Raw genomic sequence first — 57,671 nt, 5'->3', positions numbered from 1 at the left:
CCGTGCAGCTCGCCGACGGTGTTCTTCTGGTGCAGCGCCCGGCTCTCCACCAGCTGCGCCAGCACCCGGGCCCGGCCGGGCACGATGACGGCCTGGTCGGTCAGCAGATGCTCCCGCGCGTGGCCGATCGAGGCGAGGATGCCCTCGCCGAGCAGCCCGCAGTCGACCGTCTCGGTGATGAGCACGTCCGCGCGGCGCGGCAGGTCGCCGGGCACGACCAGGTCCGTGGACATCTTCGGCACGATGTCGACCTGCGCGGCGTACCCGGAGGCGGCGACGATCCCGCGGGCGGTCTCCGCCACGACCGGCTGGCCCTCGCACGCGACGACCCGCTCGGCGCCGACGCGGGCCGCCATCAGCGCCAGCATCCCGGAGCCGGTGCCGACATCCAGCACCAGATGGTCGGCGGTGACGACCTGCTTGATGGCGGCCTCGTACTGCACGGCGCGCTCATGGTCGTGCATCATCTCGAAGTGCCACCGCGGCACGATCCGGCGGATCGCGCGGTTGTACCCGGTGACCGCCGGCCAGTTGTGCGGATCGCGGTCGCGCACGGCCCGGTACTGCTCGGCCGCCTCCTCGTAGCGACCGTCGCGGAACAGTGCCGCCGCGTGCGCGAGCGGATCCCCGCCCAGCGCCGGCATGGCCGTGGTTTGTGCATGGCGCTTCATCGTCCCCCGAATCCGTTCCGGCAGGCGGTCCGGCTCGTGACCGGTGCCACCCGCTCACGCTGTCGCGTCGGTGTTGCGCTCGCCCTCCGTGGGCAGGTTGGCAAGGATGTGCCGGTGGATCACGGTGACCGGTCCGCCCGGGTCGAGTGGCGCGGCGGGCAGCACGACCGTGGCGGTGTCGCCGGTGCGCACCATGGGCAGCGCCGTGCGGCACAGTGCCGCCACGCCGACCTTCGTGCCGTGCCACGGGCAGGTGAGCCGCCGCCCGTCCGGCGTGCGCCGGCCCAGGCTCAGCGGGCCGCCCCGGTGCGGGCAGCGATCGTGCACCATCCACGCCCGCCCGGCGTCGTGGAACAGGAAGTACCGTTCGTCCCCGGCCAGCACCGTGTTGTGCCGTCGCAGGTCGATGGTCACGATGCCGATGGGGTCACCGTCCCGGCGACACGGACCGCGTAGGTGCAGGCCGGCCCGGTGGAGCGCAGACCGTAGAGCCGGCCGGCGGGGACCAGCACCGCGTCGCCGCGGGCCATCGGCTCGGGCGCCGCCGTCGGCCCCGTGATCAACTCGCCCTCACCGTCCTCGACGACCACGACCACCGGCCCGTCGTGGCTGCGGGTGCCGAACGGGCTGGCGGCCGTCAGCTCCACCCGCCGCGGCGGCCCCGTGACCACGTCGGGTGCCCGGTGGTCCGACAGCTGGTCCGACCACCGGATCTGCGCCGCGGTGTCCTGCTCGAACCAGCCGCCGAGCAGCTGGGCCTCCGCGATGCCGCGCACCAGCTCCGGGATGACACCCGCGCCGTGCCGCTCGGCGAGGGCCAGCAGGATCTCGTCCCGCGTGATCCGCCCGTGGTGCGCGTCGATGTGCGCGTGTTCCTCGCAGTAGTGCAGGTCGACGTCGTCGCCGAAGACGCCACGGTACGTGTCGATCATCTTGACGAAGCTCGGTGCGAAGACCCGCTCCGCATAGGTGACGGCGCCGATGTACCGGAAGAAGTTCGCGTGGTCGCGCGAGACGAAGTAGTAGTAGTTGTTCGTCGCGAGAGGACCGGCCAGATAGAAGTTCCAGTAGGCGTGGACATGCGTCTGCAGCGCCCGGCTCCGCAGCATCTTGCGGAAGATCGTCGTGTGCTTCGCCTCGTGCACGCCGTAGCCGAACTCGTCGATGAACACCTTGAACAGCGCCGACTGTTCGGGCCCGAACGCGCCGCCGAGGTTTTTCGACATCGCCGACGCCTCGGTGAGCCCGTCCAGCGCCAGCTGCACCAGGTAGGTGTCGGCGGCCACCTCGGGCCGGCGGGCCGCGGCGATCGCCGTCAGCGACTCGGCCTCACCCGCGTCGGCCGCCGCGGCAGCGTGCTCGAAGTATGCGGCGAGATCGGCGGTGCTCCATGCCCCGGTCACGTCGACCTCGTCGTCGAGCAGGGCGAACGCGAACTGCTCCAGGTCCGACAGCGACGCCTCACGCAACCGGCGCAGCCCGTCGCCGTAGAACCGGTCGAAGTCGCCGCGCAGCGCGCCCAGGCCCTGCTCCGGCAGCAGCACCGTGTCGGCCTCGTAGAACGTGCCGAGCAGCCGGTGCGCCACCAGCGCGCGGTGGCCGGTCGCCTCGCCGGCGGCCAGCGGGCGGGTGAAGTCGACCTCGGCCACGGCGTCCGGCACCAGCATCCGCCGATACGGATTGGGTGGGTGCAGCAGCTCCGGAACGCCGGTGAACAGGCTGTCGTTGGTGAATGCGGCGACGCGCCGGCCGAGATCATCGGCTGGCTTGGAACGAACAATGTCCGCATCGATCGCCATATGTTCCAACTTCCCCGTCGAAGTTGCTTCAAGGTCGAGCACGAGGAGTGTACATATGTATCGGTCCCGCGGTGATCCCACCAGGTGACGTCGACGTCGCACAGCGCCAGGGCGCGACGCGGTTCCACATCGGTCGGATCACTGGCTGATCCGCGATGCGGTCCCGCTTCCGCCCCCCGTTTCAGCGGCACCGGTGCCCCCGTGTCGCCAGTGCCGCCCTGGTAGGTCAATCGCCGCCGACACCGCCACGCTCGCGCCGCCGGCCGGGCGGGTGCCGGCGCAGCTGCCGCCGGACGTGTCCACGTTCACCGGGCGGGAGGCGCAGCTGGCCGCCCTGGACGCGATGGCGGCCGCGGCCGCCGAACAGCCGACCGCGGTGTTCGTCGCGGTCGTCACCGGCGCCGCCGGCGTCGGCAAGACCGCCCTCGCCGTCCGGTGGGCCCATCACGTCCGCGACCGGTTCCCCGGCGGCCAGCTGTATGTGAACCTCCGTGGGTATGACCCGGCACAGCCGGTGGCCGCCGCCGACGCGCTCGCCCGGTTCCTGACCGCGCTCGGCGTCGCCGCGCAGGACATCCCCGTCGAAGAGGACGACCGGGCCGCCCGGTTCCGCACCGAGATCGCCGACCGGCGCGTCCTGCTGCTGCTGGACAACGCGTCGTCGGTCGACCAGGTCCGGCCGCTGCTGCCCGGCACCGCGTCCTGCACGGCGCTCGTGACGAGCCGCGACACCCTGCCGGGGCTGGTCGCCGTGGACGGTGCGCAGCGCGTCGAGGTCGACCTGCTGCCACCCGGCGACGCGAACGCGCTGCTGGGTCGGCTGATCGGGGCGCGGGCCCAGGCCGAGCCCGGCGATGCCGCCACCCTCGCCGAGCAGTGCGCCCGGCTGCCCCTGGCGCTGCGGGTCGCCGCCGAGCTGGTCGTCGCCCGGCCCGACGCGACCCTGGCCGACCTGGTCGCCGAGCTGCACGACCAGCGGCGGCGGCTGGCCGTGCTCGTCGGCGGGGACGATCCGCGGGCGTCGGTGTCGGCGGTGCTGTCATGGTCGCTGCGGCACCTGCCGCCGGCCGCGGCGCGCGCGTTCGGGCTGCTCGGTCTGCACCCGGGCCCCGACCTCGACGTGCACGCCGCCGTGAGCCTCACCGGCGGCAGCCCCGCCGAGGCCCGGGCCGCCCTGGACGTCCTCGCCTGGGCGCACCTCGTGCACCGGACCGGGCCGGGCCGCTACGGCATGCACGACCTGCTCCGGGCGTATGCCGCCGGGCAGGCCGAGCGGCCGGTGGACGGCCCGCGCAGCCGGATGTTCGACCACTACCTGGCCGCCGCGGCCGCCGCGACGGGCGTGCTGTTCACCGACGTACTTCCAGGAGGGCCTCGGCCTGGGCGCATGGCCACCGAGTACGACGTCGTCGACACCCAGCGCGAGTTCCTGCGACGCTGTCCACGGTCCGGCCGCATCGCAGACCTGCACCGTGTGCCCGGCGCCGACGCCCGGCGCCGACGCCCGGCACCGTGCCCCCGGTGCCGGCCGACCGGGACGCGGCGCACGCCTGGCTGGACGGCGAGCGGGCGACGCTGCTCGCGATCGTCGCCGAGACCGCCACCGACGGCTGGCCGTCGCACGCGGTGCACCTGGCCTCGATCCTGACCCGGTATCTGGCCGCCGGGCAGCCGGCCGACGCGGTCGCCGTGCACGGCCACGCCCTGGACGCCGTGCGGGCCGCCGGTGACCTGGCCGGCGAGGCCACGACCCGCACCGCTCTGGGCGTCGCGCTGGTTCGGCTCAGCCGCTTCGACGCCACCACCGAGCATCTCTCCTGCGCCGCGTCCCTGTTCGCCGACCTCGGCGACCCGGCCGGCGAGGCCCGCGCCGTCACCAACCTGGGCGTCGTCGCGGCCCGGCTCAGCAGGCTCCCGTCGGCCGTGGCCTCCTTCGAGTACGCGATCCGGCTGTGGCGGCAGGCCGGCGACCGGGTCGGCGAGGCCCGCGCCCTGAACATGCTCGGCCTGGCCGAGGACCGGATGGGTCGCTACGGCCCCGCCGCCGAGCACCAGCAGCGGTCCCTCGACCTGTACCGGGAGACCGGCGTCCTGCTCGGCGAGGCGAGCGCGCTGACGGACCTGGGCATCGTCGAGCACCGCCTCGGCCGGATCGAGTCGGCCGCCGAGTACCACCGGCGGGCCCTCGCGCTGTTCCTCGACGGGCACGACCGCACCGGCGAGGCGTGGGCGCGCAACGGTCTCGGCGAGGCCGCCCTGTCCCTCGGGGACCCGGCCGGCGCCCTCACCCACCACGAGGCCGCGCTCGCCGCCGCGACGATCGCCGCCGCCCGCGACCAGCAGGCCCGCGCCCACCACGGCCTCGGCGACGCCCACGAGGCGCTGTACGACCTGGCACCGGCCGGCTCGCACCACGAGCGGGCCCTCGCGATCTACGCCGAGCTCGGCATGCCGGAGGCCGACGACCTGCGGGCGCGCTTGGCGGCGAGGCCAGCGGCGAGGCCGGCGGCGGGTCCCACGCAACGGTTCTGACCTGTGCGGCTCGTAAATTCGGTTCGGTGGCTGTGACGTGCGGATTTGTCCGTGGCTCAGCTGCCGGTAGCTGGGATGATTCAGGGCGTGGCAGCCTCGCTGGTGTACCTGCTCCTACGTCAGATCCTGCAGCTGCTCACGCAGCTCGCCCGGGATGGCGGCGCGAAGGACGTCGAACTGCTGGTGTTGCGGCATCAGGTGGCGGTGCTTCGTCGGCAGGTGCATCGACCCGACCTGCAGCCCGCGGATCGGGTGGTGCTGGCGGCGCTGTCGCGGCTGCTGCCCCGTCCACAATGGTCGGCGTTCTTCGTCACCCCAGCCACGCTGCTGCGCTGGCACCGGCAACTGATCGCCCGGCACTGGACGTATCCGCACGTACGGCCCGGCCGGCCACCCATCGACCGGGAGCTCCGTGCACTGGTGCTGCGGCTCGCCGCGGAGAATCCAACGTGGGGCCACCGCCGCGTGCAGGGTGAACTGGTTCGTCTGGGCTACCGGATCGCGGCCAGCACCGTCTGGAAGATCCTGCACCAGGCCGGCGTCGACCCGGCACCCCGTCGAACCGGACCCACCTGGCAGCAGTTCCTCACCGCCCAGGCCCACACGATCCTGGCCTGCGACTTCTTCACCGTCGACACCGTGCTCCTCAAACGCATCCACGTACTGTTCTTCGTCGAACTCGCCACCCGCCAGGTCCACATCGCCGGCGTCACCACGCACCCGACCGGCGACTGGGTCACCCAGCAGGCCCGGAATCTGCTCATGAACCTCGACCAGCACGCCGACAGGCTGCACCTTCTGCTGCGAGACCGAGACACGAAGTTCACCGCGGCGTTCGACACGGTTTTTACGGGTCTGTCGGGTCTGTCAAATTAACGGTGGAAGTGTTGTTCAGGTTTGGGTTTCGGTAGTCGGGGTTGTCTATGTGCGGGGGTTGGAGAGGCGTCCGTCGAAGGTGATCTCGAAGGCGTTGAGAGCCGCCTTCCAGCGGTTGGACCAGCGTTGCCGGCCGCGGCCGGTGGGGTCCAGGGACATGACGGTGAGGTAGAGGATCTTCATCGCGGCCAGCTCGTTGGGGAAGTGGCCACGGGCGTTGACCGCGCGGCGGAACCGGGCGTTGAGACTCTCGATGGCGTTGGTGGTGCAGATGATCGACCGGATGTCGGTGTGGAAGGCCAGGAACGGCACCATCTCCGCCCAGGCGTTGGTCCACAACCGGACGATCGCCGGGTACTTCTGTTCCCAGGCGGCGGCGAACTCGGCGAACCGGTCCAGGGCGGCCTGCTCCGACGGCGCGGTGTAGACCGGCTTGAGCGCGGCGGCGATCGCGGTCCAGTCCTTGCGAGAGGCGTATTTGAACGAGTTTCGCAGTAGGTGCACGATGCACGTCTGGACCACCGTGCGGGGCCAGACGGTGGCGACCGCGTCGGGCAGACCCTTCAGCCCGTCGCAGACGACGATGCACACGTCCTGGGTGCCGCGGTTGCGGATCTCGGTCAACACGCGGAGCCAGAACTTGGCGCCCTCACCGTCACCGTGCTCCCCGGCCCACATGCCCAGGATGTCGCGGTGCCCGTCCGCGGTCACGGCGAGGGCGACGTAGATCGGCCGGTTCGCGACCTGCCCATCACGGATCTTCACCTGAATGGCGTCGATGAACACCACCGGATACACCCGATCGAGGGGCCGGGACTGCCATTCACCCATCGAGTCCAGGACCCGGTCGGTGATCGTGGAGATCGTCTCCTTCGACACCTCCGCGCCGTACACCTCGGCCAGATGCGCCGACACCTCCCCGGTGGTGAGCCCTTTCGCGGTCAACGAGAGGACCAGATCGTCCACACCGGACAGCCGGCGCTGCCGCTTGCGCACGATCTGCGGCGTGAACGACCCGTCCCGGTCCCGCGGCACGTCGAGCTCGACCGGACCGGCCTCGGTCAGCACGGTCTTGACCCGCCGACCGTTGCGGGCGTTACCAGAGGACGTGCGGCCCGCACGCACGTGCTTCCCCGAGCCGAGATGCGAGTCCATCTCGCCCTCCAACGCGGCTTCCAGAACCCGCTTCGTCAGCTGCTGCAACAGACCACCCTCACCGACCAGGCTCACACCCTGCGCCCGGGCCTGCCCCGCCAACCGTGCGATCAGGTCATCGTCGACCAACCCGGCCAACCCCACGTCATCGGCCAGCGGCTGCACATTCGCGTCTGCGGTCATCGTCATCTCGGTGTCCTCTTTGTCTGAGTTACACCGTTAATTTTACAGTCCCGTTTTTACCGCCGCCGGCATCGACGTACTCCGCACACCACCACGGGCACCAAGGGCGAAAGAGGTTGCTTCATACTGCGCTCCTTGTGGTTGATGCGGTCGTGGTTTTGGTGGTGCTGGGGTTGCGGGGTGGGCGGCCGGGGCGTGGTCGTGGTAGGTCGGTGTCGGGTAGTTGGTAGAGGTATTCGCCTTTGTCGTTGGCGAGGCGTCCGGTGAGCAGTCCTCTGTTGCGCCAGGTCTTGACGGTGTTGGGTGAGACACCCAGCCGGTGGCCGATTTCGGTGAGGGTGAGCAGTCCGGCGTCGCGGAGCCGTTGGGTGTGGCTGCGCAGTTGGTGGTGGTGGCGGATTTGGCCGATGAGGCGGCCGTAGAGGGGTTGGCCGGTGCCGCTGGTGAGGTTGCGGCCGGTGAGGATGGCGGCGATCTGGGAGTCGGTGTGGTCGTCGAGGAGTTCGTCGATGGCGACGACGACGTGGGGTGGGGTTTGGCGCAGCTGCCAGGCGGCCAGTGGGAGTGGCAGGGTCAGGGTGTGGTGCTGGCCGCCTTTGAGTCTGATGTGGACGGTGATGGCGTTGTCCCGGCGGAGGGTGACGTCTTCGATGAGAAGGCGGACCATGCGTTTGCGTTCGCGTGGTGGGGTGGCGGGGTTGTTCCACAGGGTTGGGAAGTCGGCTGCCAGTGCGGTGATGCGTTGCCGTTGTGTCTCGGTGAGGGTGGCTGCGGCGGATTTCGCGTGTTCGTAGGCGTCGGTGGCGTCGGCCAGTTCTCGCAGGGCGCTGTTCCAGTCGGCTTCGAGGGTGTCGGCGACGAGCCGGTTGGTGGGGTCGACGGCGAGGTAGCGGCGGCGGGCTTGCTCGGCGTGGTGTTGGGCGCGGTGCACGGTGGTGGCGCGGAGCCGGTCGGCGTCCTCGGCGCGGGTGGACAGTTCGTCGGCGACGGCGAGGGCGGTTTCCAGGGCGAGTGGGGTGAGGGTGTCGACGAGGAACTGGCCGATGGCGGTGTCGATACCGGCGCCGGGGATGGCCTGGCATTTGGCGGTGGCGGTGCGGATGCCGTCGTTCTGGCAGACGTAGTCGGGGAGGTGGGTGCCGCGGCGGGTGTGGTAGCGCACGGTCATCCGCCGGCCGCACAGGCCGCAGACGGCGAGGCCTTGCAGCAGGGCGGGTCCTTCGCGGGGCGGGCCGTGGCGGCGGTCGGGGCCGTGCGCGACGGCGAGTTCGGCGAGGCGGTTCTGGTTGGCTTCGAACTGTGTCCAGGTGATGTATCCGGGGTGCGCGTCGGTGATCAGCACGGTCCACTGGTCGCGGGGCAGCGTGACGGTGCTGGTCTTGCCGCCGGGGGCGGGTCGTTGGCTGTGCCGGCCGTAGCAGAACGCGCCGGCGTAGCAGGGGTTGTGCAAGACCCGCAGCACTCCGGAGTGCTCCAGCGGTCCCCAGATCAGCTCGCCCTTGCGGTCGCCGGCGTTGATGCGGTGGGGGAAGCGCAGGCCCTGTTGGCGGAAGGCTTTGACGGTGGCCAACGCCGAGCCGGTGGCGGTGAACGTGGTGAACAGGTGCGCCACGGCCTGCTGCACTCCGGTGTCCGGGTCGAGGGCGACCTTGCCGGCGGGGGTGTGGACCAGCCCGACCGGTAGCGGTTGGATCAGCTCGCCGCGGCGGGCCTTGGACGGGATCCCGCCGCGGAGCCGGCCTTTGAGGAGGTGGAGTTCGGCTTCGGACATGGTGCCTTTGAGGCCGAGGAGGAGCCGGTCGTTGAAGTTGCACGGGTCGTAGAGGCCGTCCTCGTCGAGGATGAGGGTGCCGGAGAGGGCGCAGATCTCCAGGAGCCGGTGCCAGTCGGCGTTGTTTCTGGCGAGTCGGGAGACCTCCAGTCCGAGGATGATCCCGGCGCGGCCCATGGACACCTCGGCGACGAGGTGTTGGAACCCGTCGCGGTCGGTGGCGGTGGCGCCGGACTGGCCTTGGTCGGTGTCGATGACGATGACTTGTTCAGCGGTCCAGCCCAATGCGGTGGCCCGGCCACGCAGGTCGTACTGGCGGTGGGTGGACTCGGTGTTGGTCAGCACTTGCCGCAGGGTGGACTGGCGCACATACAGGTAGGCGTTGCGGCGCAGGTGTTCGGCGGTGACCTTCATCAGTGCGGGTGGTACGAGGCTGTTCATGTGCTGGTCCTCCTGTCCGCTCAGAGGTGGGCCAGGGCCATGGCGGCCATGACCGCAACGATTTCGGCGGCGGCGTCGACGGCGATCGGGTTGGCGGTGCCGCAGCGAGGCGCGGCCGGCGGCGGTGGGATCGTTCGGCAGGTGTGCATCCAGCCGGTCATGCCGCGGGTGGCCAGCACGCCGAGGCCGTGGCGCCAGCCCTCCGCGTTGCCGGTCAGCGCGACCTGGCGCAGTTGCTCGTACCGGGCGGTCAGCGCGGCGGCGCCGTTGTCGGCGGCGGGCTGGTCAGCCACTTTTGGAGCCCTCACCGGCCTGCCGTCGTCGGGTCAGGCCACGTTCGATGGAGCGCGGGTGCACCCGCACCCCGAACCGGGCGGCGAGGGGTTCGACCAGGTCTTTCGGGCGTAGTGCCGGGTCGGCGGCGAGCAGCGTTTCGGCGTGGGCGAGCACGTCGTCGGTGAGCTTGTGCGCGCCGCGCGGCCCCGGCTTGTCCGGGACCAGCCCGGGGAGCCCGTCCCGGGCCAGGGCTGCGGCGGCCTCGTAGTAGGAGGGGCGGGAGAACCCGAACGCCGCCGCTGCGCGCGCCACCGCCACCCCGTCGACCTGCACCCTACGCACCATCTCGTACTTGACCTGGACCAGATCGCGGGCGTCGAAGAACCCGGACGAGCCGAACTCGGCATCGGCGACCGCGTCCGGATGCGGGTTGAGCGTCCGCGCTTCCCGCAGCGCCTGCACCTTCGGGTCCTGCTTGCGTCGCCGCGCCATCCGAGCCTCCTCACCGCGCGAGCTGTCGTAAGGCAGATTACGCCGAAGTGCAGGTCGGATCTGACATGACACGCCGATGTACTTCACGTATATGCCTGCTGTGATTGCATATTCGAACATCGGCACAACGCCGCCGATCGAGACTCACTCGATCGGCGGCATAATCGGCTTAACACATGCGGCATAGTTTGCCTGACAGCTCGGTCAGCCCTCGACCCGTGGCCGGAGCTGGTCAGCAAGATCGGCTAGGTCCAGCAGGTCGGCGACCCGGAACGGGCTGCGGCCGGCGGCGATCACCACGAACGGGTCGACCTCAGCCATATCGGTCCAGCCAGTAGGCAAGGAAACCAGCTCGCCGCACTCGTCGTGGACGAAGACCCGGTCCTCACCCCAGTTACGGCGGCGGACCACGAACGCGAACTGCCGCCCGAACAGCGGATGGAACGGATGGGTCACATGAACGACCCGACCACCCGACTCATCGGGTGCAGTTGACGACTCGGTCCAAGGCCCGGGTGGAACGGCCGATGCCGTATGTCCGGGACTCCTTCTGGCGCGGTCGGCAGTTCACGTCCGTCGCCCAGATGCAGTCCGCGGCGGTGGACTGGTGCCGGGACGTCGCCGGGCGGCGGGCGTCACGACCGCTGGCTGGTGCCGCGCCCGCCGCGGTGTTCGCCGCGCTCGAGGCTGAGACGCTGCAACCGTTGCCAGGTAAGCCGTTTGTCCTTGCCGTGTGGTCCACCGCAATGGTCGGGCCGGACATCCACGCGAAGGTCGGTAAGACGATCTACTCGATCCCGTGGCGGTATCTGGGTCGACGCGTCGACGCCCGCTCCACCCCGACCGTGGTCCAGTTCTTCCACAATGGACAGTTGATCGCCACGCACGGCCGGAAACCGCAGGGCAAGCAGACCGACTTCAGCCACTACCCGCCGGAGAAGATCGCGTTCCGAATGCGCACCCCGGCCTGGTTCCGGACCCGCGCCGCCGAGATCGGCCCCGCCTGCGTCCAGGTCATCGCCGAGCTGCTGCAGGTCAACGCCCTGTTCCGGCTCCGCGCCGCCCAAGGTGTCCTCGGCCTCGCCGACAAACACACCCCGACCCGCCTCGAGGCCGCCTGCAGCAGAGCGATCGCGGTCGGGGACCCGTCCTACCGGACCGTCAAAGGCGTCCTCGCCGCCGGCGCCGAGACCGACCCGCCGCCACCCGCCGCGGGTGACGGCGGCGCCGCCGCGCACCTGCACGGGCCTTCGCAGCTGTTCGCGAACGTCATCCCCCTGCCCACCACGAACACCGCCACCGGCGCGGACCTGTCCAGCACGAGCGACGACCACGACGGCCGCGGGGACGACGAACGGGCCACGCCCGACACGGCGGCGCTCGCATGAACGACCCCGCAGCAGCCGCGACACCATCCGGGGCCTACCCGCTACCGGCCCCGGCCGACGACCCCCGATTCACCCACGGCCTGGCCCGCGACATCGCCGAAACGCTGCAGCAGCACGGATTTCCCCACCTGACCGGCAGCGACCGAGTGAACCTGATGATCGCCCTGCACCAGTTCATCTACGCACCGCAGGAGACCTCATGACCAGCACCAGCACCGTCGTCGACACCACCCTGCGCGACAGCCTCCGCGCGTTGAAACTCTCCGGCATGCTGCACTCCCTCGACGCCCGCCTCGCTCAGGCCCAGGCCGGGGAACTCGGCCATCTGGACTTCCTGCAGGTCCTCTGTCACGACGAGATCACCCGCCGCGAGAGCATGGGCATGCAACGACGGCTGCGTCACGCCCGGTTCGAGCAGAACACCACCCTGGAGGAGTTCGACTTCGCCGCCAGCCCGAAACTCCCCGCTGCGCAGATCCGCGACCTCGCCGCCCTGCGCTGGCTGCAGACCGGCGAGTCCGTCGTCCTGCACGGACCCGTCGGCGTCGGCAAAACCCACATCGCCCAAGCCCTCGGGCACCTCGCCGTCCGCCGCGGCGCCGACGTCCGATTCATCAAAACCAGCCGCGCCCTCGCCGACCTCGCCGGCGGCCACGCCGACCGCACCTGGCCCCGCCGCCGCCTCGCCGAACTCGTTCGCCCAGCCCTGCTCATCCTCGACGACTTCGCCATGCGCGAACTCACCGCACAACAAGCCGACGACCTCTACGAACTCATCTCCGAACGCGCCCAAGCCGGACGATCACTCATCGCCACCTCCAACCGGTCACCCACCGACTGGTACCCACTCTTCCCCAACCCCGTCGTCGCCGAATCACTCCTCGACCGGCTCATCAACACCAGCCATCAGATCTTCATGAACGGACCCAGCTACCGACCAAACAAACGACCCGGCCGCGCCGCCTCGACAACCAAGACCACCACCAAGTAGAACTACAACCGAGGCCCACCACCTGGGGAATTACGGGCTCTGGCACTCATCGGGACTGTAAATTTAACGGTGTAACTCAGACAAAGAGGACACCGAGATGACGATGACCGCAGACGCGAATGTGCAGCCGCTGGCCGATGACGTGGGGTTGGCCGGGTTGGTCGACGATGACCTGATCGCACGGTTGGCGGGGCAGGCCCGGGCGCAGGGTGTGAGCCTGGTCGGTGAGGGTGGTCTGTTGCAGCAGCTGACGAAGCGGGTTCTGGAAGCCGCGTTGGAGGGCGAGATGGACTCGCATCTCGGCTCGGGGAAGCACGTGCGTGCGGGCCGCACGTCCTCTGGTAACGCCCGCAACGGTCGGCGGGTCAAGACCGTGCTGACCGAGGCCGGTCCGGTCGAGCTCGACGTGCCGCGGGACCGGGACGGGTCGTTCACGCCGCAGATCGTGCGCAAGCGGCAGCGCCGGCTGTCCGGTGTGGACGATCTGGTCCTCTCGTTGACCGCGAAAGGGCTCACCACCGGGGAGGTGTCGGCGCATCTGGCCGAGGTGTACGGCGCGGAGGTGTCGAAGGAGACGATCTCCACGATCACCGACCGGGTCCTGGACTCGATGGGTGAATGGCAGTCCCGGCCCCTCGATCGGGTGTATCCGGTGGTGTTCATCGACGCCATTCAGGTGAAGATCCGTGATGGGCAGGTCGCGAACCGGCCGATCTACGTCGCCCTCGCCGTGACCGCGGACGGGCACCGCGACATCCTGGGCATGTGGGCCGGGGAGCACGGTGACGGTGAGGGCGCCAAGTTCTGGCTCCGCGTGTTGACCGAGATCCGCAACCGCGGCACCCAGGACGTGTGCATCGTCGTCTGCGACGGGCTGAAGGGTCTGCCCGACGCGGTCGCCACCGTCTGGCCCCGCACGGTGGTCCAGACGTGCATCGTGCACCTACTGCGAAACTCGTTCAAATACGCCTCTCGCAAGGACTGGACCGCGATCGCCGCCGCGCTCAAGCCGGTCTACACCGCGCCGTCGGAGCAGGCCGCCCTGGACCGGTTCGCCGAGTTCGCCGCCGCCTGGGAACAGAAGTACCCGGCGATCGTCCGGTTGTGGACCAACGCCTGGGCGGAGATGGTGCCGTTCCTGGCCTTCCACACCGACATCCGGTCGATCATCTGCACCACCAACGCCATCGAGAGTCTCAACGCCCGGTTCCGCCGCGCGGTCAACGCCCGTGGCCACTTCCCCAACGAGCTGGCCGCGATGAAGATCCTCTACCTCACCGTCATGTCCCTGGACCCCACCGGCCGCGGCCGGCAACGCTGGTCCAACCGCTGGAAGGCGGCTCTCAACGCCTTCGAGATCACCTTCGACGGACGCCTCTCCAACCCCCGCACATAGACAACCCCGACTACCGAAACCCAAACCTGAACAACACTTCCACCGTTAATTTGACAGACCCCACACGGCGTCAGCGAGCGGCCGCGATCATTTTCAGCCCGGAACGGGCCCGCTCAAAGAGCAGCGAAGGAACTTTTCCCATGATCGACAGGGCGGTCTCGGTCTTGGCCAGCTTGGCCTGCAGCCGAGCGTTCTCCCGCTGAAGGCGGGCAAGTTCGGCGTTCTCGGCCTTCTTCGCTGCCCGCGCAGCCGATTGCCGCCGGTCCGTCAGGCCAGCCGCGGCTCCGGCATCCCGGGCCTTGCGCCAGTCGAGAATGTGTGACCCGTAGAGCCGTTCCCGGCGCAGGATCGCCCCACGAGCCGCCGCATCCGGCGCCGCGTCGTACTCGGCCAGGATCCGCGCTTTGAACTCTGCGGTGAATGTCCGCCGCTGGGGTCGAGCGTCCGGATCCGGGTTCTCGTGGGGCTTCGACGTCATGCTGATGATCTCTCCTCGCAACTGTCCAGGAAGAGTATCCCCTGGTAGACGGGCTGTCTCACATCAGCGTGACAGGGAGGGGGCATCCGAGTAGGGTGGTCGCTACCTTGTTGAGAGCAGTCCGGAGTTGTGGGGAAACCGCCGCTGCTATTGCGGACAGGGCGTGTACCACGGCTATCCGCTCATGCACGTCAATCTCACCGCGTGAGGCGGCCAGCCGGGCTGTCACTGACTCGGTGGTTCCGGGTATCAGTGCTGAGGCGACTGCTTCCAGCAGTGTGGCCCGCCCTTCCCCGAACCCAGCGCTGCGTACCAGATCCGCCCACGCCCACAACTGTTCCGGCCCGGCCACCCTCAGCAAGGGCGCCACGCTGCGATCACCGGACAGTAGATACTGGTATCCGAAGTCCACCTGCCCCTGCCGGGCCAGCGCCAGCAACGCCCGATCCGTCCACAACCGGTCGCCGCCCGGCCAGACGGCGGCGATCAACGCATCCAGCGCATGACCCGCCGCATCACTGGTGAGGTAGTCCCTGACAGCGTCGAAGGCAGCCCACGACGCCGCCGGATCCGCTACCGCGTCGATGGCCAGCCACTGCTGCAACTCCGACTCCTCACCGCCGTCGCTGTCCATCAACTGCGGCAACGGCAACGCCCCCACCCGACCCAGCCCACCCCCACCCACCGACGCCCCGCCCCAGGCTGGATCAGCGAGCGGCCCACCGAGTGAGACCTGCACTCGGTGTCCGCCCTCAATCATCTGCACCCATAGCTCAGTACCGGTATACCAACATTTGGCCTGCCTCTCGTCCTTCGAGGCATCTCGGGGGACGACAGCCTTCCCCAAATAGAACATCCTTCTGCCGACCCGCAGCGACCCCTGGTTCGTGACGGTGCCGGTGTACTCGACGGCATCCGGGGGAGGCTCCGAAGACCATCCACTCCCGACCTGCGGCGCGCGATTCGGCGTGTCGTGCAACTCCGCGTCAGTGAGCGGTTGGCTGATTAGCCTTGCAAATTTCTGTCCGTCGAAGAGCCTCTCCAGCCACAGTCCGTCCTGGGTAACCGAATACTTGACCCGCCTACCGTCGTCCGGGAGGCCCCGAACGACATCAACCCCCACAGAGATCTGCCTTCCGGCAATCCCCAGCTGCCCGCTCTTCGAGAGCGTGCCGACACCGGTGACCGCGTCGCTGGGGGGCTGCGAAGACCATCCACTCTCGACCTTCGGCGCACGATTCGCACGATTCGCACGAGTCCGCGCGTTGGGCAACTCCGCGTCAGTGAACGGTTGGCTGATTAGCATTTCAAATCTCTGTCCGTCGAAGAGCCTCTCCAGCCACAGTCCGTCCCGGGTAAACGAATACTTGACCCGCCTTTTGTCGTCCGGGAGGCCCCGAACGACATCAACCCCCACAGAGATCTGCCTTCCGGCAATCCCCAGCTGCCCTTTCGTCGAGATCGTGCCGACACCGGTGACCGCGTCGCTGGGGGGCTGCGAAGACCATCCACTCTCGACCTTCGGCGCACGATTCGCACGAGTCCGCGCGTTGGGCAACTCCGCGTCAGTGAACGGTTGGCTGATTAGCATTTCAAATCTCTGTCCGTCGAAGAGCCTCTCCAGCCACAGTCCGTCCCGGGTAAACGAATACTTGACCCGCCTTTTGTCGTCCGGGAGGTCTCGAACGACATCAACCCCCACAGAGATCTGCCTTCCGGCAATCCCCAGCTGCCCTTTCGTCGAGATCGTGCCGATGCCGGTGACCGCGTCGCTGGGGGGCTGCGAAGACCATCCACTCTCGACCTGCGGCGCACGATTCGCACGAGTCCGCGCGTCGTGCAACTCCGCGTCAGTGAGCGGTGGGCTGATTCGCCGTTCAAATCTCTGTCCGTCGGAGAGCCTCTCCAGCCACAGTCCGTCCCGGGTAACCGAATACTTGACCCCCCTACCGTCGTCCGGGAGGCCCCGAACGACATCAACCCCCACAGGGATGCGCTTTGCGGCAATCGACAGCTCCCCGCTCTTCGTGACCGTGCCGATGCCGGTGACCGCGTCGCTGGGAGGCTGCGAAGACCATCCACTCTCGACCTGCGGCGCACGATTCGCACGAGTCCGCGCGTTGTGCAACTCCGCGTCAGTGAACGGTGGGCTGAATAGCCTTGCAAATTTCTGTCCGTCGAAGAGCCTCTCCAGCCACAGTCTGTCCCGGGTAACCGAATACTTGACCCGCCTTTTGTCGTCCGGGAGGTCTCGAACGACATCAACCCCCACAGGGATGTGCCTTCCGGCAATCGACAGGTTCCCGCTCTTCGAGATCGTGCCGACGCCGGTGACCGCGTCGCTGGGAGGCTGCGAAGACCATCCACTCTCGACCTGCGGCGCACGATTCGCACGAGTCCGCGCGTTGTGCAACTCCACGTCAGTGAACGGTGGGCTGATTCGCCGTTCAAATTTCTGTCCGTCGGAGAGCCTCTCCAGCCACAGTCTGTCCCGGGTAAACGAATACTTGACCCCCCTACCGTCGTCCGGGAGGCCCCGAACGACATCAACCCCCACAGGGATGTGCCTTCCGGCAATCCCCAGGTTCCCGCTCTTCGAGACCGCGCCGAAGCCGGTGACCGCGTCGTTGGGGGGCAACGATGACCATCCGCTCGGGAGTGCTTGGTAGCGGCCGTCGGTCCAGCGGTAGAGCCGTATCCGTGGGTGCGTCGGGTCGGTCACGAACCCGGCCGGATCGATGTGGGTTACGTTCCCACCTTCGTCGGTGACCTGCACCGGCAGGCCCGATACGGTGACGAAATACCGCACGAACACATCTGCCGCCGAGCCCGCTGCCGCTGGGTCTGCTGTGGCCATGTTCGCCTGACCCGTCAGGATCCAGTCGATCAACCGCTGCTGCGGCACGTCCGGCTCGGCAGCGCCGTCCCGATCGACGAACACGCCGGAAGACCAGCTCTGACCGCCGGCCTCCGCCGAGGTGAGATCGTCCATGAGCAGGCCGGCCAGCCAGGACTCAACCGTCGAGACGGTAGGGACACGGTCGATCCCGAGGGCCTGCTGGACCTCGACCGGAGCCGCCGCGAGCACCGCCGACAGGAAATCACCCCCACCCAGCCCAGTGCTGGCGGGGTCGCTGATGGCGGGGTCGCTGGTGGTGGGGTTGGTGGTGGTGGGGTTGGTGGGGACGCTGTGGAATGGGGAGGGCTGGCCGTTGGCGTGCCAGGCTCGCCGGAAGTCGGGGATGTCCGGCAGTTGGAGCGCGGCCCAGCCCCCGGCGGGTGGCTGCCGGTCCCGGCGGTACCTGACAGCCTGCCAGTGCTGGCGGTGCAGCACGACCGGGACACGCTCGTTGCGCCAGCCCGGGAACCCGACCGGCAACCCGGGCGGATCAATGGGAACCGCCCACCCGGGCATGTACACGTGCAGCGGAACTCCCGTCGACCGCACGAACAGGTGAGCGGCAAGATCGCCGATCTGGTTGTTCCACTGCCCAGGCTCACGGATCTGACGGACCCACCCATTCCGAAGAGCCCACCACTCGGCATCCCCCCAACCAAACACATCCTCAGGAACCGTCAAGAACGGCGCGAACCAACTATCCCCCGAATTGAGATCCTCCGTGAGCCGATCGGCCAACCAACCCCGCAACCCAACCACCGAACCGTCGATCCCAAGCCTGTCCCGCCAAAACTCGGCAGGCAGCACAGCAAGCAGCGTGTGAAAGAAACAATCCCCATCCGCGGGCACCTCACCCACACGCTCGAACCACTCATCCGCCCAACGCTCAAACACCTCGTCAGCCAGCCCGGCAACCCACAACGGCCCTGCAACAACCGCCTGGTCCCACTGCGCATCGGTGAGCTCTGCAGGGAACCTGCCGTACATCTGCAGCCCGCCAGTCCACTGCACCCACACCGTCGTGCGGTCATGCCAAAACCAGACCTGCCCCAACGGGGCCACACCACCATCACCCGCCCCCAGAAAGATCGACTGCCCGGCAACCTCCAGCCACCCGTCACCGTCCACAAAACCGACACCGAACGCGGCATCAGCAGGAGGCGACAACGACACAAACCCCCCAGCAGACACGGCAACAGAACCCGCACCCGCCCACCCACCCACCCCAACCCCGGAAACCACCCCACCAACACCACCCCCAGCGAGCACCACACCCACCGGGACCGGCACACCACCACCAGCACCCACATCAAGCCCATCCACCACGAGCCCATCCACCACGAGCCCATCCATCGCCATCGCCAGCCCGTCCACATCAAACCCGGACGACAAACCATCAAAATCCCAAAAACCCGGCTGCGACATCCCCCCAAACTACCCCCACAACCATCGACAACCACACATCCCTCACCAGAACCAACCCCGACCCCATTCAGGGGACCTTGGGCCCCGGCGTTGTTCTTCTTTGTCGGTTTTGATCACGGTTTGTTAGATGCCGTAGACGGCGAAGGTGTCGGTGCGGTCGTGTAGGTCGCGGCGGGCGTGGGCGATGTTGGCGCGTCCGGCGAGGCGGAAGGTGTTCAGGGCCAGGTTGCGGAAGGTGGCCGCAGCGCGTGGTGCGGTGCCGGTTCTGAGCTGGGAGTCGTCCTCATGGAAGGTCACGTCCCGGGTCCGATGTAGACGGTCCTCGACAGTCCAGTGCCCTCTCGCGTAGTGGTTGAGGTGTGCCGGGGTGGCCTGCTCTGCGTCGAGGCTGACGATGCCGTGGATGATTTCTTTGCTGGTGCGTACGCCGTCGAGGCCGCCGGTGTCGCGGCGTAGCCGGAAGACTTGCCGGGCGCCGGGGAACACCGTGTCGTGGCAGAGTGCGACGCGTAGGGTCCGGCGTTCGGTACGTCCGTGTCCCCGATCGTCGGTGACGCTGGTGCGGTCGGCGAACTCGGTGTCGGTGCCGGATAGCAGCGCTTGCGCGGCCTGCAGCGCGAGGGGCTGGTTACCCTTCAGGATCAGCAGGTAGTGGGCGTTCAGCGGTCCGGTGATCAGCCGGGCGGTCTGCTTCGTCGTGTGCAGCGCGTCGAGGGTCAGCAGCATGCCGGCCACGTCCAGGGGTGCGAGCAGGTCGGGGATCACGGTGGTCTCGCCTCGCTTGTCGCCGACCTGGCGCTGACCCAGGATCACCCCGCGCTCGTGGGTGACCGCGGCGACCAGGAACACCTGCCCAGCTTCGGTGCGGGTGCCGTGCAAGAGCTTCCCGTCGATCGCGACCGCGGGCAGCAGCCCTGCCGGCGCCGGGTGGGTTACCGCCCGGACCGCGGCGCGGCGCTGCTCACGCTCGGCCGGTTCGTCAGCGGTGGCGGCAATCACCGGAGGCGGGGCGTCACCACGCACCACGTCGGCGGCGTAGCCGCAGGTCGCCGCATCCAGGGCGTCACCGTCCAGGCCGGCCAGGACCCGCCGGAAGGTGCGTTCGCTGGGCACCAGGTACCGGCCGGTCAGCGGGTTACGCCGAGCTCCGAGACGGTGCAGGACATCCTGCGGGGTCCGCGCCGCCCACTGCCGGATCGCCGTCACGCAGTCGTTGCCCGCCACCAGCGTCGCGCACGCGGTCAGGACCAGAACCACCAGCAGCGGATGGCGAAGCCCTCGTAACCGGCGCGGGTCCGGCACCTGCCGCAACCGCTGCACCAGCGGCGACGCCACCGACAACGGATCGACGCCGTCCCGGTCCGCGGCGAGTTCGGCCTCCCACAACGCCAGATCAGCAAGGTGGCCAACAACAGGGTCGATCAGGGAAGATGACGACACGAGCGCGACTCCACGGATGATCTTCAGGACTAGACACCCAAAAGATCATCAGAAGTCGCGCTCGTCCCACAACTCCCGCCCTGTCCGATCCTCAACACGGACAGAACACCTCAAGCCGGAACAACGCCGGGGCCGTGCATACCCGCCAGCCTCTACCCACGAGTAGTCCCGCGAGTGAACCTCGAAGCCGCTGCGGGAGCGACATACCTCAACCCTCTCGCCGAGTTTCTAGTCCATCGTTGCTCGCCCGCGTTTCTCCGCTTGTGGGCAGCCGCCCACGAAGGGGATCTTGAATCTTTACTGCGGTTCGGCGGATACATCAACGCTCATTGGCAGCCGAGGGTCCTTGGCAGGCTCAACGAGGCAGATGCCCTGCCGGAGCCGATCCGATGTAAAGCAGTCGAACAGCTCGAAGAGCTAGCGATGGACCTGATGGACGGCGGCTGGCTGGACGAGCCGGTATGTCGCCTGTTTACCGAATCGGAGCGCTATGAACTCCTCGAGCGCATCCGGGAGGAGATCCTTCCTAACATCTTCGATGAGATCGACCGATCGGCCGAAGGGTATGACGATGACGTCCACCCTGAAGGCCGCTACCAGGAGGCCCGATCGACGATTGCCGCCTACAAGCGGGCGTTTGCGGATGATGAGGAAATCGTCGATTCGCTCGATGACGCGGAGCGCTATTTGGAGCGAGCAATTGAGAGTGCCCAGAGCGAATACGAGGAGCCGTCGTCGCGGCTCGCCGAACCATCGCTCCCAGAATGGGAGGCAGGCGATGGTCGAGACGAGTTTGACGACATTAGCGATGGACATTGAACGATCGATCGGCCCGCTGCTTATTCCGTTTGAGAACGCCTACAGAGCTCGGTGCTTCGCCGGCGCTCTGTGCCGGGCGTTCATGCTGGAAGGTGCGACTGCAGGTAAGTGCTGACGGTGGTCAAGGCAGGCCGGTCGAAGCCATCACTGATGGTACGGAACCGGTAGGGCTGCCGTGTGTAGCGCGGGCTGGAGCGTCTGATGATCCTGCCGTCCGCGCTGCGGGCCGGGTCGTCGAGGCGGTGGATGAGCCCGTATCCGGCGAGCTGCCGATGGGTGGCATACACGTCGCGGCGGACGCCGTACCGGTCGACCCGTTGCGCGGCGACCTTGAAGACGCCGTCGCGGCCACTCTCGGGATAGCGAGCGCGCAGATCGAGGATCATCAGGTAGTAAGTGATCTCCGCAGCGGTCAGGACGTGCACCCACCCATTGAGGAAGAACGCCTTCGGCAGCTGCACGACCTCGCCAGCCGCGTCCGCCCGCGGGATGCTGTACCGGCGAAGCCACGTATGCCTCGTACCGTCGCCAGTCTCGTCGAGGAATTGGACACCGTCGTAGCGGCCGGCGACGCCGCCTCGACCCGCGATCACAGCGAGGTGCTGGCGCTCGAGGAGATTCAGGGCATGCACCGCCTGCCGGCGCATACCCGCCCGTGGTGGATCGGTCTGGGTGATGGTAGGCAGCAGCTCGGCCCAACCGGCTGGTCCGGTGCCAGCTCGGTGCAGCGGACGGGCGTGGTCTACGGTGGCCCCGGCCGGGCGGCGTGACTGCGCGTCGAAGATCGAGATCAGATACAGCTGCAACGCCCACCCCTTGAGCGGTGCGAGAGCACCGGCCGGAGACGACGGCGACGAGTCCGCGCCGCTACGGGGCCGAGTGTGTACGAGGTCAGAGCGGATCGCGTAGTAGGACCGGATACGACCCCCCACCTGATAGATCTCTCCGAGTTCGCCCCGGGCCCGCTCGTAGGCGGCGGCGTGCTGCCGCAGGGCGTCCACCCGCGCCACTTGACGCTCCAAGTCCCGTCGGCTCACCGTGTTGACCTCCCAAGTGACACTTCTGCCGCACCAAACGATAGGGGAAAGGCGCTCCCGCCTTCCTGCTCGGGTGCCTGTGACCTCCGGTTTTGCTCGCACCGTTATGCGGCTGATGTGTCACAGAGCGTCCTGGCCTGCGACTGGCGAAGGTGCGACGGTTGCCTTGCCCGCGACTGGGCCCGGTATGTTGCCGGGCCGGCGGGCCGCCTGGAATGGAGGCTGCGGTGTCGAGGATTGCGCTGGCCGCGTTGTGGATCGTGGTCGTGGGTCTATGCGGGCTGCTTGTGGGTACAGCGGCAGGCTGGCTGTCGTGGCTCGACGAGCGACGGGTACCGCGCGCCATCCTGGTCGCCGGGTCAGCCTGTGGTGCGACCTGGGTGTTTGCCGTAGCAGTGGCAGCCCTGGTGGCGTGACGCGGCTTCGCCCTCGTCAGTGGCCGCCAACGACCCTCAGCAGCTCGGATTTTTCCGCCGGATCAGATTCGATGAGGCCCGACGAGGTGAACCCCTCTCACTGAATCTGATCCGGGCAGTCCAGCGGGTTACGGCCGGATCAGATTCGTTGAGAGCCCACAACCCGTGTGGGTTCTCGGTGGAGCTGATCTCTTCTCACTGGATCTGATCGATGCCTCATCCGTCTCATTTGATTCTGATCCGGCCCGCGACGGGTTTGGTCGATGGGCTCGCCCGTGTTGTAGACCAACAACGCTAGGCAGTTGATCTAGGCCCGCACCTGGGAGGGCTGCTCCGAAGTGGCGGGTCGCGCGCAAAGCACATCGCCGGTTTCCGCGATTCTGGTACGTGGGACCTGAGATCAGTGCCGGCGCCGACGGTGTGCAGGGACCGCGTCGAAGCGGGTCGTGGGCGGCCAGCAGGTCGCCGGCGGCGCGGTGGACGTCGTCGTGGGTCGACAGGTCGGCCTGCTGGAACGAGGCCCGGTCGTGGTGGGGATGGCCTCATCCTCGCGCCGACGGTCCCGTCCTGCTGGGACGGGACCTACGGGCCTGCTTCCGTCTGCCATAACTTGATCACCGCTGCCGCATAGTGGCCAACCTGGCGTCGTGGTCCAGCTCGATGGCGGCGAGCCTTTGACGCAGCGATTCCTGTTCCCGCGCCGCGATCGCCGGCCATTCCTCGGTCGGCGGGTTAGCGGCAAGGCGCTCCTGGGTCGCCGCGATCGCGGCGCGTTTGTTCGCCGGGAAGTCCACCAGAATCGCGCGGATAGCGTGGGCCGCGTCGCCTGGGGTGAGTGCTTCGAAGTCGACGTCGAGGGTGGACGCGAACGTGCCGTGGCCGATGGCGAGAACTACGGTCTTCCCCGACTGACGCACCGAGCTGATCGCGGTCTGGACCTCGGGCGTCACCAGCCGGTTCAGGTCGGACTGGTCTCCGCCACCGCGCGCGATCAGTACGCCGTCGAGTGTGGCGTCGGACGCGAGCGACCGCAGCGTGGTGGCGAGCCGTACGGCGGCGTCAGCGGAGTTGGCGGCGAAGGTCCGATAGTCGACGTCGAGGACGTCGCCGTCGAGCTTAGGTGCGATGTCGCTGCCAACGTGTCCCCGCGAAGTCACCACGGCGACGCGGGGACGTCGATCGGGCAATGACCGCAGGCCGCGCGGCCGAAGCGCCTCGGCGAGTTGCGGTTCAAGCCCGCTCGCTGCCCGGGCTGCGCGCGGACCAGCGTGAACACGCCACACCGCATCTTCGAGTACCTGGCCACCGGGGTCGTCCAAGTCGTCGACGATCACGACGAGATGGACGCCTCCGTCGAGGCCCGGCCTGGGTCGGAATCGGAAACTCGACCGGAGCGCGATCGCCCCCTCGTGGGGACGGCCCTCTCGCTCCAGCCGGACGGCGATGGCCGCGGGATCAAGGGTGGCGACCTCCAACGCTCGGCGGTATTCCGGAGGCCGGGTGTAGCGGATGGTCCAGCCGGCGTAGCCGGCAAGTTCGGACAACGTCCCCGTCAAGACCTGCTCGTGACGGCGTAGGCGCGCCTGATCGTCCTGGAGAATCTCGACGACCAGGACGAAGTCCGGGCTCGTGGTGTCGCCCGTTGATTCGACGTGGACCCGGTGCGCGCGCAGAAACGCCTCGAGCGCATCAAGGTGTCGTTGAGCGGCGAGCCGGGTAACCAGGCGAGTTACGGTCAGGACCGATCCATGTGGGAGGAACGCTTCCGCCGGGGCGTGCGTGGCGGGTCCGGTCCTTCGCAATGGGTCGACGGGGACAGGCGCCGGCACGGCGGCGCCAATCTGCTGGGAGGCGAGGAGGAGCGCGCCCAGATCGCTGTGCTCGGCGATGGTTGCGACGAGGTCATCGAGGACGCGCCGTCCCATCTCGGCGTCCCACCGGCCAGTCCTCGGGTGCAGGCCGCAGTCGTTCCACGAGTGATAGGTACGGCCCGGCGGCATGGCGATGTACTCACGTGCGACCGCTACGATTTCGGCCAACCGGCCGGTGTCTACTTCCGCGAACAGCGACCGGAGCGTTGGGCTCAGCGCCAGGTCGAGGCGGCTGGTGATGACATCGACGAGACGGCGGCTGTCGTCGTCGTGGACGTCGACGCATTCGGACCCAAGTTCTCGGGCGAAGTAGCACCGTTCCTCCAGCCACGACAGCACCCGAGCAAGGTCTCGACGCGTCGACTCGCCGTCAAGGCGCCGAGGCGGAACCTGCCCAAGACCCAGATCCACAGGCCATCGGCGCGGCGCATCTGTTAGGTCGTGCGGCAACGAGCGTAGAAAGCCCAGCTTCACGGGAGGATCCAGATCCCGAAACGATTCGGCTAGATCGGCTGAGATGAAAGCGTCGCGCAGGACAACATCCGCAAGATCATGCCAATCGCTCCACTCTTGTGCCTGACGGTTCGCTTCCCACGGCGGCCACTGCGCCGGACGGTCCGCGATCGACGGAGCGGTCGTGACGAGCCGCTCCGCGGCGGTGGCCACGGTGTCGAGCGACCACCTCAACCCGACACCGGCGACGCTAGTCTCCAGAGAGGTCACGTCCGTGAGAGTGCCCTTGCCATGCGCTATGCGCAAGCGAGGCGCGGGCCAGCCCCCTGAAGGTGGCAGCGGGCCGCGCACGGGCGTCGGCGGGCGCAGGGCCGTGCCGTGCCGCGCCGATCGGGAGCTCGAATCCCAGCCGGTTGTGCTCCCCGCAGTTGTTCGTGATCCGATCCAACGCCGTGCCGTCGAGCAGGAAGCCACTTCAACTTGGATCATGTCAACCCTGCCGGTCTGACCGAAGATTTCCGTCGAGCCGCAAGACGCGCTCGGCTCATTCCCCATGCGTGATGAACCGGATGACGGCCATCACGAGCAGAAGCGTGGCCGCGAAGGCTCCGGCGCCGGTGAGCGCCGCCCCGGGCGGTGCCGCACCGTTTGCTAGGGACAGCAGACCAGCGGCGACGGCAACAAATACTGCGGCAAGCGCCACCACGGCAATCCACAGACTTCGCACGTTCGGATCGGTCATGAACAAGGGGTCCTCTCGCAACGAGATGCAGCCGAAATCAGCGCAGCCATCATTGCGCACGGAGAGGACCGCACGGTACGGTCATGCCCGTGACAACTAGGCAGACCGAAGAACCGTCACAGCTCGTCGAATGGCTGACCCCATTCCCTTTTGACGGGCTCCAGCCGACCTACGTCCACAGCGACGACAGCCGCTGGCAGGTCACCCCCCACTGGGCGTTCGTCGACGGCCGGGCCGTTCTCGCTGGGATCGACGTCCGATGCTTCGTAGAGGAGTACGGACGAGACGGAGAACCTCTTCCCCGACGCCCGGTGGCAGACGGGGTGGTCGAACTGACCCAGCAGGTTCTGCGCAGCATTTCGCTCTCGGCTGTTCGGCGAGAGTCGCAGGCCCATCTGGCCGCGAGATTCGCCGACCTTGCCGATCATGCAGAGTCCTGGCCACCCACCCATCGCGGCCTTGCCGACGAAGCGCGCACCAGAGCGGCGGCCCTGACCGCGACGGGGCAACCACGCAAACGCCGCGCACCCGCACAGGATGGCCTTCTCGCCCGAGTTGCGCAGCTCTACACCGAAGCGCTCGCGGCGGGCAGCACCGCACCCGCCCGCTACGTCGAGGAGAACCTACGCCAAGAAGGGGTAGAGATCAGTACCCGCGGGGGACGAGATCAAGTACGCAAGTGGATCCAACGCGCCCGACAGCGCGGCCTGCTCCGGCCGGCATAAGTCGACACTTGCGATACACGACCGTTCGTCGACAAGACCACACGAAGGCGTAGGCGTGTGCCGCGGCGTTGGCTGACCCGTGCGGCAGACACGGTGTCTGTCGCCGGGGCGATCCCATAGCGGATCAGATTCAGTAAGACGGGGCCCTTCACATGCACACGCGGCCACACGGCACAACACGTAGAGGATGTCCGTCGGTTCGCACAGGGTCGATGGCATGACAATGCCCCGTACGCAGCCACAACGCGCTCAAGACAGGCGCCGCCGCAGTCACGCAGGCGGCGACGCCGACCGGGTCTGGAGCGTGGACCGATGAAGGTCCTGCTGCTGGTGTCGGCGTTCAACGGGCTGTCGCAACGGGTACTGACAGTTCTGGACGCGGCCGGTCACCAGGTCTCCGTTCAGCTCGCTGTCGACGAACCGTCCATGATCCGTGCCGCTCGGCTGAGCGGTCCCGACCTGATCCTGTGCCCGTTTCTGCGGGACCGGGTACCGGCCGCGGTGTGGTCGCGGTGGCCGACGATCGTGATTCATCCGGGTCCGGTCGGGGATCGTGGCCCGTCCAGTCTGGACTGGGCGATCACCGACGCTATCCCGGTATGGGGTGTGACGGCGTTGCAGGCGGTCGAGGAGATGGACGCCGGCCCGATCTGGGCGCACCGGGAGTTTCCGATGCCGTCAGAGCCGGCCCGCAAGTCCTCCCTCTACGGCGGACCTGTCGCCGACGCCGCCGTCGCCTGCGTTGAGGAAGTCATGGTCAAGGCCGCCGATCCGGCGTTCACGCCGACGCCGCTGGCGCGTGCGCACCGCCCGGTGCCGGGCACCGGCGTCCGGCCGATGATGCGGCAGCAGAACCGGGCGTTCTCGTGGGAAGAACCAGCGGCGGCCGTGCTGCGGCGGATCCGGGCCGCGGACGGCAGTCCCGGTGTGCGGGCCAGGCTCGGCGGGTCGGCGGCGCATCTATTCGACGCGCACGTGCCGGCGGGGAAGCCGGTGCGGCTGCCTGCGGCCCGTCCCGGCACGATCGTCGGCCACGACGGTGATCGGGTCGCTGTCGCCACCGGCAACGGGTACCTGTGGATCGGCCAGGTCAAGATGGTCGACGGCAACAATCCTACCGGCATCGGCGGCCTCGGCCGTCTCGGTGTGAAACAGCCCGCCGCCCTCGCGTTGCAGCATGCCCTCGCCGGTGTCCCGCTGCGCCGTGGCCCCGATCGGATCCGGTACCGGCGGCACGGCGACGTCGGCGAGCTGGTCTTCGACGTCCACAACGGGGCGATGTCCCCGTACTGGTCGCGGCGGCTCGCCGCGGCGCTGCGGCGGGCGTGCGCGGCTGACACGTCGGTGCTCGTAGTCCGCGGCGGCGTCGACGCGTTCTGCAACGGCATCGACCTCAACGCCATTGAGATGGCGCCGGACCCGCAGGCGGCGGCGTGGGCGTCTATCCGGGCGATCAACGCCGTGTGCCGGGCCATCGCGGCGATGTCCCCGCAGGTGATCGTCGCCGGCGTGTCCGGCAACGCCGGCGCGGGCGGGGTGATGTTGCCGCTCGGCGCGGAGGTCGTCGCCGCCCGGGACGGGATCGTCTTGAACCCGTTCTACGACATCGGCTTGTACGGGTCGGAGCTGCACACGCAGGTCCTGCCGGCGCGGGTCGGTCCCGTCGCCGCGCGCAGGCTGCTGTCGCAGCGGCTACCGATCGACGCGGCGGCAGCGTGCCGACTGGGTCTGGTCGACGTGGTCGGTCCCCGCGACCCGGAAGAGTACGCGGCATGGCTGCTGGAGATGGCCCGCGAGTACGTCGGTGGTGAACGGCGCAGGCAGGCCCGCGCCCGCAAGGCCGCGGCCCTGTCGGGGCCTCCGCTGACGTACTGGGAGGCGAAGGAACTGGCCGAGATGGCGATGGACATCTTCGACGACCGCAATCAGTTCGCGGAGCGCCGGGCAGCATTCGTCTACAAGCAACGGCCGCAGGTCACGCCTCGTCATCTGGCGAACCATCCGCAGGCGGCGTAGATCGGTCGTGCCGCTGTCGCTGTGGGCTGGTCGCATCGGCCAGGGGTGTCTGTGCGAGGCAGAGGTACCGGCTGGGCGATGGCTCGGCCGGACCGACACGCAGGTGTCAGTCGAGATCCAGCTCCGGCCCGGGTTGATCCGGCGGGTGCGGCCCGGATTGCAGGTCCGGCGGGTGCAGTTCGCCGGGGCCGGGACGCCGCTTGTCGCGGTCGACATCGTTCCATCGTGACTTGGGGTCCGCGGTGGGCGGGTCGGTCCTGCGGGTCGCGTCGTTGATCGTGGTGGCGATGCCGCGGATCTGATCCAGCAGCCGCCCGCCGAGGTACAGGTTCAGGTCGTCCATCATGGCGTGTTGCGCGGTCCGGAGCTGACGGGCGTACTGCAGCCAGCTGTCGGTGGTGAGGGCGGCGTCGAAGCGGTCCTGGGCGACTTCCGCGGCGATGTCCAGGTAGCGGGCGGCGTCGGCTGGGCTCATGTCGCCGGTGAGGGCTTCGCGGGTGCGCGGCTGGCTGGCCAGTAGGCGGGCGGCGTCGTCGGGCAGGGCGATGGCGAGCCGGCCGGTGAGCCGGTCCACGACCAGGCGATGCAACGCGGCATCCGTGTCGTTGCCGAGGCGGTACCCGTCCAAGAGTCCGCGGACCAGGGGGTGGCTGCGGAACAGCTGCCAGCCGTCCGGTTCGGCGTCCTCGACGGTGACCCCGTCATCGATCAGGCACACGCCGCGAGCCACGGAGAGTGCGACGTACTGCGAGTCGCCGGGGTAGTCCAGCGCGGCCAGCAGCGTGTCCGGCGCCCGCAGCGGCAGTTCGACCGGTTGCCCAGGCGACGGAGGCGCCGGCCAGACAGGCCTGGTCATTGTCGCCGCCCGCCCACCGGGGCCGTGACCGGTGCGGAGTGCTGGTGCCCCGTCCCCGGGTCCGCTCGCCTCATGACAGGTCGACCTCGTGCTGCTGGTCGGTGGCCGCGGCCGGGTCCGGGTCTGCGGTCGACCAGACCCCGACGGGTTGCGCTGCCGGTTGCCAGGCTGCGCCGTCGGACCGGTCCGGCCGCGTGAAGACTGATGCTGCGGTGCCGGGCGCGGTGGTTCCCTGGTCGTGCAGGAACGCGCTGAGGGCGCCGATCCCGGCGACCACGCCGGCGGCGTCCTGCTGGACCTGGCTGCCGTTGAGGGCGCGGGTGAGCGCGTCGAGGAGGTGACCGGCGCGGTCTGCGTTTGCCTGCCAGCCGGGGCCGGTCGGGGTGCGGGCGGCGCGCACGTCGGGGTCCACCGCGCGGGTCGGTACCAGCTTGGCGGTCAGCAGTCCAGTGAGCCGGTCCCGGGTGTGCGGCTGGTCGGCCAGGAACTCAGCGACGTGCTCGGCGCGGCCGACACTGAGCTGATTGGTGTCGCGGTCGATGAGCAGCCATTCGCTGGCGTCGCGGCCGGCGCCGCCGAGGTCGTACCGGGTGAGCGGCTCGGTGACCGGATGGGTGGTGAACCGGTGCCAGGCGAGGAGGTCGCCTTCGTCGCGGCGGCCGCCGTCGTCCAGCCACACCGCACCCCGCGGGCCGACGTGGACTGCCACATACTGGTCGCCGCCGCGGTAGCCGAGCGCGTCGAGCAGGACCGCGGGCGCGGCGATCGGCAGTGCCGCCAGCTCACCCGGCCGCGGCGGGTCCGGCCACGGTCCGCCGACGCTCACTGCCGGCTCCGGAGCACCGGCTGCCGGCCGCGGTCAGGTGCGGTCTGCGAGTCAGCCGGTCGCACGGCCTCACCGGTCGGCTGCCGGCGACGTGAGTCAGACCTGGGAACAGGCCTTGGCTCGTGGCGCGGTTCGGGGCGCGGTTCGGGCCGGGGTTTGCGGCGGCGGCTGCGGTGTGGCGGGTGCCGCTGCCAGCCCGTCACCAGCTCCGCCGCCTTCGCGTCGGCCGCTGCTCCGGGCGGGTGCCGGTCGGGCGGTTCGGGTGCGGGCGGCTGGGGCGGGTCGTTGCCGGGCTGGGCGGGGATGAGCCGCAGCCGGGTGACGGCGACGACGGCGAGCGTGGCGGGCACGGCCAGCATCGGCCCGGCCGCGCCGAGCACGGCGGCGGTGACGGTGGTCGCGGTGAGCGCCGCCGTCCACCGCCAGCCGCGTGGCAGCAGCAGGATCCCGGCGCTGGTCCCGGCGAGGGTGACCGCGGCGAGCAGCACCGACACGGTCTTCAGCAGGGAGGCGACCTCGAGGTCCAGGGCCTCCGACCCGGCGATGACCACGCCGGTAAGCGCAGCCTGCAGCAGCAGGCTGCGCCGCTGCAGGCGCCCGCCCGCGATGCGGGCGGGGAGCACGCAGCGTTCGGCGAGGGCGACGCCGAGGCGGGTCGCGCCGGCCAGGAACGTGTTCGCGGCGCCGCAGGTCAGCATCAGCGCGACGAGCGCGGCGACCGGTGCGGCGGCCCGCCCGACGCCGTGTTCCAGCAGCGTGATCAGCGGAACGGCACCAGTCCCGGCGGCGGGGCCGAGGACACCGACGGTGGTCGCGGCGAGGCCGAGGTAGATCGCACCGACGATCACGACCGTGGCTGCGGCGACCTTCGGCAGGGTCCTGGCCGGGTCGGTGACGCCGTCGGTGAGGTGCGCGGCGGCCTCCCACCCGGCGAACGCGATGAACAGCAGCACGCAGGCGTGCGCGACCGGGACGGGCCCATCGGGCAGCAGCGGGGTGAGGTTGGCCGGGTCGATGTGCCGGGCGGTGCTCAACGTCGCGGTACCGAGGACCGCGACGAGGCTGCCGATGACGACGAGCTGCACCCGCCCAGACGTCTTCAACGCGAACGCATTGGCGGTGAAGACGATGCCGAGGATCGCGGCCGTCACCACGGTCGCGGCCGGCTGCCCGGCGCCGACGGCGGCGGCGACGTACTGCCCGCCGATGTGCGCGGCCACGTACACGGCCAAGGGTGTTGCGGCGATGAACCAGAACCCGATGACCGCGAACGCGCGCGGGCCGTAGGCGCGGGCCGCGACTGCGGAGATGCCGCCGCTGTTCGGGAACGCGACGGCGAGGGCGGTGAACGTCGCGGCGAGGGGGACGCTTGCCGCGACCAGCGCCGCCCACGCCAGCAGCGAGCCGGGCCCGGCGATCGCCGCGGCCAACGCGGGCAGGGTGAGGACTCCCGGCCCGAGCAGCGCCCCGCAGTACAGGGCCGTGGTGTGCACGAACCCGATCCGCGCGCTCACCACGGCACCACCGGCCCGGGTGTACCCCGCAGCCGCGAGCTCCCGGTCCGCCGTGGTGTCCGGCCTGCCGGACAGCTGTCTAGACGGTGCGGCATCGCGGGGTCTCTCGTGGGTTGACCGGCTCGCCGAGGCATACCCCGACGCCGTCCATAAAGATTTCCGGGTCGATCGAGTTGCCGCCGGTCAGCGTGCATCGGCCGCCGCGGGCGGCGCACGGCACGTTGCGGTGCACCTCGTAGTGCAAATGGGTGCCGGACGAGTGCCCGGACGTGCCGACCAGCCCAATCGGCTGCCCCGCGGTGACCCGCTGCCCGGCAGTCACATCAGGCCGGCGGACCATGTGGCAGTACCGGGTGGCGATCCCGTCGGCGTGGCGGATGTCGACATACCAGCCGCACCCGTGCCCTTCCGGGCTGCCGTCGACATCGCAGTTGCCGGTGGACCGGTCGCACACCGACTGCACGACCTCACCTGCGGACGCGGCGCGGATGACCTTGTACCGGCCCGCGATCAGGTCCACGCCGGCGTGCAGCCTGCCGCTGCGCTGCCCCCAACCGGACCCGACCTTCGCCTCGACCGGTTTCGTCCACCCCGACGACGTGAGGGCAACCGGCCCGGCGCACCCAGCCGGTGACGCACCAGCCAGTTCGGTGATCGACGCATGCTGGGTGACGTACGCGACGACCTGCTCAGCGTCGCGTTCCTTAGCCGCGTATCTCGTCGGGTACTCAGAACGCTGGACAACCTGCGCAGCCTTCGTGAGCGGCATCGTGTCCCAGCCGTCGACTTTGAGCAGCGCGTCGTAGAACTTCGACGCCGCATACACCGGGTCGATGAGCTGCGCCGGAGTCCCCCACCCTTGGCTGGGGCGTTGCTGGAACAGCCCGACGCTGTCGTGGTCGGTGACCACGTCGGTGTTGATGAGGCTGGACTCGACCATCGCGGTCGCGACCGCGATCACCCACCCGCGAGGTGGGACACCACGGTCGGCGCCGACCTTGACGATGATCGCGGCGTTGGCGACCCGGTCCGGCTTCCACACGCCAACGGCCTGGAACCCACCAGTGCGGACGGCCACCAGGGCGCCGCTGCGTGGCGGGGTGCAGGCGTAGGCCGGGTCGCCGCCGCCGAGCGAACCCAGCAGCAGCACGCAGCTGCCGGCGATCACGATCACGACTGCGACAACGGCGGCACGGACCCGCTTCACGGCGCCTCCTGCGCAGGGCGCACCGCGATGACGAGCCACCGGCCGTCGCGCAGCACGAGCACGACGCGTACCACGCCGGCGTCGGTCGGGACGTCGACGTCGGCGGCGTCCGGGGTGGCGGTCTGCGGGACCGGGTCGGCGACGATCCGGGTGGCGGCGACGTTGGCCGGGTCGACGGTCGCCAGGACGGCGGCGTACTCGACGGTTGCGTACTGGGTGACGCCGGCGTGCCAGGTCGGCTGGTCCAGGCCGGGACGCGCCCACACGGTGACGAACGCGACCGCCGCCTGGACCGCCTGCGGCGGGACCGGCACGCTCGCCGTCGCCCCGGCGTCCTCCTCGTCGATCCCGCTACCCGGGGCCCCGCTGCCGTCGTGCGGCACGGTGGTCACCGACGGCATCGACGGCGCCGGTCGGTGGGCGGGACGTCCGGAGGAGCAGCCTGCCACTGCGGCAAGCAACGCGACCGCGACGGCTAGGCACCGCCGGGTCACGGCGGAGCCGGTTACGGCGCGTCGCCCACCCTCGCCGACATCGGCGGGGTTGTCAGCGACCGAGGTGGTCTTCGAACGGCTGCTGGCCGTCGGGTTGCCGGTCATGGCGCATCGTCCGTCGGCGGCAGCGGCGGCCAGTCGTCGTCGGCGTACCGGTGGAGCTGTTCCCGGAGCTGCCCGGCGGCCGTCTGCAGGCGCGCAGCCAGGTCCGCAAGGACGGTGCTGCGGCGGGCGGGTTCGATGTGGCGGGCCGAGGCGACCTGCCGGCGCAGGCTGTCCGCGGCTGCGGCGATCTGGTCCAGCATCGCCTGGTAGCCGGCGTCCGGGCGGGGAACTTCGGCGGGTGCGGCTGCGGTGCGCATCAGCCCTCCAGTTCCAGGTCGGCGGTGCCGCCGTCGCCGGGTTCGGGGTCGTAGTCGCCGTCCAGGACGCCGTCGGCCTGCACGTCGCGCTGCTGCTGCAGGTCGTGTTCCTCGGCGATGAGGGCGTTGCGTCGCTGTTGCTGTTCGTCGGGCTGCATGGCCTCGGTTCCTTCCTCCGGTTGGGGTTGCCGCGTCGCGTCGCCAGAGCGCTCAGTGCGCTCAGGGCGTTCAGGGCGTTCAGGGCGTTCAGGGCGTTCGTCGAGCGCGACGCGGGGGCTGTCGGTGATGCCGGGTGGGTCCGGGCGGGTGGCCTGGTCCAGCCGGATCCGGTCGTCGATGAACGCGGCCAGGGCCGCCAGGTATTCGTCGCGGGTGTACCGGCGCCCGGCGCCCGGTTCGGCGGCCTCGGTGGGGCGCTGCTCGGCAGGCTGCCGCTCCTCACCCAGCTCGCGGAAATGCTGGACGCGGGCGTGCAGCCAGCTGATGGCCGCGCGGGTGGCGCGGACAGCGTCGTGGAGTTCCGCCCAGCCGTACGGGGTGGTGATCTCCGCGGGTCGGGTGCTCATCGGTCACCGCCGTCCACGCTGCTGTCGGTGCCTTCGGCCGGCGGGCCGGGTGTGCTGCGGCCGGTGAGGTCGTGTTCGGCGGCGTCGAGGGCCTGGTCCCGCCAGGTGGCGGGCCACGTCAGGTCGATGCGCCGTTTGGTGTGCTCGCCGTTGCGGCAGCGGGTGTGTTCGTCCCACTCCCGCAGCCGGGGGCGGGCCCGGGCGAGGGCTTCGAGCCAGCGCAGCGGCGTGTCGGAGGACGCGCGGGGGTCGTAGGCCACGTGCCACGACGCGGCGAGGGCGGTGAGTTCCTCGACCAGCTGCGGGTGGATCGGCCAGCACGCGGGGATCTCCTCGGTGAGGCTGTACCGGTCGACGAACCAGCCGACCCAGTCGATGAGCCAGATCCACACCTGCGATGCGGCTGGCCGGTCCAGGACGCGCCAGCGCAGGTCGGCCGGTGCCGGCCCGGCGGGGCCGGGCCGCAGCTGCTCGGCGAGGGTCTGGACCTGCTCGCGCAACGCGAAGTGGTTCTCGGCGAGTTCGCCGACGGTCTCGACGAGCTCGGCGAGGCCTTGGCTGAGCATCGCCGCGGCCTGCAGTTCCGGCGGCAGGTCACCGGCCGCGCCGGCCGGTGCGGGCGCGGACCGATCGGCGCGGCGACGGTCGGGGTGCTGCGGCTGCTGGGGTTCGGTCATCAGGCGGCCTTCGCGATCCGCTGCTGGAACCGGTCGCGGTCGGCGGTGAGGTCGCCGCCGTCGGGGCGTTCCCACCACGCGGTGAGCTGTAGCTCGACCGGCGGCAAGTTCCCGACAAAGGCGAGGGCCCGGCCTTCCGGGAGGGTGCGGAGTTCGGCGAGGTCGAGCAGGTTCTCCCGGCGCACGTTCTCCGACACGCTGGCGCGGCCGCCGCCCCACGAGTGTCCGGAGGACACCTCGAGGATCTGCCCCGCGAGGGACTGCGCGTCCTTGAGGCCCTGGACGTCGCTGGAGCCGCCGATGACGAGCTCGCAGTTGGCGGAGGCGTTGATCGCCCGGCCTGCCTTGTCGCCCCACCGTTCCAGGGGCTGTTGCTTGTTCTGCATGAACAGGTCGATGGCGATGCCGGACCCGCCGCCCTCGGTCATCAGCGACGGCAGGGACTGAATCGGCGCGACGTTGGCGATCTCGTCGCCGACCAGATACAGCGTGGGTTCGATCCGGCCGCCCGACGCGGTCAGCGCTGCCCGTTTCGCCTGGTACAGCAGGTCTTCGGTGACCGCGCCGAGCAGCGGCGCGATCAGCGCCTGCGCGTCCCTGGTCCCGACGAGGTAGATCGTCCCGGACTGCGCGAGCCAGGTGAGGGTGTCGAATTGCGACCCGCGCGGCGGCGAGCACGCAGCGAGCACGCGCGGGTCGTTGAACGCGTCCAAGGCGCCCGACATAACGGACTGGATCGTGTCGCGGGCCCGGCCCGTCGTCTCCCGATGCCGGGCGAGCCGGTCCGCCCACGAGTGCACGCCGTGATGCCGCAGAATCCGCTCCGGGCGCGCGTCGGAAGGGTTCTGCGACCAGGCCAGGACGTCGACCATGGTCGCGTTACCGTCCAGTGCCGCGGCGTGCAGCAACCCGCGGATCAGCGATGCGGCCTGGTCCTGGAAGTACTTGCCGTTCTCGACGCTGTCGGAGCCGACGCCGGACCCGGACGCGAACCCGGACGCGCGGAGCATCGCCACGATCTGGTCTTCGGCGCCTTCGATCGGTGACCAGCGCAGCCGTTCGATCCCGGCGAGGGGGATCTCACCCTGCGGTTCGAACACGTGCGTCGGGCCGATCCCGGCACGCCGGGCGTAGGTGACGGCGGCGACGTCCAGGCGGGTCGAGGTCGAGATGACCGCGCCGCGGGCGTCCAGGACCCTGGGGATGACGCACCGCGACGTCTTGCCGCCGAACCGGGCCGCAGCAGCGGCGACAAGCGTGTATTCGTTGGCCAGGAACAACTTCTCACCGGTGAGGACATCGGTGCCGAGGAGCCGACCGACCTCGTGCGGGTCTCGGCGCCGTGCCTCCTTTGCCGCCCGCTGCTGCGGAGTGTCCGCCTCTCGGACCGTGAGGCCGGGCCGCACGATGTCGGCTCGGGCGAGGACCGCGTCCGGGCTCAGCAGCGCCCGGACGGCGCCGCGGCGGGCGAACCCGCGCCGGCGCAGCAGCCGCCGGGCAGCTGCGATCGCCGGCACTGCGATCAGGACCGCGTGATACAGGAACAGGCCGAGCCAGAGCAGGTACAGCACGACCGCCGGCGGCAGGTCACCACGCGCTGCGGCAGGCCACGCGCGGACGGGGTCACCGACGTGCCCGGCGATCCGCACGGCGACGCCGGGTGCGTCGCCGGGGGTCGTGTCCGGCCACGCGAAGTGGGTGACGACACCACCGACCTGCCCGGCCAGCCACAGCGTCCACGTCAGCGTGGGCAGGACGACGGCGACGATGCCGAGCATCGCCAGACGGACCACGATGTCGGCGCGGACGAGGCCCTGCTTGGGCAGGTGGTGCCCCGGGGCGGACAGCGGTGGGCGGCGCATCACTGCACCTGCCGATCCGCAGTCCTGACCCCGACCGACCCGGCCGCCGCCGCGGCGGCACCGTCACGACGATCACGGTCAGGGCCGTCTGGATGCTCACCTTCGCCTGCGGTCCCGTCTGGAGCGTCGTCACCGGCGGTGTCGGGCAGCGCCTCCATCTGGCTGTCGGTGTGCACCATCCGTCGCTCCACAGTGGACAGTTGGTGGCGCACGACGATGGACCGGTTGCCGATGCGCCACAGGCCGACGCCCTGCCGCAGGTGCCGCAGCAGATCGGTTTCGGTGTCGTTCGTGCCGAGAAACTCCGCGGCCTGCTCCAAAGACCCGGGCTCCTGCCCGTAGGAGACCCGGACGCCGGAGTCCTCGATCAAGCCCCGCGCGATGCGGACCTGCTCGGACCCGGCCTCCCCGACTGCTGACAAGTCCGAGAACCGGTGGAACGCCAGGATGTTGCCGATGCCCAGCGCGCGAGCGAGTTTGGTCTGCTCCCGCATCCGCCGGACCAGCCCGAGATGCCGCGCGACGAGCGTGAACTCGTCGTAGATGCAGATCCGCGGCCCGGCCGCCGGCCGGGACAGTTCCGCCTCCAGCCACGACTGGGCGCAGGTCATCGCCATCGCGGTGAGCTGGTCGGAGGAGCGGATCGCCTGCAGGTCGAGCACAGCCCCCGCCGCGGTGAAGTCGATCCGGGCCTGCGTGTCGGTGTCGTCGCTGTCGAAGACGCCGCCGAGCGCGCCGCGGATCAGCCGCTCCAGGGCGAGCCGGACCCGGCGGGAGTCGGCGGTGAACGCCTCCAGGGGATAGTCGACGGCCTCCAGGCGATGCCGCCAGCCGTCCGGGCGGCTCATCGCGTGCAGGACGTGTGACAGGGTCGGGGTGGCGTGCCGGTCGACGCTGGTGCCGTCGTCGGTACGGGTCACGGCGTCGACGGCGTACTCGATCAGCGACCGTTCCGCCTCGGTGAGCCGCTCGCCGACCTGGATCTCCAGCAGCCCTTCCAGTAGCAGGAGGCGGCGGGCGCGTTGCAGTTGCAGCCACTGCGGTTCCGGCATGCCCGGGTCGCGGCGGATCGCGGCGAGGGGATTGATGGTGGTCCCCAGTCCGGGACCGATCCGCACCGGGGTGATCCCGCACAGCCGGGCGAGCTCGGCGTATTCGCTGCGGATGTCGACGCAGTAGAACTTCACCCCGAACGGGACCCCACGGAACGCCAGGGTCTTCAGCAGACTCGACTTCGCGGTGCCAATCCGGCCGGTCACCGTCATGTTCGGGGCGGTGATCGCCTTCGCCCGGTACAGCTCGTGCAGGCTGAAGCAGAACGGGGTGCGGGAGTACACGTCCAGGCCGACGTACGGGCCGTCGACCGGCAGTTCCTCACCGACGACGAACGGGTACACGGAGCACAACTGCGCCGATGTCGTCGTCAGCGGCGGTAGGTTCAGCCGCACCGCGACCCTTCCCGCGGCGGTGCCGAAGCCACCGCGCCGGTCGACCGGCGGCCGGCCGGTGAGCCGCTCCTCGTCCGCGGCCAAGGCCCGCCGCTGCTGGTCGAGCGCGCGGGCGGCGGCGCGCTGGTCACGGTCGGCGGCGCCGCGCTCGATCAGGTCCAGCAGCGAACCTGCACGCCGCACCTTCCCAGCGGGGGCACCATGCTGCGGACCGCCCGGGGAACCGGTGTGAGGACTGGTCCGGCGGTTCATGCGGCCCACCCGCGGATCGGCTTGAGACCCCGGGCGAGGGGCAGCGCACCGGCGGCGAACGCCTGGTCCTGCTCGCCGTACAGCACCACGCTGTCGCAGCCGGCCCGGGACAGGATCCGTTTCACCGCTCGGGTGTCGCGGTTGAGGTCCTCCACCGTGGCGGCGGTGACGGTGACCAGCACGGTGTAGCGGTATCTGACGTGGCCGTGTGCCTGTTCCCGGTCGATCTGGTGTACCGAGCGGGCTTCCTCGTCCTCCCGCGCCGTGCGGACCAGCCTGAGCTTCGTCTTGGTCGCCGCGTCGCCGGCGCGGGCGACCTGGTCGCGGCGCGACGCGAGGTTCGCCAGCTCGGCCGGGACCGGCTGCGCGGTGAGGGTGACGGTGCGCCGGCAGGTGGTGCGGGTGTAGAGCGGGGTCAGCCACGTCGCCCCGACCGGTTGCCGCGGCATCTGCGCCACCCACAGGGTCCGCGACCAGCCGCTGTCGTGCCGGTAGGTGTCCCAGCCGACGACCTCCGCCGCCGCCGGGCCGGCGAGCCGCGGTTCGACCTCGGCCGGGCCGTCGCTGCGCAGGTCCGCGGTCTCCTGCTCGGCCGGGTCCCACTGGGTGCGCAGCACCGCGCTGTATCGGCGCGGGGTGAGCCACCCGTCGGTGCTCACCCCGGCCTCGGCGACGGATGCCGCGATCCCGGGCAGCCGGTCCAGGACGACCGCGGCGATCGCCGCGTCGGTGCCGCCCGCCTCGGCAATCTGGCTGGACACGCGGGTGAGGTCGAAGACGCAGACGAGGAAGATGTCGTGCCGTTGCGCCATCTTCGACCCCGCCGCGGTCACCTCCGCCAGGGACCGGTAGGCGACGCTGTCTCGTTCGACGGCCCGCCGCTGCAGGAACCGCGTGGCGCGGTTCCCGGCGTCCGGGACGGCGCGGCTGGTCACCGACCAGCGCACCAGCCCGGCGTCGGCGTACTCCGTGCCCAAGATGTTCAGCAGCCGCGCCCAGTCGACGAGGCGGCCGTGCTGCTCGCCGCGGTCGGCGAGGATGAAGTTCGCGCCGGAGCACGACAGCGCGGCGGTGACGGTCTTCTCACGCCGGTGCAGCAGCAGCCCGACCTCGGTCGTGCCGTCCGCGGCGACCGCGGGCAGCCACGCGTAGCCGGCGGCCGGGCCGGGCAGGTCCATGTGCCGATCGACGGACCCGTCGGCGAACACACTGCCGCGGTACCGGTCCTGCCCGGCCGCCCGCTGGGCGAGGGCACCGGCGATGACCGGCACCCATTCGGTGATTCGCCGCCCCCGCAGCCGCGCCAACGCGAGCACGAACAGCACCGCGGCCGCGGTGAACGCGACCGTCGCCGTCCAAGGACGCCCGGCGGCGAGGAGGTTGATCCCGACGACGGCCGCGATCAGCCCGGCCACGACCGTGCCGATCTGCGCCCACGTGAATCCGAGCACCGCGCCACGCGTGCTGCGTGGCGGAAAACTGAACTGTGTCATCGCTGCTTCCCCGTGTGATCCCGGGCGCGCCCCTTGGGGCACGCGCCGGTGGCTGATACGTCGTCGCGGACCGCGGCGCCCGCCAGTGCCCCGGCGGGCGGCCGCTGCCGGACCGTGCTGGCCCCGGCGGGGTCAGACCGCCGCTGCCGCTGCGGCGCTGGAACCGCCGCTTCCGGCACCGCCAGCACCCGCCGCGTCTGCGCCGCCGGCCGGTCCGCCGCCGGCGGGAGGTTCGGCGCCGCCCCCGCCGTCACTGCTGTCACCGGGCCCGCTGTTGTCCGCGCCTCCCGCCGGGCCGCCGTCCGGCGGCTCCGTCGCGTTGTCCGAACCTGCCGACGGGTCGGACGAGGTCCCGCCCGCACTCGCCGACACATCCGGCGGACCGGTACCGGCGCTCACCTGGTCCGGGTCCATGCCGCCGCCGACGTCGTCGCTCCCGGCCGACTGGCCATCGGACTGCCCGTTGCCGCTCTCACCGGTCGGATCCGCCGGCACCTGTACGCCGCCGTCGCCGTCCCGGCTCTGGCCGCCGCCGGACAGGTCGTCGGTGGCGGCGGCGACATCGGCCCGTGCACCGTCGGCGTTGTCACCGATCGCCTCCGCCTCGTCGCGGTGCGCCGTTCCGCCGTCCTCGCCGTCGCCGGCGGCGGGTCCGCCGGTGTCGTCGACGGCGCCGACCGGCTCGCCGGACTCGTTCTTCTGGGCGTCGGCGGTCAGTTCGCCGGCGGTCCCGGCGACGTCACCACCCGCACCGTCCTCGGTGTCGCCTGCGTCGCCGGTGTCCGTTGTCTCGCCGGAGTCACCGGCATCAGCGGCGGCGTTGGCGTCCGTGCCATTGGTGGTCTCGTCGTTGCCGCCGCCGGTGTCGGCGTTGTCCATGTCGGTGACGTTGTCGTCCATCACCTCGGCGGCGTCACCGCCGCCGCTGGGCTGGCCCCCGCCGAACCGGTCCATGAGCGAGTCCGTGGCCCGCCCGGCGAGCTCACCGATGCCGGCGGCTGCTGCGGTGGCGAACCCGCGACCGTTGGCGTCGGCAAGGTAGCCGTCCCAGATCGCGGTGAGCCGCAGCAGGATCGCCGGGGCGAACACCATCAACCAGATGATCAACACTGCGAACAGGACCGTGACGATGTCGTCGGACCCGTACGTCGCCCTGGTGGCGTAGATCCACAACGCGACGATCGCGAACTTCGAGCTGGCCAGGGCGTTCACGGTCCAGAACCAGCGGCGTCCCCACACACGGGTCTCATGGGACGCCTGACCAGCCATCGCAATCGCGCCGAAGAGGGCGGCGGCGGTGGTCAACATGCCGCGAAACACCATGATGATGCCCACAAACACGAGCCCGACCAGCGAGAACCCGCCACCGACGAGCGCAACAGCGCCGGTGCCGGCTCCTCCGGACAGCTTCGTCAGCGTGGTGATCCACAGCGACGCGTCCCAGGTCTTGCCGTCATTCTGCGCCAGCAGCGCGTTCGTCGCCTGGTCCCACGCGGTGACGATCAGCCAGGCGAGGCCACCGGCGGAGAAGATCCCGATGACCGCCCGGACCAGACCGCCGACGCTGGCGAGCGGGCCGGGACCGCCGTTGACCCGCAACGTGTTGATGATCGCCGAGACGATGAACAGCACGAAGACGAAGATCAGCATCACGCCGGCGGTCGAGTTGTAGACCAGGTAGAACGCGTCGTCGGGGGCGCCGATCGACGTCTGCGTGAACACCTGCGACGCCAGCCACGACAACACGACCGCGACGCCCTGCACGACGAGGTTGATGACGCCCTGAATGCCGGCGTCGATCCCGCGGCCGACCGCGTCACCGACCGCCTTTTCGATCTTGCACTGCTGGTCGAGGACGTCGCACTGCTGCTCGACCTTTGGCGGCGGCGGTGCCGTCGTCGCGCCGAGCGCGGGCAGCAGCGCTTCGGCGATCGCGTTGCAGCGGCTCGCCATGCTCGTCCAGACCTGCGCCTCGAAGACGCCCGCCTGGTCGCCGCGGGCGGTCGCGCGCCGGGCGGCGTCGGTGAAGTGCTTGCAGCCGACCATGTCCTTCGTCGGTGCCGTCCCGGCCGCGACGTCGGCGAGCGTCGCGCGGGCGCCGTCCTTGGGTTTGCTGGTGTACTCCAGCGACACGGTCCGGCAAGCGGCGAGCTCGTCCGGGGTCTTCGTGCGGCTGCACGCAGTCGTCCAGTGCGACACCGCATCGTTCGCCCGCTTCGGGGTGTACACGGCCCAGCCGAAGCACCACCGTTGCTGTCCGGCGGGCAGGTCCCCGCCGCCGCACTCCGCCGTCGTCGGCGACGGTGTCGGTGGCTGCGTCGGCGCGGTCGGCGACGGCGGTGCCGGTGTCGGTTCGGCGTACGCCGCGGCCGGCGCGAGCAGCAGCCCGGCCAGCAGCCCTGCAAGCAGCCCGGTGCAGATCCCGAGCCTGCGCAGCCACCGCCGGCCGGGGCGCGGCCCAGCGACAGCTGGCGTGCCCGTTGTGCCCGGTGCCGACTGCGGCGGTGCGCAGCTCGACCGGCGGCGACCTGCCGCACCGGTCCGTAGCCGAGCCGAGGGCGCGACGGTTCGGCGGGCTCGGGCCAGCCGCAGCTCGGTCGCACCGGTCCAGACCAGGTCCGCGGTGTCGACATGGGCCCGGTCAACCCCGGCCGTGCCGTGCCCGGTCGCGCTGCTCCCGGCCGTTCCGGCGTCGGCGAGCAGCTCGGCGAGGACACGGGACGGGCGGGCCGTCATCGGTTGCCCGGCAACAAACGCGAACACCGCGGCCGCGACGAACGCGGCGACGACGGCGCAGGGCAGCCGGTGGTGTGGACTCTGGGCCGGTGCGCTGATCCGCGGCACCGGACCGGCTCCCGGCCTGCGGGCGGCGGGAAGGATGCTCGCTGAGCTGGTCCTGGAGTAAGTCATGGTCACGGCGCCCAGCTGTCGGGGCCGAGGACGCGGGCGAGGAGCTGCCCGTCGCGGGGTGTGCCGTCCCGGACGGTGCCCGCCACGTCCGGCGGTGGGACCGGCACCGGGCTTTGCAGCCCGGCGAGCCGCCACCCGCCGTCGGTCCAGCGCATCGTCAGGTCGTGGACCATCCACATGCCGGCCGGGCCGCCGTCACCGACACCGGTCTGCCCGTCGGTGCCGGGCCCGAACAGGGCCACCATCAGTGTCTGCACCCGCACGGTCCCGTCTACCGGAACCGCTGCTGCGGTGTCGTCGGCCCGTTCGGCCCACACCCGCACCGTGGTGCTCTGCCGGATTCCGCCGGTCTGATCTCGCGGCATCGCCGGCAGCAGCTGCCCGAGGTCGTCGTCGGTGACGCCCGGGTACAGCTTCCGGATCAGCGCGGTCGCATCCTGCCGGGGCAGCGCACCCGCGGCGGACAGTGCCGTCTCGAACCTGGCGGCGGCGTCGCCGGCGCCGCGCGGCGTCGCCGGGAACCCGACCGGCACCCCGTCTGCCACCCGGATCCCGTCCGCCGGGATCGCCGCGGACGGCGTGCCGGCTGGTGCCTGCGTCGTGGCGGTAGGGCTCAGCCAGGCGTGCAGGAACGCTCCCGCCACCAGCGCGGTCACCACCGTGGCGAGGGTCCGCGGCCATGCGGAGCGCTGCACGTGGGCAGGCTTGAACCCGGTCACTACTTGACCGCCGATGCCTGGATCAACCACGCGATCATCGACGCGCCGCAGCCGACGATGATCGCGATCAGGCCGGCCTTCCACATCATGCTTTTCCCGCGATCGGACACGACGTGCGCGCCGAAGATCGGGCCAACGCCGAAGGCGATGCCGCCGCTCACGAGGCCACACACGGCCGCGACGATCCCGAGGTACAGGGTCGCGTTGGTCAGCGTGTAGAAGATGTCGGTGTTCGGCACCGCACCCGGGTCCGGCTTGACCCGGGACCAGTCGAACCCGCCGGCGCCGCCTGTCCCGCCAGGGGTCGGCGTCGGTGTCGGCGGCGGATAGCGAAGTGTCCACAGTGGAGCACCGGTGGTCATTGCCGTTGCGATCCACGCCCCCGCGTAGGACAACATCGACATCAACTCCTTCACATCAAGGGGTGGTGGGCAGCCCGCTGGTACCGCTCGCGGCGGTGGCAGCGGCGAGGTGTTGGCGGCGCACGATCGGTGCGAGGCAGGCGGCGGCGAGGTCGACCAGGGCGCGGCGGGTGATCCGCCGGCAGCGGCGAACGTCGACGGGTTCGGGGCGGGCCAGGTGGGCGTCCCACGGCACCGGGACCAGCGTGGCGACCTGGTCGGCGGCCTGGTGGCAGGCGGCGTGGACGTCCCGCGACGGCTTCGGCACGCCAGCGACGACGGCCAGGACGGTCCGGTCAGCGACCACGCCGAGACCACCGGCACGCAGCTGGGACAGCAGGTGCAGGGCGTGGCGGACACCGTCGACGCTGGCCCGTGCCACCAGCAGCGGGCTCGGCACGATGCTCAGGTATTGCCAGACACCACGGACGTCCGCGACCGGCAGTTCGGCGAGGACGGCGCTGGTGTGCGGGCCGAGCGCGCTGATCACCTGGATCGTCTCGGTGAAGACCGGCGGGCGGCGCGCGGCGGTGCGCTGCGGTTCAGCGGTCAGCGCGTACAGGCCGGACGGCCCGCGTCGCGTCGACGGCACCACGCCGGCGAACCCCGCGGAGAGCGTCCCGCTCTGCTGTGCCTGCAACGCGTCCCACAGCGTGCCGTCGCCAGGTCCGGTTCGCTCGGTGAGTCCGCTCCACGACCGGCCGCTGGCGTCGACCGCCAGCACCGGGCCCGGCGCGGCGAGCGCCAGGACGCCGCCGAGCGCGGCGATGAGCGTGGAACGTCCGACGCCGCCGTCTGCTGACGTGGCGCCGATCAGGCAGTTGCCGAGCGGCAGCGTCGCCGCGTCCAGCCACAGCCGTTCAGCGGTCGCACCGCCGCCGAACTCGTGCGGCACCGTCACGGTCACCGCACGCGCGCCGCCTGCCGCCTCCTGCGGCAACGGCAGCTCGGGCGCTGTGGCCGGGCCGGGACCAGGTGCGGAGCCGGCAGCGGGCTGCCGGCGGAGGACCGGCGGCACCGGCGGTTGCGCTGCTGCCGTCCGGACCGGCTGCGGTCCTGACCTGCTCCTGCGGCGCTGGCTCGATGCCACGTGACGCGCTCCGTTCTCGGGCTCGGGTTGGACAGGGCTGCGGGGAGGTGCGGGCCGCGACGCACGGGGGTTGTGGATCGCCGCGGCGCGCACGTTCCAGACCGCGACCGGCCTGCCGGTCGCGGAGCACAGGGAGTTGCTTGCTGGCCCGCGCGGGACGCCGGGGAGGGCAGGGCCCGCGCGGGCCGGATCACCGCCGTCCGATGTGGACGGAAGGCTGCGGCAACCGGTCGGGCCCCGGTGGCCCGGCACAACGAAGTCGCCATGCCCGGAAACGGCCGCCATCCCCCGTAGCAGCCGAAGTCGGCCGCCGCGACGCGGACGATCCCGCAGCGATCACGTCATCGACACTGCCGCCCGCAGCGCCCGAGCGGAACGTGTCACCGCGTGGCCGCACGTGTGGCCTTCCACATCGCCGCAGGTCAAGGCCTGTCCTGCAGGCGATCTGAAGGCGTCGCCTGACGGGACCTGGCCCATGTCCGTGACCGGGCACGGCGCGCCCGCCGCCGACGGAGATGCCGACGTGCCCGTGGACGGGCGACGAGGGCCCGACTCCAACAGGACGGCAAGTGACAGAGCCCGCCCGCCCGAGATTCTGCGAACGCTGCATCGATGCGGCCGACCCAACACATGTCGGCGCTCCCCACGTTCCGGGGGTTTGCGGCACGGCCGTCGGAGCCGATTCGGTGGCAGTGCCGGGCGCATACTGACCTTCCGGAGTCAGGGTCAGGGTGGTTTCAGGCCGCTGGTGGCGAGGAAGCCGTGGGTGAGGCGGGGCGGTACTGCCTGCTTTGAGCCTGTTCTTGGCGGTGCGGAGCAGGTCGTGGATGGTGCCGGCGAGGATTCTTGACGTGGGTAGCAACGCCGAAGTCGATGGATCGTTAGGCTTGTGATCCCTGGGCGCTATGCACCCCCTCCGCTGCCCGCCGACCACTGTGAGACGTCGTGACTCAACTTCCCGAGATCAACTGGCGGACGCTGCGCGGCAAGGCGCCGACGGGGTCGCGTCCAGACGGGTTCGAGGAACTCGTCAACCAGCTGATGATCTACGGCGGCCTCGTTGAATGGCCAGCTGGGACGACGTTCACCACGTTCGGCAATCCCGATGGCGGTCGCGAGGGACGGGGGCGGCTGTTGCCCAGCGGCGACGTGTGGGTATGGCAGGCGAAGTACCTGTTCAAGTTCGACGACAGCGAGCTCAATCAGATCGACAAGTCCGTACAGCGGGTCCTGACGACCGAGCCGCACCTGAGGCGCTACTTCATCGTGCTGCCGTGCAACCTGCCTGCCGGGGACACGGAGAAGCCAAAGAAGATCAAGAGTGCGTCGACGCGTTGGGCCGAGCATGTCGCCAAGTGGGAAGCTGACGCTGCAGCGCTTGGCCGTACGGTGACGTTCGAGCTCATCGGTGAAACGGCGCTGAACAACTGCCTGGTCCAACCGTCGCAGGTGGGTCGGCTTCGGTACTGGTTCGACTTGGACTCATTTTCGGACGAACGGTTCCGTGCGATCGCGGCGCGAGCGGAGGCCGACGCGGGCCCACGCTATACACCCGAGCTGAACGTCGCGCTGCCGATCGCTGCCGTATTCGACGGCCTTGGCCGGACGATGGCATTTGAACTGGAGATCCGGGCCGCCCTGGCTGCGGTGCGGAAGGCCAGGGGCACGTACGGCCTGTCCGTGCCGGAGGGCAACGAGGAGTTCTTCGCGCCGGTGATCGCGGCGCTCGAAGAGCGGCTGAACGTGCTGGACCAGGCGGTGGTCGGCGCGATAGCGCAGGCGAGGGGTCTCGCAGGCGTATTGCCCGATCTCATGCCGTCCGTGGAAGCAGCCCACGCTTTGCTCCGTGAGGTCGCTGAGCTCCTGCGTGCGCATTGCTTGCAGGACGGGCAGGTGTATGTCGGCGACGCAGGCAGCCTGCACCATCAGACACAGAGCCTCAGGTCAGCGATCGCTACCCTGACCGAGCTGTGTGATGGCCGGTCATGGCGGAGCTTCGGACAGAACGCCATCGTGGTGACGGGGACCGGCGGTGCCGGAAAGACGCACCTGCTGTGTGACCTCGCGAAGGCCCGCACCGCGTGTGATCTTCCGACGATCATTGCCCTCGGCGAGCAGTTCGAACAGGGGCCGATCGAGTCCGACCTTGCCAGGATCATCGGATTCAGCGGTCCGCCAGAGCAGCTGCTGGCGACCTTCGACGCTGCGTGCCAGAACGCCGGTGAGATCGGCCTCGTTGTTATCGACGGGCTGAACGAGTCGGTTGACCGAGGGCTGTGGAACAAGTACCTGAACAGCTTCCTGAACGGGATCGCGACGTACAGCCACGTCCGGCTGGTGCTCTCGTGCCGTACGGAGTTTCTGCCCGACACGCTCTCAGCTGATTTGCGCGGGCGACTCGGAGAGTACCGGCACACCGGGTTCGACGAGGTCTCACGCGACGCGATCCGTCAGTTTCTCGACTGGTACAACATTGAACGACCGTCGTTCCCGATGCTGGACCCCGAGTTCACGAACCCGTTGTTCCTCAAACTACTCTGCATCACACTACAAACACGCGGCGAGCATCACTTCCCGCGAACCGGGGTCGGTACTTCGTGGATCTACAACAGCCTGCTCGGGGCCATCGACCAACGGCTGTCGGAGCCGCAGCGCTGTGACTACGACCCCAGCAGCGGGTTGGTCTACCAGGCGGTCGAGCAGATCGCGGCGGCTATGCTCGCGAACGGTCGGCGGCTACTCCGAGCCGATGTCGAGAAGCTCACCCAGTCGCTGCTTCCGACTGACAGGTGGAGCCGCAGCCTTCTGAATGGCCTGTTGAAGGAAGCGGTCCTTTCCGAACTGCTGGTGAACGGCAGCAGCTACATCAGGTTCGGCTACGAACGTCTGGGCGACATTTCGCTTGCCAAACTTGTAGCAGCCGAGAGCGTCGAAGCGATGACCGTCCGCGTCACCGCCTGGGCGGAGCATTGGTACCGCAACGCGGGTGTGCTGCAAGCCCTGGCATCCGTCCTCCCGGAGACACACGGCGTCGAACTGATCGACCTCCTCGCGATCCCCACGACGGAGTATCACCCGAGCGCCCATACCGACTTCCTGCTGAGCATCGCGTGGCGCAGGCCCGGTGCCATCACCAGCCGAACCGAGGAACTCCTTCTCTCGCTGCGGACCAACATCGACTTCTTCGAGGCCGCCAACAACACCTTGCTTCAGGTTGCCACCGTCCCGGACCACCCGTTGAACGCCGAGTGGCTTCACCAGCAACTCGACAACATGACGCTGCCCGAGCGTGACGCCACCTGGTCGCACTTCTGCGACTGGCAGGACGACGTCGCCGGCCACCTGCCGAGTCTCATTAACTGGGCCTGGTCGGAGGCCAGCGCATCCGCCAACGACGAGACCCGCCAGCTGACCGCACTCACCCTTGCGTGGACGCTGGGGTCCACCTACCGGCCCGTTCGGGACAACGCGTCGAAAGCCCTCATTGCTGTGCTGGAGCCTGCTCCGCACCTGTACCGGCCGATCCTGCAGCGATTCACCAGCTGCGACGACGACGCGATCAAAGAGCGCCTCCTCGCCGTCGGCTACGCCATCGCTCAACGCACGCTCAACCCTGCCGTCGCCGTCGCCGTCGGCACCGCGGTTCATGAGTTCACCCTCGGACGCAACTACTGGCCGCAGAACTACCTCAGCCGCGACTACGCCCGTCGCGCCATCGACGCCGCACTCGACCGCGGCTGGGCAACAGCGCCGGACGACCTCGCCGCCCAGATCCAGCCGCCCCACACAACAGAGTGGGTGGAACCAAACCGGACTAACCTCGGTCTTTCGTTACCAGTCGATCATGGCGACTGAGGCCGGTTTGTTGATCTTTGTTCGGGTCGCGGGTCGTGCGGGCGTGCCGAGGTCCCGGCGCGTTGGCCGGTTTCCTCCGTGCGGTGTCGACGCGATCGGGTGTGGGTGTCAGCCGGTCGGGCGTGGTAGCTCGTTGAGGCGGGTGAACGCGGTGGTCAGATCTGTTGCCCAGGGCCAGGTCTCGGCGATGCGGAGTCGGGTTCGGCGGGCGGTGCGGGTGAGGCGTGCGGCGACGTGCAGGAGCCGGTAGCGCAGCTTCTTGGGTTCGGCGGTGGCGAGTTCACCGTCCAGGAGCAGCATCTGGGTCCATGCGATCAGGTCGATGCCGGTGAGGGCGAGTTCCAGCCACGCGGCGTTGATCGCGAAGACCCGGGACGGGAACCGGCCGAAGCCGGTGTCCTTGCCGGTGCGGATGCGGTCCTCGACCCGGGCGTGGGCGCGGTGGCGGGCTTCCAGGTACTGGATCGAGCCGCCGGTGGGGTCGCCGGGTGGGGTGTCGGTGGCTGTCACCTGGTGGCGCATGCCCTCGATGGTGTCGAACAGCGACAGTTGGGCGCCGGGGTGCGGCCGTTCCCGGCGGACGATGAACCGGGTCCCGGCCGGGTAGCCGTCGTCAGGGACCAGACCGGTCAGTTCGCAGACCTCCGCGCCGTCGCGGGGTTCGCCGTCGCTGTCCAGTGCCGGTACCCATTGCAGGTGCTGTTTGGCGGTCAGGATCGCCTGACGGATCGGTTCGGTGATCGCGACGCCGACGGAGAACCGGGCGTCCAGGCCGCGCTCGCGCAGGCCGCGGATGTGGGCGAGGAGGCCGTGAGTGCAGCCGGCGGAGTCCGACCGGATCAGGATCGGTGTGCCGTGCCGCAGCTGGTCGGGGATCTGTGCCAGGGCTTCGTCCAGGACGGTGACGTGGTCGGCGGTGGTGTTCGACCCGGCCCGACCTTCGCGCAGCATCCCGGACAGCGCCTCACGGGTGTTGTCCAGGAAGCAGAACAACGGATGGTAGCCAAACGTCCGTTTCCACGTCGGGGTCGCCGCTTCCTTCTCCGAGTGGCACAGCACGATGGACGCGTCCAGATCCAGGACCAGACCAGGGACCGTCCGACCCGCCGCCGACGCCTCGGGCAGACCGCCGCGGGTCTCGATCCGTTGCGCCCACGCCAGTTCCCGAGCCTGGGCACGGGCGTCGCGGAGCCGGCCGAGGACCGTATCGTCCATGTCGGACAGCAGCCGCCACGCGGTCGGGTCCGACGCCACCGGCCCGAACAGGTCCGCCTGATCCCGCAGCACCGCCAGATCCGAGATCGCCTCACCGCCGTCGGCGAGCATCACCGCCAGATCCACCGCGACCCGGCCCGGGTCATGCACACCGCGCCGCTGCCGCAACCCGGCCAAGGCATCACCACACGCCGCGGTCAAGCCGGTCACCTCAGCAACGTCGGCGAGGAGCCGTGCGCCGGCGTGACCGACCACGCCACGCCCGTCAGCACTCACGATGATCTTCGGACGCGATCCGGTAGCCTTCACTCGGCAGGTGCCTTCCATGGCGGACGATCAGGGCCTTCGACAAGCCAGATCATCCCAGATGGCAGGCACCTTCCTCATTTCCGATCATGAACCACGGGCAGGCTTGCTGAAAGACCCGGGCTAACGGCATGTGCACCCGCTTCCGGCGGGTGCGCCGAGTGTGCGTGTCGGGGTCCCCCCTTCGACACACATCATCTACACCATCGATCGCCGATGATGTCACCTCGGCGACCACTGTTTCTGGGCCAGGTTGGTAGGTCAGCCGCAGGCCGATGCGGGCGTAAACCTCTGCGCGGTCGCGTGGGTCGGCGTCGCGCAACAGTCCGAGAAGACCGCCGAGCCCTTCGACGATCGTGCTGATCTGGTCGTCGGTCATCCGTTCGGGTGTGGTCCGCTGTGCGCCGATCATCGCCTGGGTGGCTGCGCGGAGTGCGGTGGTTTCCTTGATCCAGCTGGCGATGAGGGCGGGGTCTCCCCCGGCGTCGAGGGCCGCTCGATAGTTTTTGAGTTTCGTGTCGCATTCTGTGAGGGTCTGTCGGAGCGTTGCTGCCCGTTCGTTGAGGTCGTCCAGGGCGTTGACGGCACGGTGTTGGGCGTCGGCGAGCTTGCGCAGCGTGCCGGGCAGGCGCGTGGTGCCGAGTTCCTGGTGCAGGAATCGGTCGATCGGGCCGGCAATCGAATCTTCACGGAGATAGAGGCAGGGCGGGTGACTGATCTTGTGCTGGCGGACGAAGTCGCGTGACGCCGCGCACCGGTAGTACAGCCGGCCGTGGTTGAAACTGCCCTCCATCCGGCGTCCGCACAGCCCGCACGTGAGCAGACCGCGGAACAGATATGGTCGGCTGCTGCGTCGGGGTGTGTTGCCGGATTCGCCGCGCACGCCGCGGGTGGTCAGTTTCCGCTGGACGTTGTCGAACGTCTCGGCGGAGATCAGCGGGATGTGTACGACGGCGGTTGACCACACCCAGTCTTCCGGGCTGTTCCAGCGGTGTTTGGCTTCGTGGCCCAGCGCGACGTCCTCGACGTCGATGAGGACCTCGTCGGTGCGCTGCTTGTTCCAGACCTGCCGGCCGGTGTACCGCGGGTTGGTGACGATCACCCGGACCGCGGAGGTCTCCCAAACCTCGGTGTGGCGGTGCGGGTTGCGTTCCCGGTCGTACATCGATGGGCAGGCGATGCCGTCGCGGGTCAACCCGCGGGCGATCGAGGTCATGCCCCGCCCGGCCTGGTACTCGGCGAAGATCCGCTGCACGATCGGAGCGGTCACCGGGTCCGGTTCCAGCTTGTGCAGGCGCCGCCCGTCGGCCGCCTTGGCCGGGTTGGGGTGCGGGCCGGCGTCGGCGATGCGGTAGCCGTACGGTGGGCGCCCGCCGAGGAACCGGCTTTCCAGTTCGGTCTGCGCTCGCATGGCGGCCTTCACCCGGATCTTGACACGGTTCCGTTCGCCTTTGCTCATCCCGCCGTACAGCGACATGACAAGGTCGTGGGCGTCGCTGCCGGGATCGATGGCCCCGCCGATCTCGGGCACCCACAGGCCGACGCCGTAGTGGATGAAGATCGGGAAGGTCATGCTGAACTGGCTGCCGTAGAACGCCCGCTGCGGCTCACCGATCACCACCGCTTCGAACCCACGCAGCGGATCCCGGATCGCGTCGAGCAGCCGTTGCGCGTCGGGTCGACGTTTCCAGGGCAACGACCGGGACAGCCCGACGTCGAAGAACTCCTCGACGACCCGGCCACCGGCCGGTTCGATCAGACTCCGGGCTCTGGACAGTTGCCAGAACTTCGAGGCTTGCGGATCCTGCTGATCTTCCGTGGAAACGCGTCCATAGAAACCGAATCTCATCCGCTTCCCTTTCTCCTGGTGGACTTCTCGACGATGCGCCACAGGGCGTCAGCCGCCGCGTCGCTCAACCCGGTGCTGTCGAGACGTGCGATGACCTCGCCGTCCTCGACCGGGAAACGGGTGGTCGTGGCCTCCTCCGACGGAACTGCGGGAGGGTACTTTGACTCGCTGTCGCGGGACAACGGCTCGACCCGGACCCCAGGGCGATTGCGTAGTCCGGTGACAGCCTCTTGAGCTGGGGGTCTACGCGGTGCGCGGCCACTGCGAGGGCGGTAGAGACGGGTGAGATCACATAGGTGATCATGAAGTTCTCTACGCTGCACAACACCCCGAGGACCTCACCCGCCGATGGCATCATCGCTCATCTCCGCACTCGCCGTCACCGCGCCCACCCCCACCACCCAGACTGTGCCGGTCACCGATGGTGAACGCGGTGGTCTCCTGCACGCCCTCGCCGCGGTTCCGGACCCGCGTGACCCACGCGGTGTGCGGTACCCGCTGACCGCACTGCTGGCGGTCGCTGTGTGCGCGGTGCTGGGCGGGGCGTCGTCGTTCGCCGCGATCACCGACTGGCTGCACGACCTGGACGAACAGGCCAAGGCCAGGCTCGGGTTCACCCGCGGCAGCCCGGTCGGCACGACGGTGTGGCGGCTCCTGACCCGCCTGGACGCCGAACTGCTGTCCACGGCCCTGGCCGCCTGGCTGCGCACCCGGACCCGACCTGCCCCCGCCACGCCACGCAGGTACCGCACGGTCGTCGCCGTGGACGGTAAGACCCTCCGCGGCGCCCGGCGTCCGGGCGGCGGCCAGATGCACCTGCTGTCCGCACTGGACACCAGCACTGGCGTCGTCCTGGCCCAGGTCACCGTGGACGCCAAATCCAACGAGATCCCGGCGTTCGCACCACTGCTGGACGCCGTCACAGCCGTGCTCGGCGACCTGACCGGAGTGCTGTTCGTCGCCGACGCCCTGCACACCCAAACCAGCCACGCCCGCGAGATCAACACCCGCGGCGCACACCTACTGGTCCAGGTCAAAGCCAACCAGCCGACCCTGCACAACCAGCTCAAACGCCTGCCCTGGGCACAGATACCGGTCGGGAACCGCACCCGCGACACCGGCCACGGCCGCCGTGAGACCCGCACCGTCAAAGCCGTCACGCTGCACACCCCCGGCGGCATCAGCTTTCCCTACGCTCAGCAGGCCATCCGGATCACCAGAACCCGCACCACCAACGGAAAAACCAGCCGCGAAACCGCCTACCTGACCATCAGCCTGGCCGCTGGCCACGCCCAGCCCCGCGACCTGCAGGACTGGATCCGCCGCCACTGGCACATCGAAAACCGCGTCCACCACGTGCGCGACGTGACGTTCCGTGAAGACCTCCACCAAGCCCGGACCGGTACCGGACCCGCCGTCATCGCCACCCTGCGCAACACCGCAATCGGCTACCACCGAACCAACGACGCACCCAACATCGCCCGAGCCACCAGACACGCCAACCGCCGATCACACGACCTCATCAACGCCGTGACCAGCAGCTACCCGACTACGCAATGACCCTGACCCGGACCCTGAGAGGTTCAGGAACGGGCCGCCCTGAAGCGCGGCGAGCGTACTTTGACTCGCCGTCCGGTGGCACGGCATCTGCGTCGCGACCTTCGGCGACTTCCGGTGAGTCGCCGGCCCGACGGCGGGCGGGGGTGGCGCGTCGCGTCGCGCCACCCCCTGTCCGGGCCGGGTCGCCGTTAGTCATGGCGACTTTGGTCGGCGGTAAAGACCAGCAGATCGATGTGGTATGTCGGGCCGTCCGGGATGTTCTGGTCGTTGCTGCGGGCGGCGTCGGCCTCGGCGCGGGTCGCGTAGTAGAGGAACTGGTCGCCGGTGCCGGGTCCGTTGACGGCGACGATCTGCAGGACGTGGGTCAGGCCGGCGGCCTGGGCCGCGGGCAGCAGTTGGGCGAGGTGCTCGGCGTAGACGGTGCCAGGCTGGCCCGGTTCCGCGGAGCTGACCGCGGCGATCGCGCAGGTGTCGGCGTTCATGATGAGTCGGCAGGCGGTGAACAGGTCCGCGACGCTGGCCGCGGTTCGGGTGGGGTTCTGTCGGGGCCAGCGCACGATGACGAGGCTGACCGGGTCGGTGATGGTGTCGAGGTCGGGGAGTTCGCCGGGCCGGGCGATGGCCAGGTACGAGCGGGATGCGGCGGTGGTCGCGTCGCGCAGGTGCCGGTCGGCGTCGAAGTCGACGACGGTCTCGCCCTGGCGGGTGTAGGTCAGGACGAGTCGCCGCGCGAGTCGCGACGCGAATCCGGCGCCGGCGTCGGTCGCCGGCTGGTCGCCGTCGCGGTCGTCGAGACGCCATACGGTGATCGGGACGACCACGACGGGCTCGGTGACGTCGGCCGGGACGGTGAACGGGTCGTGCGGATCGGTGGGCGAATCGTGGGAGTTCTGGTCCGAGGACCGGTGGTCGTTACCAGTCATGTGGCGGTGGCTCCCGCGCCGACTGGCCGTGTTCGCACCTACCAAATGCCCGGTAACGACCCTCCGCGTCGTGACCGCGGCCGGTCGCTGACCCAACAGCACCCAACAGCGGCAGGCCGCATCCCCCGGTGAACTGGCCCAATGGCCCTCAGCGATGCGCCCAACAGCTGCCGGCCGGGGCTGTTGGGTGGACAACAGCGCCGGGCACCGCCGCCGTTACGGCAACGTCCCGCGGCTGTGGGCCTTGCCTGTTGGGTGCCCGGGACGGACGTGCCGCGGCGCGGGCAATGCCCATCGCGTGGGAGCGGTGCACGAGCGGCTGCCACGGGTCGCTGCTGGGCAAGTCGCCGGGCATGACGCCCGTCGTAGGCGGCACAGCCAGCCGGCTCGGACCCCGAATCATCGAGATGAGGTGCTGCGGTCGATGACCGTCGCGGTGTACGACGCCGGTAGATCAGCGATCACCCAACACCGGACAACAGTGATCTGACCTGCCCTGTTGTCCGCCCCCGCTCACGCGGGGGCGGTTTTCTGCTTTCAGGGGTGTTGGATGCGTCAGGCCGTTGACCTGCGCCAACAGCCGCCACCGCGAGATTCGGCGGGACGTCGCTGTTGGGCTGACGTGCGCGGATGGGGTTCTCGCGCCGCATTCGGCGGCGCCAGCAACCCGCGAGGTACCGCATGTCTTCGTCTGTCTGGCCATCGTCTCCGCTGGCCGCCGCTTCCCGTGCCTTTGACCTGTTGACCTGCGCCCCGGCGCCCCTCGCCTTCGACGGCCGCGCGTTCGAGGGCCTGCCGGAGCGGATGATGCCGCTCGACGAACTCCGCAAGCTCCTGCTGGCCAAGTCCACGAGCGTCGCCGTGCGCGACGCGGTGTGGCGGGAGCTGGTCATCCGCGCCCGCCGCGACGGACCCGCGTGGGTCGTCGCCGCGGTGGGGATGGCCATGCCGGGCCTACGCCGCACCGGCGGCCTGCTCGCCTCCGGATGGCACGGTGACACCGCAGACCTGGACGCCGAACTGATCGTCGGGTTTGTCGAGCGGCTGCGCACCGTCGACATCGACGTGCCCCGCGTCTGCGGCCGGCTCATCGACGCCGGTCTGCGCTCGGCCCGCAAGGTCCGCGAGGCGTACTCCGACACCGAACTGATCAAGGTCGACTCCGCCGGGTCGCGGCTGCCGATGCTGCCGTTCGACCACCCGGACCTGGTTCTGGCCCGCGCGGTCGCCGTCGCGGTCATCGACCCCGAGGAAGCGAACCTGATCGGTGCGACCCGGCTCGGGCACGCCACCCTCGCCCAGGCCGCCGCAGAACTGGGCATCGACCCGGCCCTCGCCGGGTCGTGGCGTCGGCGGGCCGAGAGGCGCCTCGCCGACGCGATCCACGCCGGCGAACTGGACTTCGTGACGATCCAGCCGCGGCGCAAGCGCGGCCGTTCGGCGCCTGTTGGGTCGCTGTTGGGTCCCCGAAACGGCGACGGCGTCGTGTTGGGCACCCAACAGCAGCCCTTGGTGGGCAAGACATCGGTCCGGTCCCGGGCCGCTGTCGGCGCCCCGGGATCGAGGGTCAGGCCGGCCTAGTGGCCGTGTTCGCACTCGATCACCCAAGGCCCGGAAGGAGCTAGCTCCCACGGCCTTCCCCCGATTCCGGTGGCGCACCTCATCCCTTTGATTCGCCCCGGTTTCGGGGCGGGAGGTGCCCACCATGAACCGCCGCAACCTCTACCGCATCCTCGCCACGGCCGCAGCCGTCCTCACGATCCTCACCACAGGGACACCGGCCTCCGCGGCCGACCCGACGATCCTGGCAGCGAACACCTTGCCGGTGATCATCGGCAACATCACGACGTGGATCATCGGCCTGCTGGTCGGTGTCGCCACCCTCTTCCTGACCATCGGCGGCCTGCGCCGCCTAGCCGCGGGTGGTGACCCGACCGAGATCGAGAAGTCGAACTCGGCGTTCAAGAACGCACTCACGGGCTACGCCCTCGCGGTCCTCGCCCCCATTCTGCTCGCCGTCGTGCAGGGCTGGATCGGGGGCTGACATGGGGGACTGGCTGGCCGACAAGGTCATCAACCGGGTCCTGAACTGGTTCGCCGAGATGATCCTGGCGACGCTGAACAACCTGTGGGACCTGTTGTCGGCCACGGCCTTCCAGTCCCCGAACGTCACCACCCTGCCCCAGGTCACCACGTTCGCCGGCACGTCGTTGGGCATCGTCAATGCCTGCTACGTGCTGGCGTTCCTGGCCGTGGCCATCATGGTCATGGGCCGGGACACCATCCAATCGAAATACGGCCCGTCCGAACTCATCCCCCGGCTGGTCATCGGGCTGATCGCGGCGAACTTCGCCCTCCCGATCTGCTCGACGATCATCGACCTCGCCAACGCGTTCACCGCGGCGTTGACGAGCCAGAGCATCACCTCACCCGGGTCGATGCAGCTGCTGCGCAGCACCACCACATCGGCGCTGAGCACCCAGACCGGCGTCAGCCCGTCAGGGTTCCTGCTACTGCTCATCGCCCTGCTGATCGCGGTCCTCGCCGCACTCCTGATGATCCAATGGATCATGCGGTGTGCGCTCCTCATCGTCCTGGCGGGGGTCGCGCCGATCGCCCTCGCCCTGCACGCCACACCGCAGACCGAGGGCGCGGCGAAGCTGTGGTGGCGGGCGATGATCGGCACCACCGGCACGGTCGTGATCCAGGCCGTGGCCCTGCACACCACGCTCACGATATTCCTGTCACCGGACGCGAACCTCCCGGTCCTCGGCCTGGTCATCCTGCCTGACAGCGGCGCGACGATAAACCTGTTGATCGTCGCCTGCCTGCTCTTCGCGATTCTCAAGGTCCCGGGTCTGATGCGGCGTTACGTCACGCAGACGAAGCCGGGGATCACTGGGCAGATCTTCAAGCTGGTCGTCATCCAGCAGGTCACCCGCGGCCTGTCCAAGGGCTTCGGCGGCGGGCGCACCGCCCGCGCCGCTTCCACCG

47 protein-coding genes (2 of these 47 running past the window's edge) are annotated in these 57,671 nt (G+C 69.8%); 15 read left to right on the top strand and 32 right to left on the bottom strand.

The features are described 5' to 3' along the window. The 3 genes in view from ACQEVZ_RS55840 to ACQEVZ_RS55830 are tightly spaced (at most 54 nt apart) and all read right to left on the bottom strand, a layout consistent with a single transcriptional unit that may run on beyond the window. A protein-coding gene (locus ACQEVZ_RS55840) for a 50S ribosomal protein L11 methyltransferase (RefSeq protein WP_433384155.1) crosses the window boundary here: on the bottom strand, positions 1-671 show its 5' portion. Its footprint begins 391 nt before the window's first position; the window shows 671 of its 1,062 coding nt (coding positions 1-671); the start codon lies at positions 669-671; its stop codon lies beyond the left edge, outside the window. Between the two features lie 54 nt (positions 672-725). Then, a complete protein-coding gene (locus ACQEVZ_RS55835; protein WP_433384152.1) occupies positions 726-1,085 on the bottom strand; it encodes a Rieske (2Fe-2S) protein in 360 nt (119 codons plus the stop codon). Beyond that, positions 1,082-2,470, bottom strand: a complete 1,389-nt coding sequence (locus ACQEVZ_RS55830) for an iron-containing redox enzyme family protein (RefSeq protein ID WP_433384150.1) — start codon at positions 2,468-2,470, stop codon at positions 1,082-1,084. The genes ACQEVZ_RS55835 and ACQEVZ_RS55830 overlap by 4 nt, the downstream gene beginning before the upstream one ends. Before the next feature lie 193 nt (positions 2,471-2,663). Here ACQEVZ_RS55830 and ACQEVZ_RS55825 point away from each other — a divergent pair, with 193 nt between their 5' ends. The 3 genes from ACQEVZ_RS55825 (at position 2,664) to ACQEVZ_RS55815 (ending at position 5,878) form a co-directional block, all read left to right on the top strand. Then, entirely contained in the window at positions 2,664-4,118 is a 1,455-nt protein-coding gene (locus ACQEVZ_RS55825; RefSeq protein WP_433384148.1) for an NB-ARC domain-containing protein, read from the top strand. After that, on the top strand, positions 4,097-5,002 hold the full coding sequence (locus ACQEVZ_RS55820; RefSeq protein WP_433386188.1) for a tetratricopeptide repeat protein: 906 nt from the start codon (positions 4,097-4,099) through the stop codon (positions 5,000-5,002). The genes ACQEVZ_RS55825 and ACQEVZ_RS55820 overlap by 22 nt, the downstream gene beginning before the upstream one ends. 87 nt (positions 5,003-5,089) lie before the next feature. Then, positions 5,090-5,878: a helix-turn-helix domain-containing protein gene (locus ACQEVZ_RS55815; protein WP_433384146.1), complete on the top strand. Its 789-nt coding sequence runs from the start codon at positions 5,090-5,092 to the stop codon at positions 5,876-5,878. Between the two features lie 45 nt (positions 5,879-5,923). On the opposite strand, the gene ACQEVZ_RS55810 is transcribed toward ACQEVZ_RS55815, so the two are convergent. The 5 genes from ACQEVZ_RS55810 to ACQEVZ_RS55790 all read right to left on the bottom strand — a co-directional run bounded on the left by ACQEVZ_RS55810 (position 5,924) and on the right by ACQEVZ_RS55790 (position 10,652). Then, positions 5,924-7,171 (bottom strand): IS256 family transposase, encoded by a 1,248-nt coding sequence (locus ACQEVZ_RS55810; protein ID WP_433386186.1) that lies wholly within the window; start codon positions 7,169-7,171, stop codon positions 5,924-5,926. A gap of 166 nt (positions 7,172-7,337) precedes the next feature. Continuing rightward, the gene (locus ACQEVZ_RS55805; RefSeq protein WP_433376009.1) at positions 7,338-9,428 is read right to left on the bottom strand and encodes a recombinase family protein; all 2,091 of its coding nucleotides are present in this window, start codon (positions 9,426-9,428) and stop codon (positions 7,338-7,340) included. Positions 9,429-9,448: 20 nt separating this feature from the next. Beyond that, positions 9,449-9,721 carry a hypothetical protein gene (locus ACQEVZ_RS55800; RefSeq protein ID WP_433376006.1) on the bottom strand — a complete coding sequence of 91 codons (273 nt, stop codon included), beginning with the start codon at positions 9,719-9,721 and terminating at the stop codon, positions 9,449-9,451. Then, positions 9,714-10,196 (bottom strand): helix-turn-helix domain-containing protein, encoded by a 483-nt coding sequence (locus tag ACQEVZ_RS55795; protein ID WP_433376003.1) that lies wholly within the window; start codon positions 10,194-10,196, stop codon positions 9,714-9,716. The genes ACQEVZ_RS55800 and ACQEVZ_RS55795 overlap by 8 nt, the downstream gene beginning before the upstream one ends. A 204-nt stretch (positions 10,197-10,400) precedes the next feature. After that, a complete protein-coding gene (locus ACQEVZ_RS55790; RefSeq protein ID WP_433384144.1) occupies positions 10,401-10,652 on the bottom strand; it encodes a DUF5372 family protein in 252 nt (83 codons plus the stop codon). Between the two features lie 71 nt (positions 10,653-10,723). Between ACQEVZ_RS55790 and ACQEVZ_RS55785 the strand changes: the two genes are divergently transcribed. The 4 genes from ACQEVZ_RS55785 to ACQEVZ_RS55770 all read left to right on the top strand — a co-directional run bounded on the left by ACQEVZ_RS55785 (position 10,724) and on the right by ACQEVZ_RS55770 (position 13,971). Continuing rightward, on the top strand, positions 10,724-11,584 hold the full coding sequence (locus ACQEVZ_RS55785; protein ID WP_433384142.1) for a Mu transposase domain-containing protein: 861 nt from the start codon (positions 10,724-10,726) through the stop codon (positions 11,582-11,584). Beyond that, complete coding sequence (locus ACQEVZ_RS55780) at positions 11,581-11,787, top strand: hypothetical protein (protein WP_433384140.1); 207 nt, start codon at positions 11,581-11,583, stop codon at positions 11,785-11,787. The genes ACQEVZ_RS55785 and ACQEVZ_RS55780 overlap by 4 nt, the downstream gene beginning before the upstream one ends. Then, positions 11,784-12,575, top strand: a complete 792-nt coding sequence (gene istB / locus ACQEVZ_RS55775) for an IS21-like element helper ATPase IstB (RefSeq protein WP_433384138.1) — start codon at positions 11,784-11,786, stop codon at positions 12,573-12,575. The genes ACQEVZ_RS55780 and istB overlap by 4 nt, the downstream gene beginning before the upstream one ends. Positions 12,576-12,723: 148 nt before the next feature. Then, complete coding sequence (locus ACQEVZ_RS55770) at positions 12,724-13,971, top strand: IS256 family transposase (protein ID WP_433386186.1); 1,248 nt, start codon at positions 12,724-12,726, stop codon at positions 13,969-13,971. A gap of 70 nt (positions 13,972-14,041) precedes the next feature. On the opposite strand, the gene ACQEVZ_RS55765 is transcribed toward ACQEVZ_RS55770, so the two are convergent. From ACQEVZ_RS55765 to ACQEVZ_RS55755, 3 genes are all read right to left on the bottom strand, one after another. Then, positions 14,042-14,449 carry a hypothetical protein gene (locus tag ACQEVZ_RS55765; protein WP_433383958.1) on the bottom strand — a complete coding sequence of 136 codons (408 nt, stop codon included), beginning with the start codon at positions 14,447-14,449 and terminating at the stop codon, positions 14,042-14,044. A gap of 58 nt (positions 14,450-14,507) precedes the next feature. Continuing rightward, positions 14,508-18,722: an OTU domain-containing protein gene (locus ACQEVZ_RS55760; RefSeq protein WP_433384136.1), complete on the bottom strand. Its 4,215-nt coding sequence runs from the start codon at positions 18,720-18,722 to the stop codon at positions 14,508-14,510. Between the two features lie 174 nt (positions 18,723-18,896). Continuing rightward, positions 18,897-20,213 (bottom strand): ISAs1 family transposase, encoded by a 1,317-nt coding sequence (locus ACQEVZ_RS55755; RefSeq protein WP_433383962.1) that lies wholly within the window; start codon positions 20,211-20,213, stop codon positions 18,897-18,899. Between the two features lie 174 nt (positions 20,214-20,387). Here ACQEVZ_RS55755 and ACQEVZ_RS55750 point away from each other — a divergent pair, with 174 nt between their 5' ends. Beyond that, positions 20,388-21,032, top strand: coding sequence for a hypothetical protein (locus ACQEVZ_RS55750; protein ID WP_433384134.1), 645 nt, complete (start codon positions 20,388-20,390; stop codon positions 21,030-21,032). An 80-nt stretch (positions 21,033-21,112) separates the two neighbouring features. Here the strand turns inward: ACQEVZ_RS55750 and ACQEVZ_RS55745 are convergent, their stop codons facing one another. The 3 genes from ACQEVZ_RS55745 to ACQEVZ_RS55735 all read right to left on the bottom strand — a co-directional run bounded on the left by ACQEVZ_RS55745 (position 21,113) and on the right by ACQEVZ_RS55735 (position 25,611). Continuing rightward, on the bottom strand, positions 21,113-21,838 hold the full coding sequence (locus ACQEVZ_RS55745; RefSeq protein WP_433384132.1) for a hypothetical protein: 726 nt from the start codon (positions 21,836-21,838) through the stop codon (positions 21,113-21,115). 1,261 nt (positions 21,839-23,099) lie between these two features. Beyond that, complete coding sequence (locus tag ACQEVZ_RS55740) at positions 23,100-25,079, bottom strand: exodeoxyribonuclease VII large subunit (RefSeq protein WP_433384130.1); 1,980 nt, start codon at positions 25,077-25,079, stop codon at positions 23,100-23,102. Positions 25,080-25,353: 274 nt separating this feature from the next. Next, complete coding sequence (locus ACQEVZ_RS55735) at positions 25,354-25,611, bottom strand: hypothetical protein (protein WP_433384128.1); 258 nt, start codon at positions 25,609-25,611, stop codon at positions 25,354-25,356. A gap of 29 nt (positions 25,612-25,640) precedes the next feature. On the opposite strand from ACQEVZ_RS55735, the gene ACQEVZ_RS55730 reads away from it, so the two are divergent. Then, positions 25,641-26,276: a hypothetical protein gene (locus ACQEVZ_RS55730; protein ID WP_433384126.1), complete on the top strand. Its 636-nt coding sequence runs from the start codon at positions 25,641-25,643 to the stop codon at positions 26,274-26,276. 312 nt (positions 26,277-26,588) lie between these two features. Then, positions 26,589-28,292 (top strand): enoyl-CoA hydratase-related protein, encoded by a 1,704-nt coding sequence (locus tag ACQEVZ_RS55725; RefSeq protein ID WP_433384124.1) that lies wholly within the window; start codon positions 26,589-26,591, stop codon positions 28,290-28,292. A 106-nt stretch (positions 28,293-28,398) separates the two neighbouring features. On the opposite strand, the gene ACQEVZ_RS55720 is transcribed toward ACQEVZ_RS55725, so the two are convergent. From ACQEVZ_RS55720 to ACQEVZ_RS55650, 15 genes are all read right to left on the bottom strand, one after another. Further along, positions 28,399-29,148, bottom strand: a complete 750-nt coding sequence (locus ACQEVZ_RS55720; RefSeq protein WP_433384122.1) for a hypothetical protein — start codon at positions 29,146-29,148, stop codon at positions 28,399-28,401. A 70-nt stretch (positions 29,149-29,218) separates the two neighbouring features. Next, positions 29,219-29,974, bottom strand: coding sequence for a hypothetical protein (locus ACQEVZ_RS55715; RefSeq protein ID WP_433384120.1), 756 nt, complete (start codon positions 29,972-29,974; stop codon positions 29,219-29,221). After that, entirely contained in the window at positions 29,971-31,488 is a 1,518-nt protein-coding gene (locus ACQEVZ_RS55710) for an APC family permease (protein ID WP_433384118.1), read from the bottom strand. Before ACQEVZ_RS55710 ends, ACQEVZ_RS55715 begins: the two co-directional genes overlap by 4 nt. A gap of 79 nt (positions 31,489-31,567) precedes the next feature. Then, positions 31,568-32,695: a M23 family metallopeptidase gene (locus ACQEVZ_RS55705; protein ID WP_433384116.1), complete on the bottom strand. Its 1,128-nt coding sequence runs from the start codon at positions 32,693-32,695 to the stop codon at positions 31,568-31,570. Continuing rightward, complete coding sequence (locus ACQEVZ_RS55700) at positions 32,692-33,087, bottom strand: hypothetical protein (protein ID WP_433384114.1); 396 nt, start codon at positions 33,085-33,087, stop codon at positions 32,692-32,694. The genes ACQEVZ_RS55705 and ACQEVZ_RS55700 overlap by 4 nt, the downstream gene beginning before the upstream one ends. Before the next feature lie 203 nt (positions 33,088-33,290). Further along, positions 33,291-33,551 carry a hypothetical protein gene (locus ACQEVZ_RS55695; protein ID WP_433384112.1) on the bottom strand — a complete coding sequence of 87 codons (261 nt, stop codon included), beginning with the start codon at positions 33,549-33,551 and terminating at the stop codon, positions 33,291-33,293. Beyond that, positions 33,551-34,117, bottom strand: coding sequence for a hypothetical protein (locus ACQEVZ_RS55690; protein ID WP_433384110.1), 567 nt, complete (start codon positions 34,115-34,117; stop codon positions 33,551-33,553). Before ACQEVZ_RS55690 ends, ACQEVZ_RS55695 begins: the two co-directional genes overlap by 1 nt. Beyond that, positions 34,114-34,794 (bottom strand): hypothetical protein, encoded by a 681-nt coding sequence (locus ACQEVZ_RS55685; protein WP_433384108.1) that lies wholly within the window; start codon positions 34,792-34,794, stop codon positions 34,114-34,116. Before ACQEVZ_RS55685 ends, ACQEVZ_RS55690 begins: the two co-directional genes overlap by 4 nt. After that, positions 34,794-36,656 carry a type IV secretory system conjugative DNA transfer family protein gene (locus ACQEVZ_RS55680; RefSeq protein ID WP_433384106.1) on the bottom strand — a complete coding sequence of 621 codons (1,863 nt, stop codon included), beginning with the start codon at positions 36,654-36,656 and terminating at the stop codon, positions 34,794-34,796. Before ACQEVZ_RS55680 ends, ACQEVZ_RS55685 begins: the two co-directional genes overlap by 1 nt. Then, on the bottom strand, positions 36,656-38,287 hold the full coding sequence (locus ACQEVZ_RS55675; protein WP_433384104.1) for a hypothetical protein: 1,632 nt from the start codon (positions 38,285-38,287) through the stop codon (positions 36,656-36,658). The genes ACQEVZ_RS55680 and ACQEVZ_RS55675 overlap by 1 nt, the downstream gene beginning before the upstream one ends. Positions 38,288-38,352: 65 nt before the next feature. Continuing rightward, positions 38,353-39,849, bottom strand: coding sequence for an SCO6880 family protein (locus ACQEVZ_RS55670; RefSeq protein WP_433384102.1), 1,497 nt, complete (start codon positions 39,847-39,849; stop codon positions 38,353-38,355). A gap of 132 nt (positions 39,850-39,981) precedes the next feature. Continuing rightward, positions 39,982-42,693 (bottom strand): hypothetical protein, encoded by a 2,712-nt coding sequence (locus ACQEVZ_RS55665; protein ID WP_433384100.1) that lies wholly within the window; start codon positions 42,691-42,693, stop codon positions 39,982-39,984. 68 nt (positions 42,694-42,761) lie between these two features. Next, positions 42,762-43,454, bottom strand: a complete 693-nt coding sequence (locus tag ACQEVZ_RS55660; protein WP_433384098.1) for a hypothetical protein — start codon at positions 43,452-43,454, stop codon at positions 42,762-42,764. Positions 43,455-43,477: 23 nt separating this feature from the next. Next, the gene (locus ACQEVZ_RS55655) at positions 43,478-43,894 is read right to left on the bottom strand and encodes a hypothetical protein (protein ID WP_433384096.1); all 417 of its coding nucleotides are present in this window, start codon (positions 43,892-43,894) and stop codon (positions 43,478-43,480) included. Between the two features lies 1 nt (position 43,895). Next, complete coding sequence (locus ACQEVZ_RS55650; protein ID WP_433384094.1) at positions 43,896-44,786, bottom strand: hypothetical protein; 891 nt, start codon at positions 44,784-44,786, stop codon at positions 43,896-43,898. A gap of 1,128 nt (positions 44,787-45,914) precedes the next feature. Here ACQEVZ_RS55650 and ACQEVZ_RS55645 point away from each other — a divergent pair. Next, a complete protein-coding gene (locus ACQEVZ_RS55645; RefSeq protein WP_433384092.1) occupies positions 45,915-48,824 on the top strand; it encodes an NACHT domain-containing protein in 2,910 nt (969 codons plus the stop codon). Positions 48,825-48,932: 108 nt separating this feature from the next. On the opposite strand, the gene ACQEVZ_RS55640 is transcribed toward ACQEVZ_RS55645, so the two are convergent. Together ACQEVZ_RS55640 and ACQEVZ_RS55635 are read right to left on the bottom strand one after the other, a co-directional pair. Then, positions 48,933-50,366 (bottom strand): IS1380 family transposase, encoded by a 1,434-nt coding sequence (locus ACQEVZ_RS55640; RefSeq protein ID WP_433384090.1) that lies wholly within the window; start codon positions 50,364-50,366, stop codon positions 48,933-48,935. A 31-nt stretch (positions 50,367-50,397) separates the two neighbouring features. After that, the gene (locus ACQEVZ_RS55635; RefSeq protein WP_433384088.1) at positions 50,398-52,194 is read right to left on the bottom strand and encodes a recombinase family protein; all 1,797 of its coding nucleotides are present in this window, start codon (positions 52,192-52,194) and stop codon (positions 50,398-50,400) included. A gap of 348 nt (positions 52,195-52,542) precedes the next feature. On the opposite strand from ACQEVZ_RS55635, the gene ACQEVZ_RS55630 reads away from it, so the two are divergent. Continuing rightward, on the top strand, positions 52,543-53,754 hold the full coding sequence (locus tag ACQEVZ_RS55630; RefSeq protein WP_433384086.1) for an ISAs1 family transposase: 1,212 nt from the start codon (positions 52,543-52,545) through the stop codon (positions 53,752-53,754). 188 nt (positions 53,755-53,942) lie between these two features. Here the strand turns inward: ACQEVZ_RS55630 and ACQEVZ_RS55625 are convergent, their stop codons facing one another. Then, positions 53,943-54,677 carry a hypothetical protein gene (locus ACQEVZ_RS55625; RefSeq protein WP_433384084.1) on the bottom strand — a complete coding sequence of 245 codons (735 nt, stop codon included), beginning with the start codon at positions 54,675-54,677 and terminating at the stop codon, positions 53,943-53,945. A gap of 741 nt (positions 54,678-55,418) precedes the next feature. Here ACQEVZ_RS55625 and ACQEVZ_RS55620 point away from each other — a divergent pair. The 3 genes from ACQEVZ_RS55620 to ACQEVZ_RS55610 form a co-directional block, all read left to right on the top strand. Beyond that, positions 55,419-56,258 carry a hypothetical protein gene (locus ACQEVZ_RS55620; RefSeq protein WP_433384082.1) on the top strand — a complete coding sequence of 280 codons (840 nt, stop codon included), beginning with the start codon at positions 55,419-55,421 and terminating at the stop codon, positions 56,256-56,258. A gap of 124 nt (positions 56,259-56,382) precedes the next feature. Beyond that, on the top strand, positions 56,383-56,721 hold the full coding sequence (locus ACQEVZ_RS55615) for a pilin (RefSeq protein WP_433384080.1): 339 nt from the start codon (positions 56,383-56,385) through the stop codon (positions 56,719-56,721). A 1-nt stretch (position 56,722) separates the two neighbouring features. After that, positions 56,723-57,671 carry the 5' portion of a conjugal transfer protein TrbL family protein gene (locus ACQEVZ_RS55610; RefSeq protein ID WP_433384078.1) on the top strand. The gene runs 38 nt beyond the window's last position, so the window shows 949 of its 987 coding nt (coding positions 1-949); its start codon is at positions 56,723-56,725; its stop codon lies off the right edge, out of view.

It is taken from the genome of Dactylosporangium sp. CA-152071 (genome assembly GCF_050936335.1).
GTDB classification, from domain to species: domain Bacteria; phylum Actinomycetota; class Actinomycetes; order Mycobacteriales; family Micromonosporaceae; genus Dactylosporangium; species Dactylosporangium maewongense.
The sequence above is the reverse complement of the archived record's forward strand: the minus strand, read 5'-3'. Positions and strand labels throughout refer to the sequence as shown.

Coding starts and splice junctions, on each gene's coding strand:
- ACQEVZ_RS55830 (WP_433384150.1), bottom strand. CDS start 2,470: ATGGCGATCGATGCGGACATTGTTCGTTCCAAGCCAGCCGATGATCTC.
- ACQEVZ_RS55805 (WP_433376009.1), bottom strand. CDS start 9,428: ATGAACAGCCTCGTACCACCCGCACTGATGAAGGTCACCGCCGAACAC.
- ACQEVZ_RS55795 (WP_433376003.1), bottom strand. CDS start 10,196: ATGGCGCGGCGACGCAAGCAGGACCCGAAGGTGCAGGCGCTGCGGGAA.
- ACQEVZ_RS55785 (WP_433384142.1), top strand. CDS start 10,724: ATGCCGTATGTCCGGGACTCCTTCTGGCGCGGTCGGCAGTTCACGTCC.
- ACQEVZ_RS55780 (WP_433384140.1), top strand. CDS start 11,581: ATGAACGACCCCGCAGCAGCCGCGACACCATCCGGGGCCTACCCGCTA.
- istB (WP_433384138.1), top strand. CDS start 11,784: ATGACCAGCACCAGCACCGTCGTCGACACCACCCTGCGCGACAGCCTC.
- ACQEVZ_RS55765 (WP_433383958.1), bottom strand. CDS start 14,449: ATGACGTCGAAGCCCCACGAGAACCCGGATCCGGACGCTCGACCCCAG.
- ACQEVZ_RS55725 (WP_433384124.1), top strand. CDS start 26,589: ATGAAGGTCCTGCTGCTGGTGTCGGCGTTCAACGGGCTGTCGCAACGG.
- ACQEVZ_RS55720 (WP_433384122.1), bottom strand. CDS start 29,148: ATGACCAGGCCTGTCTGGCCGGCGCCTCCGTCGCCTGGGCAACCGGTC.
- ACQEVZ_RS55695 (WP_433384112.1), bottom strand. CDS start 33,551: ATGCGCACCGCAGCCGCACCCGCCGAAGTTCCCCGCCCGGACGCCGGC.
- ACQEVZ_RS55690 (WP_433384110.1), bottom strand. CDS start 34,117: ATGAGCACCCGACCCGCGGAGATCACCACCCCGTACGGCTGGGCGGAA.
- ACQEVZ_RS55685 (WP_433384108.1), bottom strand. CDS start 34,794: ATGACCGAACCCCAGCAGCCGCAGCACCCCGACCGTCGCCGCGCCGAT.
- ACQEVZ_RS55680 (WP_433384106.1), bottom strand. CDS start 36,656: ATGCGCCGCCCACCGCTGTCCGCCCCGGGGCACCACCTGCCCAAGCAG.
- ACQEVZ_RS55670 (WP_433384102.1), bottom strand. CDS start 39,849: ATGACACAGTTCAGTTTTCCGCCACGCAGCACGCGTGGCGCGGTGCTC.
- ACQEVZ_RS55640 (WP_433384090.1), bottom strand. CDS start 50,366: ATGGAAGGCACCTGCCGAGTGAAGGCTACCGGATCGCGTCCGAAGATC.
- ACQEVZ_RS55635 (WP_433384088.1), bottom strand. CDS start 52,194: ATGAGATTCGGTTTCTATGGACGCGTTTCCACGGAAGATCAGCAGGAT.
- ACQEVZ_RS55630 (WP_433384086.1), top strand. CDS start 52,543: ATGGCATCATCGCTCATCTCCGCACTCGCCGTCACCGCGCCCACCCCC.
- ACQEVZ_RS55625 (WP_433384084.1), bottom strand. CDS start 54,677: ATGACTGGTAACGACCACCGGTCCTCGGACCAGAACTCCCACGATTCG.
- ACQEVZ_RS55615 (WP_433384080.1), top strand. CDS start 56,383: ATGAACCGCCGCAACCTCTACCGCATCCTCGCCACGGCCGCAGCCGTC.